This window comes from Mycobacterium sp. 29Ha (assembly GCF_032883055.1).
Lineage (GTDB): Bacteria > Actinomycetota > Actinomycetes > Mycobacteriales > Mycobacteriaceae > Mycobacterium > Mycobacterium gallinarum.
The window spans coordinates 55,522-113,192 of sequence record NZ_JAMQTI010000020.1; the positions used below are offsets into that span (position 1 = coordinate 55,522).

The following is a 57,671-nucleotide window of genomic DNA, read 5'->3' on the forward strand; positions in this document are numbered from 1 at the left end:
CGCAGGCGGCTGGCCCAGCGAAGCCCCCGCGCTGGGGTCGGGGGCTTCGCACCCAAAGCTCTGCTTCGGAAATGGTTGCCCACCTTGGTGTCGCAACGCTGTGGTTTGGGTACCTACCAGGCATGGCGAATGAAGCGCTATTCGCGACTGCGGGCCTTTTCGGACTGTTCGTCGCCATGTTATCGGGGGCGTTGTGGGACTCACGGTTGACCGCGGTACCGATCCGCCGTACTCGGTCACACGGTCGGCATTCGTTGCCGCGCTGACACCCGCCTGACGCGTCCGTCATCGAGGCGAAAGCACTCGAGCATCTCGGGGCACCGATTACGCTCGGAAGGCCAACCCGTCAAGACGACCAAGGTGTGGGACATGATCCGCGAACTCATCGCCGCCGCTGCGATCGCCGGCGCTGCCATCGGCGCCGCTCCACTCGCTGCCGCCGACAACCTGGCGTATCCCGACACCCCCGGGCGCTACCCGTCCGACGTACCCGGCATGAACTACGACGCGCATCTCACCGCGCCGTGCACCAACCTGGAGCGGTTCACATTCGGCCGCGGCCCCGGCGGCGAAGTCCTGCAGTGCCGCTGGATCGAGAACCAGTGGCCGCCCATCTACACCGGCTTCTGGGTCGCCACCTATGAGCTGTTCGGCGTGCAGGAAATCGGCGCGCCGTGCCCTAAACCCCAAGCGGCAGCACAACATCCCGACGGACGTCCGATGCTGTGTCTGGGCAATCGAGGGTGGCAGCCCGGAATCTTCACACGCGAGGGCTTTTTCCCGAGGTAAACGCGAGGGCGTTAGCGGCGCAGCGTCTCGCTCGGCGAGTTGCCGAACTTGCGTTTGTACATACTGCTGAACCGTCCCGCGTGCCCGAAACCCCACCTGCCCGCGATGGCCATGACGGTGTCGACCGAGGGGTCGGCGGCCTGCAATTCGCGATGCGCCCTGCTGAGTCTCAGCCCACGCAGATACTCCAGCGGCGTCGCACCGACATAGCGCCGGAACGTGTACTGAACGGATCGCGGTGTGACGTTCACGTAAGCCGCGATGTCGCTCAGCGTGATATCGCGATGCGCGTTCTCGTGGATGAACGCGATCGCCTGCCGCAGCAGGACGGGTTTGGCGGTCGTCGGGTCGACTTGTTCAGAGGACATTTCGCTCGATTTATTACCCGCATACCTCGCTGTAAAACGGGCTCGACACAGATCACACCTGAGACGATCGAGCGATGACCGAACGTATCGAGGTGCCACGCACCATCCCCGCCCCCGCTGCCGACATCTTCGCTGTGTTGTGCGACCCGCAGGGGCACGTCGCGATCGACGCCACCGGGATGCTGCAGGACGCTGACGGCGATCTTGCCCACGCGGTCGGCGACAGCTTCGTCGTACACATGGATCGCGAGGCGCTCAACGACTATCCGCTCGGTAAATACGACGTCACCGTCTCCATCACCGAGTTCGAACAGGACCGGTTGATCGCGTGGACCATCTTCGGTCAACTCAAGCCGGACATCGGGCACGTCTACGGCTACCGCTTGGAACCCGTCGACGGTGGAACGCTGGTCACATCGTTCTACGACTGGTCGAACATTGACCAGCATTGGCGCGATGCCAACATCTTCCCGATTGTTTCGGAGCTCGCGTTGCGCGGCACCCTGGGCATCCTCGATCGCACGGTCAGGCGCGGCTACCCAAAGGCGTCAACCAAAGGTTGACGAATTCGGAGCGTCAACCTAGCGTTGACGCCATGACCGAGCCTTCGAAAATCACCAACCCCGTCCGCCTCGACGACCTCATCGACGTCATCAAAAAGGTGCACGACGAACCGCTCGAGCAGCTCACCGACGCGGTACTGGCCGCGGAGTCCCTCGGCGAGATCGCCGACCACCTGATCGGCCACTTCGTCGACCAGGCGCGCCGGTCGGGGGCGTCCTGGACCGAGATCGGTAAGTGCATGGGTGTGACCAAGCAGGCTGCCCAGAAACGGTTCGTCCCCAAGACTCCCAACGACGCCGACGCGCTCGATCCCAATGCCGGCTTCAGCCGATTCACCCCGCGCGCACGCAACGTCATCGTCGAAGCCCAGAACAAGGCCCACGACGCGCGGAACACCGAGATCAACCCCGACCACCTGCTCTTGGCGATGTTCGTCGACCCCGACGCACTCGCGGTGAAGCTGCTCGCCGGCCAGGCCGTCGATGCCACCAAGGTCAGCGCGGCGGTGTCGCTGCCGCCGGCAGCCGACGGCGAGTTGCCCGCGCTGACGCCGTTCGACGGCGCGGCGAAAAAAGTGCTCGAATTGACGTTCAGGCAGGCACTTCGCCTGGGCCACAACTACGTCGGCACCGAGCACATCGTGCTCGCCCTGCTCGAGGCCGAGGACGCTGACGGCCCGCTGCACCGATTGGGCGTTGACCGGGAGCGCTTCGAAAACGACCTGACGACCGCCCTGGAGCCGTTCACCAAAAGCTGACCTCACATCGCACACCGTCGCGACGTCTACAGAATGTGAAAGTGCGTCCGTTCGAAGAGGTAGTCGCCGAACACGGTGCGACGGTGCTGCGGGTGTGTCGTGCCGTGGTCGGACCATCCGACGCCGAGGACGCCTGGTCGGAAACCTTCCTTTCGGCGCTGCGGGCCTACCCGAAGCTCCCCGACGACGCGAACGTCGAGGCGTGGCTGGTGACCATCGCGCACCGCCGCGCGCTCGACGTTGGACGCGCGCGCAGCCGACGGCCCGTGCCCACCGACACCCTGCCCGACCACCCCACACCGCACGCCGATCCGGAGGCCGGAGACCCCGACCTGTGGGCGGCATTACGACAACTGCCGACCAAGCAACGCCAGGCCGTGGCCTACCACCACATCGCCGGCCTACCGTACGCCGAGATCGCCCCACTACTCGACAACTCCCCCGAAGCCGCCCGGCGCGCCGCGGCCGACGGCATCAAGGCTCTGCGAAAAATCTATTCGAAGGACGAAACACCATGAGCACCAACATCTTCGACGAACTGCATGTCGATGACGACACGATGTCGCGGTTGCACACACGGCTCGAGCAGGCGGCAGAAGCCGACGGGGCGCTCGACGTCGCCTACCGCACGATCGACACCCCCGTCGGCACGCTACTGCTGGCCGCGACGACGGTCGGCCTGGTCCGCGTGGCCTATGACATCGAGGGCCACGACGCGGTCCTAAACCGGCTCGCCGACACCGTGAGCCCCCGGATTCTGCGCTCTACGTCGCGACTCGAGGACGTGGCACGGCAGATCGACGAGTATTTCGCCAAGCGCCGCACCGCTTTCGAGGTCCGGGTCGATCTCCGGCTGGCCGACGGCTTCCGGCGCGCCGTCGTCGAGCACTTGCGCGACATCGACTACGGCCGGCGGGAAAGCTATGCGACCGTCGCCGCGGCGATCGGCCGTCCGCGCGCGGTCCGCGCCGTCGGCACAGCATGCGCCCATAACCCGCTCCCGGTGGTCATCCCCTGTCACCGCGTGGTGCGCTCCGACGGGTCGGCGGGTCAGTACGTCGGCGGGCCTCTGGCCAAGTCGACACTGCTCGAACTCGAAGCCGGCTGAGGGAATGAACCGGCACCCCCAGCCGTAGAACATCGCATGAAGCTCAACGACGCCGCCCGCCAGCTCATCGGGGCGGGCACCGACGCCATCTTGGTCACGCTCAACCCCGACGGCAGCCCGCAGGTCTCCACGATCTGGATGGCGCTGGAATCGACGCCCGAGGGCGACGAGCTCGTCTCGGCTCACCTCAACGAGTATCGGAAGACCCGCAACGTACGCCGCGATCCGCGCGTGGCGGTCACGATCCTGGGCCCCGAGCGGCCCGGCCAGCTCAGGGACTATCTGACGGTCACCGGCGTCGCGCGGGTCGTCGAAGGCGGTGCTCCGGAACTACTCAAGCAGCTGGCCAAGGTGATGTTGGGCAGCGACGAGCACTTCCCGCCGCCCAACGCGCCGGCCGGACTACTCACGCGGGTGCGCATCGAGAAGATCGGCGGCTCGGGGCCATGGGTGTCCTGAAGCGGCTGTAACACGTTTCAGTCTGTGCCATCATGCGTGCATGCGTCGCTGGTTCGTCCTCCTTGCCGCCTTGATGGTGACCCTCGCCGGTCTCACGGCCGCGCCCGTCCAGGCTGCGCCGGACGAGGCCGAGTCCGTGCCCTCGCCCATCGGCCGGCTCGGAGAGACGCTGCAGATCAACTTCGAGGGCCTGGTGGCCAACATCACCGTCAACAGCCTGGCCCCCTCACCGATCCCGCCCGGCTTCGGCTACCCCCCGCGGGCGCCCCGATATGAGGTGTGGCGCGCGCAGATCACCGTCAACCCCGTCAAGGTGCCGACCCCCTACGCCCAGGCGATCACGTATCAGTTCCGCGGCGTCACCGCGACGGGAGACTCCTACGAGCCGCGCAACACCGACGCGCCCGACTCGCTCACACTGGCGCTGATGAACGCTCCTGCCGGTTCTACCGTCAGCGGTGGGGTCTGGTGGGACTGCTATCGCGACCTCATCTCCAATGTCATCCTGCTCGACAAGGTCACCGGTCAACACCTCGCGCAGTGGAACGTGGCCTAGGTATTGCACCTTGACGTGACCCCGGCCGTCGTCGCCGATCTTCCCGAGCTCGCCGACGTCGCCGCGCGCACGTTTCCGCTGGCGTGCCCGCCGTCGGCGAGCGTCGACAACATCGCCGCGTTCATCGACGAGAACCTGTCCGAGGACCGGTTTCGCGGATACCTCACCGATCCCGATCGGGCAGTGCTCGTCGTCCGTGAGGAGGCGCGAATGGTGGGCTACGCCATGCTGGTTCGCGCCGACGACGGCATCGAACTCTCGAAGATCTACGTGCTGCCCGGCAGCCACGGCGCGGGCGCCTCTGCGGCGCTGATGGCGGCGGCACTAAATACCGCCAAGGAACTGGGCGCCGAGTCAGTGTGGCTGGGCGTCAACCAACAAAACGAACGCGCGCAACGCTTTTACGCCAAACAGGGGTTCACGATCAGCGGGACCCGCACGTTCCAGCTCGGCGAAGGCGTCGAAAACGACTACGTGATGGTTCGCCCCGTCTGACCCGCTGCCGCCAGCGCAAGCAGCCGCGATGTCGCGCGGAGATACTTCTTGCGGAAACCGCCCGCGAGCATCTCCTCGCTGAAGATGGCGTCCATCTTCGCCCCGGACGCGACGACGGGGATGCCCGCGTCGTAGAGCCGGTCGGTCAGCGACACCAGCCGCAACGCGACGTTCTGGTCGTCGATCCCGTGGACGCCCGTGATGAACACCTCGGAAACACCTTCGATCAGCGTCAGGTACCGCGACGGGTGCATGGTGGCCAGGTGAGCGCACAGCGCGTCGAAGTCGTCGAGCGTCGCGCCCGGTGTGCGCGCCGCACGCATCGCAACCTCGTTGTCGCGCAACGGTTCCGGAGCGGCAGGCAGATCGCGGTGCCGGTAGTCGGGTCCGTCGATCCGCACTGTCGTGAAAATCGCTGCGAGGGTGTTGATCTCGCGCAGAAAGTCTTGAGCGGCGAACCGCCCCTCCCCCAGTTGCTCGGGCAGCGTGTTCGACGTGGCCGCCACCGACACCCCGCGCTCGACGAGTTGCGACAGCAGTCGCGAGATCAGCGTCGTGTTTCCCGGATCGTCCAGTTCGAATTCGTCGATGCACACGACGACGTACTCGGCCAGCAGCTCGATGCATTCGACGAAGCCGAAGACGCTCGCCAATTGTGTCAACTCGCCGAACGTCGCGAACGCCTTGGGTTCAGGCAGCTCGTAGTACGACGACGCCAACAGGTGGGTTTTCCCGACGCCGAAGCCGCCGTCGAGATAGATGCCGACGCCGGGCAGCACCTCACGCCTGCCGAAGAGCTTCTTCTTGCCCGCCCGCCGCTCGACCGCCTGCGCGCAGAACTGTTGGCAGACCTGGACCGCCGCGGCCTGCGTGGGCTCGGCAGGGTCGGGGAGATAGGTGTCGAAGCTGACCTCGGCGAACGTCGGCGGCGGGGTCAGCTGAGCGACCAGGCGTTCCGGCGTGACCTTCGGATGCCGGTCGACCAAATGACCGACATCGCTGGACCCCTGCATGCACGCACCCTATCGACGTGTTGCAATGCTGTTCATGGCCGATACCACCGCTGGCGTGCAATTCACCGCGTTGGGGCCTGACGGTCCCGCGATCGACAGCGCCGACGGCCGGCTGTCCGACTTCTACGCATACCCCGACGACCTGCAGGCGTGTTGGGTCCGCGGCAACATGATCGCCAGCCTCGACGGTGCCGCCACCGCCGACGGTAAGGCCGGTGGTCTGGCCGGGGGCGGTGACCGCAGCATGTTCGCCCTCATGCGTCACAGCGCCGACGTCATCCTGGTCGGCGCCGCCACCGTCCGGGTCGAGAACTACTCCGGCGCCCAGGTGCCGCTCGCGGCGCGCCACGCCCGGCAACGCCGCGGACAGGCCGAAGTGCCGCCCATCGCGGTCGTCACGCGCACCGGCGCCCTCGACCCCGACGCCCTGTTCTTCACCCGCACCGAGGTGCCACCGCTGATCCTGACGTGCGCCGACTCCGTCGACGACACCAGACAGCGGCTGGGCGCGGTGTCCGAGGTGCTGAACGCATCTGGGCCGCGATCCGATTCGGTCGACAACGCGACCGCGCTGAAGCTGCTCGCCGAACGCAAGCTGTTTCGCGTGCTCTCCGAGGGTGGCCCGCTGCTGCTCAGCCAGTTGATCGAGGATGACCTGCTCGACGAACTCTGTCTGACAGTGGCGCCCATCCTGGTCGGCGGTTCCGGACGGCGCATCGCGGCAGGCGCCGGCGAGGTGCACACCAAGATGCGCCCCGCACACCTGCTGTCCGACGACGAGGGCTACCTCTACACCCGCTATGTCCGGGCGCGCTGACGCACCGGGCGGCGTTGGGCAACGAAGATCCACCACGGCAATCAGTACTGTGGTCGGCATGCAGCGGCGTCGTCCGATACGGGTGTTGAGCACTTCAGCGCTCGCGATATCGGTTTTTCTTGCCGGTTGCGCACCTGGTCTGGCTGCCAATCCGCGCTTCGCCACCGATTCCGGCGCCCAACCCCAGGGTCAGCCGGAGACCACCAAGGCACCCGAGGGCCCACCACCGATCGAGCCACCCAAGAACGACCTGTCGTGGCGTGACTGCACCTCGCGGATCTCGTCCGACGCGTCGGTCCCCCCGATCGCCGGGGTGAAGTTCGATTGCGCGACCTATGACGCCGAACTCGACCCCATCAAGGGCGCCACGGGCACGATCAGCATCGGCGTGGTCCGCGCGACGACCGATGAAACCCCCGCCGACGCCGGACCGCTGGTGATGACGACGGGTTCGGATCTGCCGACGTCGATGCAGCTGCCGGTCTGGCTGACGCAGTCGGGTGCCGACGTGCTCAAGACGCGGCCCGTCGTGGCGGTCGACCGTCGCGGCATCGGAATGTCAGGTGCGCTGGACTGCCGCGATCTGTACGACCGCAACGCGATGCTCGATCAGGCCCAGTTCCAGCCGGGCGACGACCCCGTCGCCAACCTCGGCGAGATCACCCAGGCCGCGACGACGAGCTGCACCGACACCATCGCCCCTGGAGACTCGGCCTACGACAACTCGCACGCCGCCGAGGACATCGAGCGCCTCCGAAGCACCTGGGACGTACCGACGTTGGCGCTGTACGGCATCGGCAACGGCGCCCAGGTGGCGTTGGCCTACGCGGGCAGCCACCCCAACAAGGTGGCCCGGCTGGTGCTCGATTCCCCACTTCCGCTCGGCATCGCCGCCGAAGCCGCAATGGAACAGCGTGTGAAGGGCGAACAATCCGCACTCGATGCGTGGGCCGCCCAATGCGTGGCGATCAACTGCTCGTTGGGTGCCGACCCCAAGGGTGCCGTGACGGCGGTACTGAACCAGGTGCGCGGATACAACGCCAACGACGGGTCGGTGGCCACCGTCGCCGACGCGATCGCCACGGCGCTGGCGTACCCACGTGGCGATCGCATAGCCGCCACCAACAGGCTCGCCTCAGCGGTCGCCGGCGCCCGCTCTGGGGACTGGAACGCGATGAACACCCTGGTCACCGAAGCCGAGGCGCTGCGCGGCACCGACGGCCAGTTCGTCAACAGCTGCAGCGACTCGCTGAACCGGCCCACCCCCGACCGGGTCCGTGAACTCGTGGTGGCGTGGGAGAAGGTCTACCCGCAGTTCGGCCAGGTCGGCGCGCTCGAGTTGGTGCAATGCCTGAACTGGCCCAGCGGCGCGGCCCCCCAGGAGCCGATGAATCTCAAGACCCCCGTGCTGCTGTTGGGTGGCCAGCACGATCCGATCGTCGGCAACGAAGGCGTGGCCGCCGTCGCGGCGACAGTGATCAACGCCGGCGCGGCCAACAAACGGGTGATATGGCAGGGCATCGGCCACGGAGCGGCTATCTACTCGCCCTGCGCACTGCCGCCGGTGACCGGCTATCTGGACAGCGGCAAGCTGCCCGAGACCGACACGTTCTGCCCCGCCTGATACCTCGGCCTGACGGGGTCGGGTACGGTTCGCTGGTGCGTGATCTTGTCTTGGCCGCCTTCCGGCCCCGCACCTCCCCGCCGGGTGTGGCCACGGTGTTGCGGTCGATCCTGTGGCCCTTGGCGATCCTGTTCATCATTCATCGCAGCTATGTCCTAGCCACCAACGGCTACATCACCGACGACTACGGACCGGTGTACCGCGCCGTCGTGAACTTCAAAATGGGCTGGGACATCTACAACGAGCACTTCAACCACGTCGACCCGCACTATCTCTACCCTCCCGGCGGCACGCTGATCATGGCGCCGTTCGGCTACCTCCCTGTCGACGCGTCGCGGTACTGGTTCATCACGTTCAACACGATCGCGATCATCCTCGCCGCGTACCTCTTGATTCGCCTGTTCGGATTCAAATTCGACTCGGTCGCACTGCCCGCTCTGCTCGCGGCGATGTTCATCAGCGAAAGCGTCGTCAACACACTGGTTTTCGGCAATATCAACGGCTGCATCCTGCTGCTCGAGGTGCTGTTCTTCCGCTGGCTACTGGACGGACAACGCAACCACGAGTGGCTGGCCGGAATCTCCATAGGTCTGACGCTGGTCGTCAAACCACTGCTGGCGCCGCTGCTGTTGATTCCGCTGCTGAACCGGCAGTGGCGGGCGTTGATCCCCGCCTTCTTGGTGCCGGCCGTGTTCAACGCGGTCGCCTGGCCGCTGGTCAAAGACCCGATGAGCTTCGTCACCCGCACCGCCAAATACATCTTCACGACGCGCGACTACTTCAACAGCTCGATCGCAGGCAACGGGCTCTACTACGGACTGCCTTTCTGGCTGATCATTCTGCTGCGTCTGGCCTTCGTCGTGCTGGCGGTGCTGTCGCTGTGGCTGCTCTACAAGTACTACCGCACCCGCGATCCGCTGTTCTGGATGTTGACCTCGTCCGGCGTACTGCTGATCACGTCGTTCCTGGTGTTGTCGCTGGGCCAGGGCTACTACTCGATGATGCTGTTCCCGTTCCTGATGACGGTCGTGCTGCGCAACTCGGTGTTGCGCAACTGGCCAGCGTGGCTGGCGATCTACGGCTTCATGAGCTCAGACCGATGGCTGCTCGGGCATTGGCCCACCACGGGTCGCTTCCTGGAGTACATGAAGTTCACCTACGGCTGGTGCCTGATGCTGATCGTGGTGTTCTGCGTGCTGTATTTCCGCTACCTGGACGCCAAGTCCGAGAACCGGCTGGATGACGGCATCGACCCGGTGTGGATGAAGGATGCGGCGAAAGAGCCGACTCCCGTGCAGAGCGGCTGACGTCGGCTTAAATTCGCTGTGACAGCAGGCTGATCGCATACGATTAGCTCGCGCGCAGGCGGGTCACGGGAGGCGATGCGAATGCCGTTGATCCCCGACGATCCGTCAGCGATTACCGCCGGCTGGCTCAGCGAAGTGCTCGAAGCCGACGTGTCTGCATGCAAAGTCGAGCAGATCGCCATCGGCGTCGGCCTGCTGGGCCGACTGTTCCGGGTGCGCCTCGAGGGCGGGACCGATGTTCCGGAAACGGTCGTCGTCAAGCTGCCGACGCTGGACGTCACGGCGCGGGTGAACCTCTGCGAAGAGCTCGAGTGCTACCTGCGTGAGGTCCGGTTCTACCTAGAAATCGGCACCGCCAACCCGCTGCCTCCGGCGCGGCCCTACTTCGCCGCCTTCAACGAGAACACGCACGATTTCGTTCTCGTGCTCGAGGATCTGGCCCGACTGCGAAACGCCGATCAGCTCATCGGATGCAACGCCGGGGATGCGGAAACAGTCATCGATGCACTGGCCCGGCACCATGGTCACTGGTGGGACAACGATCGGCTGTCCTCGCTGCACTGGCTGAAGCCCTTCACCGCGCCACCCTTCACCGACGTCATCGTCGACAACTACCGGGCTGCATGGCCGAAATTCCTCGAGATCACGGGGTCCGACCTGTCCCCTCCGATGCGCCGCTTCGGCGAGCGGTTCGCATCGTTGATGCCATGGCTGATCGGGGAGTTCAGCCGTGGACCCCTCACTTTCCTGCATGGCGACCCGCGGCTCGACCAGCTGTTCTTCGCCGTAGAGGACGGCGACCCACCGGTGACCGCCTTGGACTGGCAAATCACGGCAAGGGGCCGGGGCGCTTGGGATGTCAGCTACTTTTTGACTCAAAGCCTCACTCCCGAGACGCGGCGCGACGTCGAGGACGAGCTCATCACGCGCTATTCCAGACGTCTCGCAGAACACGGAATCGATTACCCCAGTGCTGAATTGCGACGTGACTACCGGCTGACGACGGCTTGGTGCTTCATCTACCCGGTGATGGCAAGTGGCCGAATCGAAATTGTCAACGAACGCAATATGGAGCTGGCGCGCACCATGCTCAGTCGTTCCGTGGCGGCCATCGAAGACCATGACTGCCTGTCGCTGAGACCAGACTGACGATGGCCGAGAGCCGCCGCAACTGCGCCTCGTGTGGCGCACATAACGAAGAGGACGCCCGCTTCTGCGAGGCTTGTGGCGCCTCGCTGGCCCGGATCTGTGCGACGTGCGGCGTGGAAGCCAGTGCGACAGCGCGTTTCTGCCGTGGCTGCGGTGCGCCGCTCGGTCAGTCGACGGGGGTACCCGACACACCGGACGCAGCCCCGGTGCGCAAGACCGTCACGGTCATGTTCGCCGATCTTGCGGGTTCGACGAGTTTCGAGGAACGCGTCGACGCTGAGACGGCACGTGAGGTCATCGGCGACTACCACGATCTCCTGAGGAGGGTCGCGCAGCGTCATCGGGCAGGCGTGACGAAGTACATCGGCGATGGATTCATGGCGGTGTGGGGTGTCCCCGAGTCGGGCCCGAGGACGCCGTACGTGCGGTCGACGCCGCCGTAGAGTTACAGGAACGCTTCGTCGGGCTTGCTACCCGGGTCACCGAAAACCACGGGGTCGAACTCGCATTGCGGGTCGCGGTGAACACCGGTGAGGTCGTGGTCGGGGTCGGCGATGCCGACCTCGTCGGAGACGCGCTGAACGTCGGGGCCCGCCTCGAGTCCGAATGTCCGCGTGGAGATGTCGTGGTGGGCGAGGAGACCTGGCGCGCGACCCGTGGACATTACGATTACGAATCGCTTGGCGAGGTGCAGGTCAAGGGCCGCAGCGCTCCGGTTGCCGTCTACCAGTGGCTCGGGCGCCGGTCCGATTCGACTGACGCGGCTCCCTTCGTCGGCCGACGTTCTGAACTCCAGCGCCTTCAGACCGCGATGAATGGTGCGTTATCGGCACGAAGCGCCCGGTTGGTCACCGTCGTCGGTGACCCTGGTGTCGGAAAGAGCCGGCTTGCCGCGAAATTCACCGTCGCACAGACCGGCGCGCGGGTGATCGAGGCCCGATGTGATCTCGAAGGCACCGTCGCGATGGCGCCGCTGATCGAGATACTCAGAGCAGTTGACCTCGAAACCGAAATCCCCGCAGGGGTTCCCGAGCGAGACCGGCTGCTGCGGGACCTCGGCGGATTGGCCACCGGCGAAGCAGGATCAGTCGAGGAGAACTTCTGGGCGCTGCGACGGTTCGTCGAAGTGCTAGCAACAGAAGGGCCCACCGTGCTGGTCCTCGACGACATCCAGTGGGCCGACACCCTGTTGCTCGACTTCATCGAGCACCTCATGGAGTGGACGGCGGACGTGCCGGTGTTCGTGCTGGCGCTTGCCAGACCCGAACTGCGTGAACTGCGGCCCGAACTCGTCAGCGTGGGCAGGTTCGTCTCCGAGGCTGTCCATCTCAGCGGGCTTGATCCCGATGCGACAGCCGAACTGGCCGCCAACGTACTCGGAGCCGCACAGCTGCCCGACGAGTTGCTGCGACGACTCCCCTCGTCCACCGGTGGCAATCCGCTCTTCGTGCGGGAGCTGGTCGGGATGCTCGCCCATGACGGGGTGCTCATCGAAGAGCAGGCCGGCTGGCGCCTCACGATCGACGTCGACGCCATCGCGGTACCCCCGACAATCCATGCGCTGCTCGCCTCACGGTTGGAACGCCTCGCAGCCGCAGACAGACGTATCCTCGAAATCGCCTCGGTGGTCGGCAGCGAGTTCTCTATCGGCGCGGTCCGCGCACTCGCCGGCGGCAGCGGAGCGGGAGTCACGTTGTCCCTCAACCGTCTTCGCCGACTCGAGCTGGCGCAGCCGAGCGGAGCCTACATCGGCGACGAAGCTGTCTGGCGATTTCACCACGTGCTGATCCGCGACGTCGCCTACCGCCGCCTGCTGAAATCGGACCGCGCCGATCTGCACGAGCGACTTGCCCAGTGGGTCGAAACCGGCGGACAGAGTGTGGCTTTCGACTCTGACGAGATGATCGCCAGGCATCTCGAAGCCGCCCATTCATATCGGAGCCAGCTCGGCCCGCTCGACAGCCGTTCGCACGAGCTGGCCGTTCGGTCCGCACAGCACTACGCTGCGTCGGCACGGCGAGCCCTTGACCGCGACGAACTGGTTTCTGCGGGAACGCAGGCCGCTCGCGGCGCAGCGCTGGCGGCGTCCGACGAGACACTGCATGCTGATCTGCTGCTGATCGGATGCGAGGCGTTCCTGTCCGCAGGCGACGTTACGGCGGGTGCGCCCCTGGTCGACGAACTCGAACGCATCGCCGACGACGCACTCGCCCCGTGGGCGACGTGCTACCGCTGCCAGTTCGTCATATACACCGATCCGGAACGGCTACTTGAAGTCGAAGCACGACTACACGAGGCCATCGACGAGTTCGGCCGTCGCACAGATCACGCCGGACTTGCCAAGGCGCACCGGGTTCGGGCAGGCGCGCGCGGACGCCTCGGGCGGATCGGCGCCAGCGAAATCGACCTTTTCGAGGCACTCATCGCTGCCCGCGAAAGCGGTGACCACCGGCAGATCACCGCGGCGTTGGGGGCGGCTCCGGGCGCCGCACTGTGGGGTCCGAGTCCGGTACCGAAAGCGGGGGGCCGATGCCTGGATGTGGTGCGCATGCAGCGGATGACGACGGCCGCACCCTCGCTGGAGGCTACGTCGTTGCGTCACCTCGCCGTCCTGGAACTGCTCAGAGGACGGCCGGACAAAGCCAGGACGATGCTTGCGAATGCCCGCCAGGTGGTCGCTGACCTCGGCCTGCGCCACGGGGTCATGGAAACCGAACTGTTCGCGGGCATCATCGAATCGATGGAGGGCGACCCCGTCGCTGCCGAACCCCACTTCCGGACCGCGCTGGAAGGCCTGGACGCTCTCGGCGTCGGCGCCGACGCGGGTCAGGCTGCGGCCCTTCTCGCCCGTTCCGTTCTGGCCCAGGGGCGGCTGGAGGAAGCCGACCGGCACGCCGCCGAGAGTGAGCGCCTCGCCGGTCGCAATTTGAAGACGGCTATCGCGTGGCGCGCGGTGCGAGCCGAAATTTTCGCCGCGCAGGGCCGCCACGCTGACGCGGTCGCGATGGCGCGCGAGGCGGTGGCGGTCGCCGCGGGAACAGACCTGGTGCTCGACCACGCCGAGGCCTGCCTGGCGTTGAGTAGGGTGCTCGCCACCGCAGGAGATACCAAGGGCGCCAACAGTGCTCGTGATGACGCCGACGCGCTGTACGCGGCGAAGGAGGTGACGGCGCGCGTCGGACGAGCGGATGAGCTCGCGGTGTCACGACCAGCGACCGATGTCGATACGGGATCACGTCGCCTGGCGGTGTCGAATCAGTCGAGCGAGGTCATGCCTGATTACATCCGAGCCCTTCAGACCCATGACATCGACGGCGCCCTCAGACATTTCTCGCAAGAGTTCGTCTATGAGGATCATCGACGACTGAGCGGCGGGCCCATTGTAGGACTCGGCGCCATTCGGCCGACGCTCGAGCGCATCTCCGAGCAATACACACGATTTGATTTCCACGTTGTGGCGGTTCGTGGCCAGCATTCGCATCTGATGTGGGAGCGCCGATCTGACGATGATGGGAACGAAACAACCAATCTTTACGTGACTGAGACCGGTGATGACGGCCTCGTGCAGTTCCACGCTCGTTTCGACGAGGACGATTTCGAAGGCGCATATCGCGAACTGGACCGCCGCTATTACGCCGGCGAAGGCGCGGAGTTCGCCGAAGGCGGTGCCACTGCCGCCGAATGGACAGTGGCGTTTAACCATCTCGACTACGACACGTTGTTCAACGAGCTCACTGCGTCCGACTTCCGCGTCGAGAATCGTTCACGCTCGGCATTTCCCGACAGATCGGCGAGTGAGTATCGCACCACGCTGGAAGAACTCGACGCCATGGTGGATTCGGTGCGCGGCTGGATATCGGTAATGCGATGGTTCTCGCCGAATTACTGCGTCGCACGCTGTGTGCGGGATGCCGTCGGACACGACGGCGAGCAGTTCACGTGGAACTTTCTCATCGCATTCGAGTTCCGTGATGGCCGTGTTGCGTCGATGTGCGAGTTCGAGATCGACGACGAGGAAGCGGCATTCGCCTATGTCGCGAACAAGGTGCGGGCGAGCACCGACAGACTGCGGATCAGCAACCGCGCCAGCGAGCTCGCCGAAGTCGCGTCACAGGCGCTGCAGGCGCATGATGTCGATGCACTCCGCGTCGATCCGTCGGAAAACTTCGTGTACGACGACAGGCGGCGGATCAGCGGTGACCCGATCGAGGGGGCAGCTGACCTCCATGCCGCGACTGAGCGCATTCTCCGCAGTTATCCGCACACCGAGTGGCGGACGATGGCGGTACGCGGCGATCGATTGGAGATGCACTCGAGTCGCCTGTGGGACGACGCCGGCAACGAAGCAATAACCCTGAACGTCATGGAGTTCGACGACGCCGGGCGCCTCGAATACTTCGGGCGGTTCGACGAGGACGACTTCGAAGGCGCTTACCGCGAGCTCGACCGCCGCTACTACACCGGCGAGGGCGCACCGTACGCCGAAGCCGGCGTAGTCGGGACAGAATGGGTGATCGCCGTCAGCCGCGGGGACTATACGAAGGCGTTCGGCGAACTCATCGAACCCAACGCGGGCTTCGAGAACCGTTCACGCTCAGCGTTTCCCGATCCATTGGTCAGCGACCGCAAGGAGAGTTACGAAGACCTGAGCAACATGGTCGCCGCGACACGCTCGTGGCCGTCGGTAATTCACTGGCTGTCGCCAACCCTAGCCATCGGCCGGTTCGAACGCGAAGCCATTGGGCGCGACGGCGAGCGGTATTCATGGGTTTGGATACTCGTCACCCAGTCCCGGGGCGGACGCCTCGGTTCCAGTTGCCTGTTCGAACTCGACGATGAGGACGCGGCCTTCGCGTACGCCGAGGAACGGATGCAGTCGGGTCGCACCCGGCTCGCGGTGAGGAACCAGTCATCCGAGACCATCGACGGGTTCTTAGACAGGATCCGGGCGCATGACGTCGCGGGCGCCACCGCCTTCTACCAGGAACACTTTGTATACGACGATCGTCGACGCCTCAGCGGCGATCCGGTCAAGGGCCGTGACGCAATGCGCGAAGGTATTACGCGCGTGTTCGAGCACTACTCAGAATTTGCCTTTCGTGTGCTCGCGGTTCGCGGTCGGTGTTTGCATCTCGTCTGGAATCGCCTGTCCGACCGTGATGGGAACGAGTCCACGACCTTCCATGTCGTGGAGGTCGGTGACGACGGCAAGATCACGTACCACGGGCGTTTCGACGACGATGATTTCGATGGCGCATCCCGCGAGCTCGACAGACGTTACTACGCCGGTGAAGGTGCACCTTTCGCAAAGAACGGGCTGCCAGCCAGCGAGGCGCCGAGGGCGATGAGCCGCGACGACTTCGACATGCTCTTCAGTGAACTCGCCTCCCAAGACCTGCGCGTCGAGACCCGCTCCCGCCGAGCATTTCCCGACCGCACGGCCAACGATCTTCGCGCTGGATTCGAAGAACTCAACACGATGGTCACGTCGACGCGAACATGGAATTCCGTAGTGGCATGGTTGTCCCCGAACTGCAGCGTCACCCGGCTTGAACGGGAGGCGACCGGTGCCGATGGCGAGACGTACCAATGGTCGATGATTCTGGTCACCGAGCATCGCGACGGACTCGTCACCTCGATATGCGAGTTCGACCCCGACGACGAGGACGGTGCGTTCGCCTGTGCCGAGGAACTGGTGCGGGCGCAGTCCGGCCGGCTTGCGGTGCGCAACCAGTCGTCCGGAACCATCGACGGGTTCTTGGGCGCGATGCGGGCGCATGACGTCGAGCGCGCGATCGCCCACTACTCGGACGAGTTTGTGTACGACGATCACCGGCGACTCAGCGGTGACCCCATCGAGAGCCGCGATGCGATGCGCGCGGGTATTGCACGCCACCTCGCACAGTTCACCGAATACCAGTTTGATGTCTTGGCGGTTCGGGGTGAGCGCCTGCATCTTGTCTCAAGTGTTGCGTCCGACATGGACGGCAACAGCACCAGCGGTCTCACCGTGTTCGAGGTCGACGACGGCCTCATCGTCTATCACGGACGCTTCGACGAAGACGACTTCGATCGCGCCTACCGCGAATTCGAGCGGCGCTACTACGCCGGTGCAGGCGCCTCCTTCGCGCGATCCGCTGCCACCGCGACCCAGGCGATAATCGCACTGAACGCCAACGATTTCCATCTGCTGCTCGGTGAGCTCTGCACGCCCGACATGCGCGTCGAGAACCGAACCAGGTCAGCTTTCCCGGAGGGCTCCGTCACCGACTTGCGTACCAGTTTCGGGCAACTGGGCTCAATGGTGACGTCGATGCGGACCTGGCTGTCGGCGGTGACGTGGCTGTCACCGGACTGGGCTGTCGTCCGTTTCGAACGCGACGCCGTCGGCAGCAACGGCGAGCGGTATTCGTCGACGCGCGTGCTGATGATCGGTTTCCGCGACGGCCGGATGGCGTCGATGTGCCAGTTCGAGCTCGAAGACGAGGATGCCGCATTTGCCTACGCGGAAGAAAGGGCACAGGCGACCAGCAGCCGGCTCGCGCTCACGAACCGCGCCCGTGAGACGGTGTTCGGGATCCTCGACGCCGGCCGCGCCAAGGACGTCGACTCCATGTCCGCGGCATACGCCGACGCGTTCGTCTACGACGATCGACGCCACATAAGCGGCGACCCGATCCGCGATCCCGCTACTCTGCGTCGAGTCCAGGAGCAAATCGTCGAGCAGTACAGCAATTTCGACGGGCGCACTATTGCGGTGAGAGGCGAACGCCTCCATCTTGGCTGGGGCCGTTGGTCGAGCGACTCCGGGTTCGAGACCACCCATCTGTATTTGCACGAGGTTGACGGTGGCGGACGGATTGTCTACGAAGGACGCTTCGACGAAGACGACTTCGACGGTGCCTACCGCGAATTGGAACAGCGTTACTACCGCGGTGAGGGGGCGGAGTTCGCCGCAGGAGGCCTCACGGCAACCGACTACTCGATCACCGCGAATCAGGGGGACCTCGACCGGTTGTTCGGGGAACTCACCGCTGCCGGCTTCCGCGTCGAGAACCATACTCGCTCAGGCTTCCCCAATCGGTCGGCCGCCGATTTTCGCGCTAGTCTCGACGATTTGAGCAACATGATGGAATCGGTTCGGACGTGGTCCTCCGCCATCTGCTGGCTGTCCCCCACCTGGAGTGTGGCTCGACAGGAGCGCGAGGCTGTCGGTCAAGGTGGTGAACTTTTCTCATGGACGCGTCTCATGGCGAGCGAGGTCGTCGACGGCCAGGTCAAGTCGATCGCTGAATTCGAGCCTGACGACGAGGATGCGACGTTTGCCTACGCCGAGGAAAAGGTGCGAGCGAACCCGAGCAGGCTCGCCGTTGCCAACCGAGCAAAGCGGACGTGGGATTCAATCGATCGAGCGGGTCAGGCTCGCGATCTCGATGGATTGGCAGCGTTCTACTCGAAATCACTTGTCTACGAGGATCGGCGGCGATTGAGCGGCGGCAAGATCGAGGACATGCGCACGGCCTTCGAACGAGTTGCCCAGGACTACACACAGCTCGACATGCGCTCACTAGCAGTACGGGGTGAACGCCTGCACCTCGGATATGGCCGCTATCGAAACGACTCGGGCTTCGAATCAAGCTCCTTATGGGTGCATGAAGTCGACGACGAAGGGATCATCGTCTATCTGTGCCGTTTCGACGAAGACGACTTCGAGAGCGCCTATCGGGAACTGGAGGAACGCTATTACGCGGGAGAGGGCGTGGCCTTCGCCGCGGTCGGAACGACACCGACCGAGGTCGTGATCGCACTCAACCGTGGCGACTTCGACAAAGTTTTCGATGAGCTCGCCGTCTCGGACGCCCCCGTGGTGAATCGGTCGCGGCTGCCGTTCCCCGATCGCTCGGCCGACTTCCTTCGCACTAGCTTTGCCGACCTGGAAGCGATGGTCACCTCGACGCGGACGTGGTTCTCCGCGCTGTGCTGGGTCTCCGAGGTGTGGACTGTCGTCCGCTTTGAGCGAGAAGCGGTCGGGGCAGACGGCGAGCAGTACGCGTGGACGCATCTCGTCGTGCTCGAAATCCGCTGCGACCGCATCGCGTCGATGTGCGAGTTCGAATTGGACGACGAAGACGCCGCTTTCGCGTACGTCCAAGAACGGATACTCGAAACCCCCAGCCGACTCGCCGTCGATAACCGCGCCAGCCGAGTTTGGCAATCCGTCGGAGACGCGATGAACGCTCACGACGCCGATGCCGTTGCCGCTCGGTTCTTCGACTCATACGTGTACGACGACCACTGGGCTCTGGGCGGCGATACGCCCGGTGACATCAGGGCTGGGCTCGAGCGGGTCTTCGAGCAGTACTCGCATTTCGAGGGACGTTGCCTGGCCGTGCGGGGTGACACCGTGCAGCTGGCGTCGGCTCACTGGTCGAATGACGACGGCTACGAGACCGATTACCTGCACGTCACCGAAATCAACGACGACGGCTTGATCGTCTACTACGGCCGCTTCGGTGAGGACGATTTCGAGAACGCCTACCGCGAGCTCGAGCGGCGATATTGCAGTGGAGAAGGCGCAGAATTCGCTGAGGTGGCGGCAGTGGGGGCCGAATACCTGATCGGATTGAACAAAGGCGACTTCGACCGAGTCTTCACCGAACTCACCGCTCCCGGCATGATCGTCGAAAACAGGACACGGTCTGGATTCCCGGACCGCTCGGTGACCGAGTTCCGCGCGTCATATGAAGAACTGTCCGAGGTCGCCGGTCCCTCTCGGTCGTGGAACGCCGCCGAGTGCTGGCTCTCGACCACATGTGGGGTCGTCCGCAGCGAGCGGGAGGCTCGCGGCCACGAGGGCGGGCACTATGCGTGGACCAGATTGATTGTCTTCGAGTTTGGGGACGGTCGGTGCACGCACATATGTGAATTCGAGCCCGACGACGAGGCAGCAGCGTTCGCCTACGCCGAGGAACGAGTACGTCAGGCGCAACAGCGCTAGCGTGGAGATATGACGACACCGGCCCCCAAACTGCAGCTGACCGACGACGAGTGGCGCAAGAAGCTCAACCCCGAGGAGTTTCACGTCCTACGCGAGGCCGGCACCGAGCGACCCTTCGTCGGCGAATACACCGACACCAAGACCGAAGGCGTCTATGCGTGCCGGGCGTGCGGCGCGGAACTGTTCCGCAGCAGCGAAAAGTTCGAATCCCACTGCGGCTGGCCGTCGTTCTTCGACCCGGCCGATTCCGACGCGGTGATCCTGCGCTCCGACGACAGCCTGGGCATGCACCGCGTCGAGGTGATCTGCGCCAACTGCCACAGCCACCTCGGCCACGTCTTCGAGGGTGAGGGTTACCCGACGCCGACCGATCAGCGTTACTGCATCAACTCGATCTCACTGCGGCTGGTGCCCGCGGAATAGCGCGCTACGCGGGGTAGACGCCGAACTCGGCCGCGTCGGCGGTGTCGGCCACACATTGGAACAGCAGCGGCGCCGTCATCGCGTTCCCGGAATAGCAGGTGAACGGCCCAATCGTCTGAAACTTGTCACCGCTGAGGTCATATTGAGCGGCAAAGTCCGCCGCGGTGACGCAGTCGATGTCACCGGCGGTGATGACGATGCTCTGGCCGCCACTGGGCGCGCAGTGTTCCCCGCCCGGCGGTTGAGCGACCGCGCTAGGTGCCACCACGAGCGCGGCGATCGGCAATGTCGCGGCAACCAGGGCTTTGATGCTCATACACCCATGATGACGGGCGTTCGGCTATGTCGACGGGTATTCGGGAATCCAGCGCACCTCGTCGATACGTGCCGCCAGTTCCTCGTCGCTGCGCTTCGGTGCCACGCCGTCCGCGACGGCCTGTCGCCCGACCGCGAGCGCAATGCGCACTGCGATGTCGGGAACTTCCGACCACGCGGGCAACAGCGGCCGGCTGGGATCCACAAGGGCGGGCGAGGCGTCACCGAGGCTCGCGGCCGCCGCCCTCATCATCTCGTCGGTCACCCTCGTCGCCTGCGCCGCCGTCACCGCCAATCCCATCGCGGGGAAGATGTATGCGTTGTTGCACTGCGCCACCGGGCGCTCGACGCCATCACGAACCAACGGCGCGAACGGCGAACCGGTCGCGATCAACGCCCGACCGCCCGTCCACTCGTCCAACTCGGCCGGGTGTGCCTCAGCCCGGCTGGTCGGATTGGACAGGGGGAAGATGATCGGCCGCTCGGTCTTGGCGGCGAGCTCGCGCACGATCTCTTCGGTGAACGCACCGGCGGCGGTCGAAAGGCCCAGCAGCACACCGACATCGACGTGGTGCACGACGTCGGCCAGCTGGGCCGGCCCCGAGAGACCCCAGCCCCCCACGATGTCCGCCGGTTTCGCGAACGCCCGCTGCCCCTCGGAAAGATCGGTTCGATCGTCGGTGAGCAGACCCACGACGTCGACCACCCAGATCCGCGATGTCGCTTCCTGCTCGGACAGGCCCTGCGCGACCATCTCCCGCTTGACCATGTTGAGCACACCGATACCCGCCGAACCCGCCCCCAGCATCACGATCTGCTGCTGAGACAAGGGTTTGCCCGCGACGTTCGCCGCGCCGTGCAACGCACCAAGGGCGACCGCGGCGGTGCCCTGTATGTCGTCGTTGAAGGTGAGCAGCTGGTCGCGGTAGCGCTCCAGGATCGGCTGCGCGTGCGCGGTCGCGAAGTCTTCCCACTGGAGCAACACATCCGGAAGTTCGTCGCGTACGGCGGCCACGAACTCGTCGATGAAGGCGTAGTACTCGTCGTCGTCGATGCGGCGGTGGCGCCAGCCGAGGTACTGGGGGTCTTCCAGCAGTTCGACGTTGTCGGTTCCGACGTCGAGCACGATCGGCAAGGTGCGCGCCGGGGCGATGCCCCCGATGAGGATGTAGAGCGACAGCTTGCCGATCGGGATACCCATGCCGCCGATGCCCTGATCGCCCAGTCCGAGAATTCGCTGACCGTCCGTCACGACGATCACGTCGGGGTCGCGATGCGGCCGATTGCGCAAGACCTCGCGCAAGTGTTCGCGATCGGGATAGCTCACGAAGAGTCCACGCGGGCGGCGGTAGATCTCACTGAACCGCTGGCACGCCTCGCCGACAGTCGGCGTGTAGACGATCGGCATCGTCTCGGCGATGTGGTCGTGGAGCAACCGGTAGAACAATGTCTCGTTGCGGTCTTGCAACGCGCGCAGATAGATGTGCTGATCGAGTCCCGGCCGACGCGTGGAGAACTCGCGCCAACTGTGCTCAACCTGTTGATCGAGGGTCTTCTCCGCGGTAGGCAACAAGCCCAGCAGTCCGTACTTGCGTCTCTCGGCGTGGGTGAAGGCCGTGCCCTTGGTGGTCAACGGGTCAAACAGCTTGGCCTGTCCGGTTATTGCCTCAGACAACGGGGTCTTCCGCCGGAGCCGGTTACGGGAGTCTGGTGACCAACTCTTCCACGCTCACCCGCGGGCCGGTGAAGAACGGGGTCTCTTCGCGAGTGTGCCGGCGGGCGTCGGTCGCGCGCAATTCACGCATCAGGTCGACGATGCGATACAGCTCGGGCGCCTCGAACGCCAGGATCCATTCGTAGTCCCCCAGCGCGAAAGCGGGCACCGTGTTCGCGCGGACGTCCTTGTACTCCCGCGCGGCCATGCCGTGTTCGGCCAGCATCTTGCGACGCTCGTCGTCGGGCAGTAGGTACCACTCCAGCGACCGCACGAACGGATAGACACACACGTACGCGCCGGGATCCTCGCCGGCCAGGAATGCCGGAATGTGGCTCTTGTTGAATTCGGCGGGCCGATGCAACGCGACGCTGCTCCACACGGGATCGCTCGCTCGACCCAACGTGGTCGTGCGGCGAAAATCCGAGTAGGTGGCCTGCAACGCCTCGACGGTCTCGGCGTGAGTCCAGAACATGAAATCGGCGTCGGCCCGCATGCCCGCGATGTCATAGATTCCACGCACCACGACACCCTTGTCTTCCTGCTGTTTGAGGAAGGTCGCCGTCTCGTCGACGATGCCCGCGCGCTCGTCGCCCAATTCGCCCGGCTCCACAGAGAACACCGAGAACATCAGGTAGCGGACAGTCGAGTTGAGCGCGTCGTAGTCGAGCTTGGCCATGAGACCTATCGTGCCACGCCCGGGCTCAGGCTTTATTCGTCGCTCTTGCGACGGTGACCAGCGACGCAGCCGCCTTGGTTGCCGCGCCCACACACGCAGGCACGCCGATGCCGTCCAGATAAGCGCCCGCGACGGCCAAGGTCGGCGGGAGGCCGGCCCGCAGCTCGGCGATCAGTGCGCCGTGCCCGGGCCCGTACTGCGGCATCGCGTCGATCCACCGCTGGACGTGACAGTCCTCGGGATCCGTAGTCACCCCGAACACCGTGGCCAGATCCTGCCCCGCCCACGCCAGCAGCTCTTCGTCACCCGCGCTTCGGGCCAGATCGTCGCCGAACCTGCCGTACGACAAACGCACCAGCTCGACGTTGCCGCGCCGGCCCCACTTCTGCGTCGACAGGGTTATCGCCTTGGCGCGCAACCGTTCTCCCCCGGCCACCAACACCCCGGACTGTTGCGGCACCGGCGTGCCACCAGGCAGTGCCAACGCCACCAGCGCACTCGACGCCACCCCGATACGTCGTGCCGCCGCGGCGGTGCGCGGAGCGACGCCCTCGGCAAGGCGGGCGAGCCGCGGTGCGGGTACGGCCAACACCGCCGCGTCGGCGTGGTGGCGCACGCCCTCGTCGTCGACGATTTCCCAGCCGCGCGGCGATCGGTCGACCCGCTCGATGGTGACCTGAAGCCAGTGGACACCCGCGCGCCGGACGAGCTCGTCGACCAGCACCGCGTAGCCGCCCTCGATCGCCCCGAACACCGAGCCCGTCGCCACCGACGGACCCGACGCCGCCAGCGCGTCACGCACCGCGTCCGTCAGACTGCGCGCTCCGCGGTCCAGCGCCGCCGTCAGCGCCGGCAGGGCCGAACGGACGCCGATGGTGGCCGACGACCCCGCGTACACACCTGCCAGCAGGGGATCTACCGAGCGGGCCACCACCTGGTCCCCGAAGCGGTCCCCGACCAACTCGGCGACCGAGGGGTCGGCGCCGGGACGCCAGCGCAGCGGCCGTGCTCGTTCGTCGCGAATTTGGGCCAGCGTCGCGTCGTCCACGAGCCCGGCCAGCGCGCCCGGATGCGCCGGAATGCCCTGCAGCGTGCCGGTCGGCAAGGGATGCAGACGTCCCTGGCTGTAGATCAGCGGCCGCGCCCCCGTGGTGCCGATCTGTCTTGCGCTCAGACCCAGCTCGGCCAGCAGTGCCGGCACCTCGGGACGGCGGGCGACGAACGCCTCCGCGCCGACGTCCATCAGCTGGCCGCCGATCCGCTCGGTACGTAGCACGCCGCCGAGTCGGTCGGCCGGGTCGAACAGCGTTATCGACGCGTCAGGGCCCGCCGCCACTCGCAGCCGGTAAGCGGCGACAAGACCTGAGATACCGCCGCCGACAACGCAATACGACATGCTCACAGCGAATGCACCAACGAGACCAGTTCTGTGATCACACCGGGGTCGGTGGGCGGCAGCACGCCGTGGCCGAGATTGAAGATGTGGCCGGTGGCTCCGGCGTCGATCGCGCGACGGGCGTCCTCGACGACGGCTCGCGCCGCCCGTTCGACGACGGGCCAGCCCGCCAGCAGCACGACCGGATCAAGGTTTCCCTGCAGCGCCGTATTGGGCGGAACGCGTGTCGCGGCGTCGGCCAGCGAGGTACGCCAGTCGACGCCGACGACGGTGGCTCCGGCCTCTCCCATCGCGCCGAGCAGTTCGGCGGTGCCCACCCCGAAGTGGGTCATCGGCACACCGGCGTCCGCGAGGGTCGAGAACACCCGTGAGCTGTGCGGCAGCACGTAGGTGCGGTAGTCGGCCAGCGAGAGCGTCCCGGCCCACGAATCGAACAGCTGGATGGCATCCACACCGGCGCTGACCTGCGTCTGCAGGAAGGCGATGGTCACGTCGGTCAGCGCCGTCATCAGCGCGTGCCAGGTGTCGGATTCGCCGAGCATCATCGCCTTGGTGCGCTCGTGGTTACGGCTCGGGCCACCCTCGACGAGATAGGACGCCAGCGTGAACGGCGCTCCCGCGAAGCCGATGAGCGGCACGTCACCGAGCTCGGCGGTCAGCTGCATGATGGCGTCGGCCACTGGTGCGACCTGCTGTGATTCAAGCGGTTTGATCGCGTTGACGTCGCCGATGGTGCGCACCGGGTGCTCGATCACCGGTCCGACGTCGGGCACGATGTCGAGCTCGATGCCCGCGGCCCGCAGCGGCACGACGATGTCGGAGAACAGGATCGCGGCGTCCACGCCGTGCCTGCGAATCGGCTGCAGGGTGATCTCGGTGATCAGGTCTTTGTCGAAGCAGGCCTGCATCATCGTGTTCTTCGCCCGCAGCGCCCGGTACTCGGGCAGCGAACGTCCGGCCTGCCGCATGAACCACACCGGCACGCGGCTCGGCTTGCGGCCTGAAGCGGCGGCGAGATAGGGCGAGTCGGGCAGGTCGCGGCGGGTAGTCATCGTGTCCAATGCTGCCATGTGCGCCCCGCAACACCCCAATTCGCGCTCCGGCGACCCCCACTTCGCTCTGTGGACAGGTAGGGCCCTGGGTGGGCGCAGCAAACAACGCCTGACCACGGGAGATCCCCTCACCGGGCGAAATCGGCGCGCCTGCGCACACACCTGGCCAAATGGGGCTAGCTTCGAACGGTGACCACCGCCGCCGAACCGGCTCAATTTCGCGAAGCGGTGGCGGCGATGAATGCCACCACCGTCCGCGCGGAGATCGAGCTCGGCCCGATTCGCCCGCCTCAGCGGCTGGCGCCGTACAGCTATGCGCTGGGCGCGGAGGTCCGCCATCCCGAGACGGCCATCGTTCCGGAGCGCTCCGAGGGCGACGCGTTCGGACGGTTGATCCTGCTGCACGACCCTGAGGGCGCCGAAGCGTGGGATGGCACGATGCGTCTCGTGGCGTATATCCAGGCGGACCTGGACTCCAGTGAAGCCGTCGACCCGCTGCTGCCCGAAGTGGCGTGGAGCTGGCTCGTCGACGCCCTGGAATCGCGGGCCGAACACGTCACCGCACTGGGCGGCACCGTCACCGCGACGACGTCGGTGCGCTACGGCGACATCTCCGGTCCCCCGCGCGCCCACCAGCTGGAACTGCGGGCGTCGTGGACGGCGACCACCCTGGAGTTGGGACCACATGTCGAAGCGTTCTGCGAGGTGCTCGAGCACGCCGCCGGCCTGCCGCCGTCAGGTGTCACCGACTTGAGCTCCCGCACGCGCGCCTGACGCATGGCCGACCCCCAAGAGGCCGGCCCCGAGACGGGCTCGGAGGATGAGCCGGAAGCCACACCGCTGCTGGCGCCGCGCGACGGCGTCCCCGCCCTGTCCGTCAGCGCACGCGATATCGAAAAAGCCGCTGAGCTCTTGGCATCCGGCGAAGGGCCTTTCGCTGTCGACGCCGAACGCGCCTCAGGCTTTCGCTACTCGAATCGCGCCTACCTGATCCAGATTCGTCGGGCCGGTGCGGGCACGGTGCTGATCGACCCCGTCAACCACGGCGGTGATCCCGTCGCCACGCTGGCTCCGGTCGCGAAGGTGCTGGCCACCGATGAGTGGGTGCTGCACGCGGCTGATCAGGACCTGCCCTGTCTTGCCGAGATCGGTATGCGGCCGACGAAGCTCTACGACACCGAACTCGGAGGCCGCCTCGCCGGCTACGACAAGGTGAACCTCGCCACGATGGTGCAGAAGCTCCTCGGCCTGCAGTTGACGAAGGGCCACGGCGCTGCGGACTGGTCGCAGCGGCCGCTGCCGGACGAATGGTTGAACTACGCGGCGCTCGACGTCGAAGTGCTGCTCGACCTGCGCCACGCGATCGCCGCTGTTCTCCAGGAGCAGCACAAATCCGACTGGGCCGCAGAGGAGTTCGAATATCTGCGGACGATCGAGGCCATGCCGACGCGCCGGGACCGCTGGCGGCGCACGTCGGGCATCCACAAGATCCGTGACGCACGCGCGCTGGCGGCGGTCCGCGAGCTGTGGACGACGCGCGATCACATCGCGCAGCGCCGTGACATTGCGCCGGGACGCATCCTGCCCGACGCGGCGATCGTCAATGCCGCCACCGCCGACCCGGATACGGTCGAAAAGCTCACCGCACTTCCGGTTTTCGGGGGCTCACGGCAACGACGAATGGCTCATGTTTGGCTGGAGGCGCTCGCGCGTGCACGAACCACCGACGACCCACCGACGTCGCAGGAACCGTCCACCGGTCCCCCACCTGCATCACGATGGGCGCGCCGCAAGCCCGAAGCCGCAGTCCGGTTGGAGGCGGCACGGTCTGGCATCACCGAACTGTCCCAGCGCATTTCGGTGCCCACCGAAAACGTCATCACCCCGGAGATCGTGCGGCGGTTGTGCTGGGATTGGCAGCCGTTGCCGTCACGGGAGGCGACCGAGGCGGCGATCGACGGTTTCCTGCGCGAGGCTGGGGCACGGCGGTGGCAGCGCGAGCTCGTCGACCCCGTGCTCGCGGACGCGCTGTACCCCGACCCCGCCACATCTGACGGCGAGGCGACTAGCTGACGCGGTCGACGTGGGCCAGGAAGTGCTTCAGCACCGCGTCGGGGGCTTCGATCTGCGGCCAGTGACCTATGTCGTCGGCGAGCATCACCACGTCGGCGTCGGGGATGACCTCGGCATACCGGCGAGCCATGTGGGCACCGGAATTAGGGTCGATGGGCCCGTCGATGAGCCGCATCGGCACCGCGGTCTCACGCATGGCGCGCACCCAACGATTGCGGTGGGTGTACCGGTCGGCCAGGAATCGTCCGACCTTGTGCATCACCCGCTTGCCGTCGTTGTATTCGAGAATCTCGTGGAATCGGTTCATCAACTCGCGTGAGGGCTTGGTGTTGGGGCCGAACATCTCGTTGATCGTCGGCTCCACGATGCGTCGCGACAGCGGGCTGCCCTGCAACGGACTCATCAGATCGCCGAGCGGTGTCCCGGACATCAGCTTCTGCATGGTGCGCGGTGTGTAGGTCTCGTTGAACATTCCGCCGTTGAGCCAGGTGATCGACTGGTAGCGCAGCGATCCATACGCATGCTGACCGAACTCGCTGCGGGCCAACAACTCCTGGCCGACAGAGTCGCCGAGGTCGTGCGCGAGCATGTGGCAGACCTCGACGTTCAAATGGTCGAGCAATGCCTCATGCATGTCTACGTGATCATGCACCGAGTAGCCGTAGGCGACGGGTTTGGCCGAGAAGCCCATACCGATCATGTCGGGTGCGATGACGGTGAACCGCTCGACCAATGCGGGCCAGATCAGCGACCAATCCGATGAGTTGAACGGGTAGCCGTGAATCGCCAGCAGGACGGGTGCCTGGCCAATCGGCGGCCCGTCGACCCGGTAGAAGATATCGAAGCCCAGATAGTCGAAGTGCCGGCCGGCAGCCTTCCAGCGTTCGAGTTCAGCATCCATGACCAGACTCTGTCACGAGCCTGTCGTGACTTCAGGACGCGGCCCGCGAGGTGCCCTAATGTCGACTTGGTGAGCTTGCTCCTCGGACCGACGCTGCGGCACGTCGCTGATACGACCGCATTGGTGTGGGTGCAGACCGAAAGCGCGGGCACTGTTCAGGTTTTGGGGCATTCGGCAAACACGTTCGAAGTGCAGGGACACCACTTCGCACTGGTCACCGTGACCGGACTCGACCCCGACAGCGTGACCGAGTACCAGGTGACGTTCAACGGGGAGACGGTATGGCCGCTCACCGACCCGGCCTTCGCGAAATTTCCACCCAGCGTCATCCGGACCCGGGGCCCCGACACGGCGCACCGGTTGCGCGCGATCTTCGGGTCGTGCCGCTACCCGAAGACTGAGGTCAAGAAGGTCGAGAAAAAACTCAAGCACGACGCGCTGGACTCCTACGCAAAACGGATGCGCGATCTGCCCATCGACAAGTGGCCCGATGCGCTGATCCTGCTCGGCGACCAGCTCTACGCCGACGAGCTTCCGCCCGACGAGGTGCGCCGGGTGGCAGGCCGCAGGCGCAACCGGCACGGCAACCGGCCGCCCGATGAGGTCGTCACCTTCGCCGAGTACGAGCGGCTGTACCGGCATTCGTGGGGCGACCCGGAGATCCGGTGGCTGATGTCGACCGTGCCGACGGCGATGATCTTCGACGACCACGACATCCGCGACGACTGGAACACCTCGAAGGCATGGCGCGCGCAGATGGCAGGCCTGGAATGGTGGCACGACCGAATCCGCGCGGGTCTGGCGTCTTATTGGGTGTACCAGCACCTCGGCAATTTGAGCCCGCACGAGCTGGCGGACAACGACGACTACCAGCAGTTGCTGGCCATCAAGGGCGATACCTGGCCACACCTGGCCGAAGTGGCCGACAAAGCCGACCGCGAGGTCGATAGCAACAAGGGCGTCCGGTTCAGCTATCGGTGGGACCTCGGGCGGACCCGGCTGATCATGATCGACTCCCGCAACGGCCGAATTCTGGATTCCGGCGAGCGCATGATGATCGGCGAGAAGGAGTTCCGCTGGGTCGAGTCGAAAGCCGAGGAGAATCCAGAGACACTCGACCACCTGTTGCTCGCGTCGTCGGTGCCGTGGTTGATGCCCCCGGCGATCGGCGATCTTGAGACGCTCAACGAGCAGGCGACCGAACGTGACGGCTGGCGCGGAAAGCTCGGCGAAAAGCTCAGGCAGGCAGGCGATTTCGAGCATTGGCCAGCGTTCTACAAGTCACTGGTGCGCCTCGGCGAGATGATCGCGCGGATCGCCAATCATCCCGATGGGCCGTCCACGATCAGCATCCTGTCCGGCGACGTGCACCACAGCTATGCCGCCCGCGCCGAGGTCGACGGCGTATCACCCGACGGGTCCACCGTGCATCAGCTGGTGTGTTCGCCCGTGCATAACTACGTACCGCTGTTCGTCAAGCCTGCCTTCCTCCTTGGCTGGACGAAGCCCGCGGCCGCCCTGACCCGCTGGTGGGTGCGGCGTTCCGGCGTGCCATCGCCGCCAGTGGCCTGGACTAACGTCTGCGGCCCGCTGTTCGGGAATACCATCGCAACCGTCGAGGTCGACGGCCGGAGCGCCCAGGTCTTTTTCGAGCAGCCAAGCGAGACCGACGCGTTGCAGGAAGTGGGCCGGGTACCGCTCAATCGAGCTGGCGGCTGACTTCGGCCTCGGAGACCGCGGACCCCTGAGCCGCCACCCAGCCGGTGATCTGGCGGGCGATGTTGCGGTCCGTCAGTCCGACGTCGGCGAGCACCTCACCGCGCGATGCGTGTGCGAAGAACTCCTGAGGCAACCCGGCGTCGCGGCAGGGCACGTCGATCTCTGCCCGGCGCAGCGCCGCCGACACCGCCGAACCGATACCACCCTGCACGCCGTTGTCCTCGATGGTGACCACCAGCTTGTGCGCGGCCGCCAGCTCACCAAGGGCAGCGGGCACCGGAAGGACCCACCGCGGGTCCACGACAGTGACCCCGATGCCCTGGTTGCGCAGCCGCTCGGCGACCGTCAACGCCATCGCCGCAAATGGGCCGACGGCCACGATCAGCACGTCGTCGGACAGGCCGTCGGCCGGGACCGCGAGCACGTCGATGCCGCCACGGCGCTCGACGGCCGTAATGTCTTCGCCGACATCACCTTTCGGGAACCGAATGGCGGTCGGCCCGTCCTTGATGTTGAGTGCTTCGCCGAGTTCCTCACGCAGACGCGCGCCGTCGCGCGGGGCGGCCACCCGCATGCCCGGGACGATGCCCAGCATGGACAGGTCCCAGATGCCGTTGTGGCTGGCGCCGTCCGGACCGGTGACGCCGGAGCGATCCAGAACCATCGTGACGGGCAGCTTGTGCAGCGCGACATCCATCATGACCTGGTCGAACGCCCGGTTGAGGAACGTCGAGTAGATCGCCACGACCGGGTGCATGCCGCCCATCGCCAGACCGGCGGCCGACGTCATCGCATGCTGTTCGGCGATGCCGACGTCGAAGAATCGGTCGGGGAACCGTTTCCGGAAATCGGTCAGACCGGTCGGGCCGGGCATCGCGGCGGTGATGGCCACGATGTCGCGCCGCCGGGCGGCATAGCCGATGAGTGCTTCAGAGAACGCCGACGTCCACCCGGGACCGGGCACGGATGTCGCCAGCCCTGTCTCGGGGTCGATGACACCGCAGGAGTGCATCTGGTCGGCTTCGTCGTTCTCGGCCGGGGCGTATCCCATGCCCTTGCGGGTGACCACGTGCACGATCACCGGCGCGTTGAAGCCGCGCGCATGCCGCAGCGCGGACTCGACCGCGTGCTCGTCGTGGCCGTCGATCGGGCCGACGTACTTGAGGCCGAGATCGGTGAACATCACCTGCGGCGAGAGCGCGTCCTTGATGCCGGCCTTGATGCTGTGCATGCACTGGTAGCAGATCTCGCCGATGATCGGCACCTTCTGGACGGCCTTGCGGCCCTCCTCGAGCACGCGCTCGTACCCGGGCTGCAGGCGAAGTCCGGCCATGTGCTCGGCGAAGCCGCCGATCGTGGGCGCGTAGCTGCGGCCGTTGTCGTTGACGATGATCACGACAGGGCGCCGGGACGCGGCGATGTTGTTCAGCGCCTCCCAGCACATGCCGCCGGTGAGTGCGCCGTCGCCGACGACGGCGACCACGTGACGGTTGCGATGCCCCGACAGCTCGAAGGCCTTGGCCAGGCCGTCGGCATACGACAATGCGGCGCTGGCGTGGCTGGATTCGACCCAGTCATGCTCGCTCTCGCTGCGCGATGGGTAGCCCGACAGGCCGCCCTTCTTGCGCAGTGAGTCGAAATCACGGATGCGGCCCGTCAACATCTTGTGCACGTAGGACTGGTGTCCGGTGTCGAAGATGATCGGATCGTGCGGCGAGTCGAACACCCGATGCAGCGCAAGCGTAAGCTCGACGACGCCGAGGTTCGGGCCGAGGTGTCCGCCGGTTGCAGCGACCTTGTGAATCAGGAATTCGCGGATTTCCTGCGCCAGTTCACTCATCTGTGACTGGGTCAAGTGCTGCAGATCAGCGGGGCCGCGGATCTGTTCAAGCATCCCGTCAGTCTACGCACCAGGTTCGGTGCGGTCCTGCCGAGACTCGTAGACATCGGGCACACCGTCAAGATCGGCGTCGGCGGTTTCGATCTCGTGGATGCGCCGATATTGCCTGTTCCGCAGCCGCAACAGCACCGCTGCCACCACGGCGGCGCACACCGACCCGGTCAGCACGCCCATCTTGACGACTTCGTCACGATGCGATCCCAAGCCGTACGCGAGGTCACCTATCAGCAGCGAAACCGTGAACCCGATGCCCGCCAGCATCGAGATGCCGAGCACGTCGATCCACCGCAGCGCAGAGTCGAGGGTGGCGCGGGTCACTGCGGCCAGCACCCTGGTCGTCAGGAAGATGCCGACGGGCTTGCCCACGACGAGTCCGAGCACGATGCCCAAGGCGATCGGGTCGCTCAACGCAGTGATCAGTCCGTTGAATCCACCGACTGACACCCCGGCGGCGAAGAACGCGAAAACGGGCACTGCGACACCTGCCGACAACGGGCGCAGTTTGTGCTCGAAATGCTCGGCCAATCCCGGGCCCGCGTCAGGACCACCGGCCGCAGCTGAGCGCACCACCGGCACCGTGAAGCCGAGCAGCACGCCGGCCACTGTGGCATGCACACCGGACTCGTGCATCAGCACCCAGGTGGCCGCAGCGAGCGGCACCAGCAGCCACCATGAATCGACCCGCCGCTGCACACACAGCGCGAAAAGCGCCAGCGGTACAGCTGACAGGCCCAGCGCCCAGATCTTGATGTCTTCGGTGTAGAAAACGGCGATCACCGTTACTGCCAAGAGATCGTCGACCACCGCGAGTGTCAACAAGAAGGTACGAAGCGCAGACGGCAGGTGTGTCGAGATGACGGCGAGTACAGCAACTGCGAACGCGATGTCGGTCGCGGTCGGGATCGCCCAACCCCGTGTCGCGCCATCGCCGACATGGGCGGTCACCGCGATGAAGATCAGCGCCGGCGCCACCATTCCCCCGACGGCGGCGGCGATCGGCAGGGCGGCACGGCTCGGGTCGCGCAGATCACCCGCGACGAACTCGCGTTTGAGTTCCAGTCCGACGATGAAGAAGAAGATCGCGAGCAGCCCGTCGGCGGCCCACTCGCCCAGCGTCAGGTTCAAATGGAGACCCAGCGGTTCACCGCCGATCTCCAGATCTCGAAGCCCGAAGTAACTCGCCGACCACGGCGAATTGGCCCATATCAACGCGATGGCCGAGGCCACCAGCAGGATCGCCCCGCCGACGGTTTCCTTGCGAAGAATGGACGTGACGCGGCTGGTTTCCGCCCACGAGCCCCGTGAGAACAGCGCTCCGCGTGGGAAGCGACGAAGTGGATCGGTGCTCAAGTATTCGCCTAATCGGTAGTCGCCGGTCGCTGAAGGAATCGCCGACCAGACTTCCCGGCACACCTGAAACCACCCTATGCCATTCGCCCGAAAGCGTCGTCGCCAGACAACCTGGTGCGTGAGCCTGCGCGCGAGTAGATTCCTCACCAGGAGTGCCGGGAAGTCTGGTCGGCTGCCAGCTGACCGACCGTGAAAGGGCCTCCGATGTATCCCACGTCATCCGCGCCTGCGCGCGCCGAGTGCGACGACGCCATTCGAACCGAGGGACTGACCAAACGATTCGGGTCACTCGTTGCTGTCGACGACCTGAGACTGACCGTCGCACGAGGGGAAGTGTTCGGCTTCCTCGGCCCGAACGGCGCGGGCAAGTCCACCACAATTCGCATGCTGCTCGGACTGATCCGGCCCACCGCCGGCACCGCCATGATCTTCGACTACCGCGCCGACGACGTCCGCCGCGCCCACCGCCACCTCGCGTACGTCCCTGCCGATGTCGCCTTGTGGCCGACGATGACCGGCGCGGAGATCCTCGAGGTGACCGGCAACGTGGGCCCCGGGGTCGACCTCGAGTACCGAGCTGAACTGGTGGCACGCTTCGCCTTGGACTTGGACCTGCGGGCCAAGAACTATTCCAGCGGGAACCGGCAGAAGGTCGCGATCGTGTCCGCCTTCGCCACCCAGGCTCCTTTGTTGGTGCTCGACGAACCGACCAGCGGCCTCGATCCCTTGATGGAGCGTGAGTTTCGGCGCTGTGTCCTCGAGGCGCGTGAACGTGGCCAAACGGTGTTCCTGAGTTCGCACCAACTGGCCGAAGTCGAAGCGCTCTGCGACAGGGTCACCATCTTGCGAGCCGGCCGGCTCGTCGAGATCGACACGATCGGCGAGTTGCGTCGGCTGCGCCGAACCCGCATCGAAGTGACCTACCGCGACGCCGAGCCGAGCCCCATGGACGTGCCCGGCATCACCGATCTCGAGCGACTCGGAGAAAAACACCTGCGCTTCAACGTGTCTGGCTCACCAACGCCGGCGTTGCGAGCCCTCGCCGCGGTCGACGTCACGACGGTCGCGATGCACGAGCCCACGCTGGAAGAGATTTTCCTCGACTACTACGGCGAGGCGTCGTGATGGCCGCAACCCTCGCCGCGCGCCACGCGCTCGCCCGGCGGGTGCCGGCCGGGCGAGCCGTCACCCGGCTCGCGGCCCGACAAGTGCGACGTGGCACGCTGCTCGTCGCCGCAGTGTGCGCAGGGATGTCGACGTTGGTCGCCGCCCAGTACCAGTCCACCTTCCGCGGTGAGTTGAGTCAAAGCGCACTGCGAGCGCTGGCCGAAAACCCAGCCATACGAGTTCTTTTCGGCGCGCCGGTGGCGCTGGACGATCCGGGCGGGTTCACGGTGTGGCGGACAGGTACACCGGTGCTCGTGCTCGCCGGTGTGTGGATCATGCTGACGGCCGTCCGAATCACCCGCGGCGAGGAAGACGCCGGGCGCTGGGATCTTCTGCTTTCCGGACCGATCCGGACCGTAGAGGTCGTGCGTCGCTACCTGATAGCGCTGACCGGTTCGGCCACGGTCATCAGTGCAGGGGTCGGCCTCGGGTTGATGGCCGCCGGTACCGACGCTTTCGGCGCCATTTTGTACGCGGCGTGCGTTCTCGGTGTGACGCTGACATTTGCTTCCGTCGGGTTGGTGGCCGCTCAGGTGATGCCGAACCGGCCGTCCGCAGTCGGACTCTCAGTGGGGTTCCTCGGTGCCGCATTGTTGGTTCGGATGCTCTCCGACGGAGTCGCGGCATTCGCATGGTCCGCCTGGCTCAGCCCATTCGGTCTCGTCGCACGCGTGGCGCCCTACGCCGAGAACCGGATTGCCCCCTTGCTGGTGTTGGCGTGCTATCCCGTCGCGTTCGCGGTTGGCGCCACCCACGCAGCGAGCCGCCGCGACGTTGGTACCGGACTGTTGACTCTCTCGACGCGACGCCCGCCGCGCACCAGCCTGTTGGGTTCGATCAACGGTTTCGCCGCGCGGCGCGCCCTGCGTCCCACGGTCGGGTGGGCTGCGGGAGTCGGCGCCTACTTCCTGATCATCGGCGCGGTGATCGCTTCCATACTGGACTTCTTCGAGCAAAACCCTCGGTTCGCGGAATTGGCCGCCGCTGCGGGTTTCGCGGGTCTGAACTCGGCGGAGGGTTTCGCTGCGGCTTTGTTCAGCCTGATGACCATCGCGACCGGGTTGTACTGCGTAACGCGGCTCGCAGCATTCGTAGGTGACGAACGGGCGCGCCGGTGGACCGTGTTGTTCGCCTCGCCGTTGTCTCGCGAGCGCCTGCTGGGCACGGAGATAGCGGTTACCGCAGTGGGATTGGTCTCGTTGCACCTCGTCGCAGCAGCCGCCATGTGGAGCGGCGCGGCGCTGACCGGCGCCCCACTGCGTATCGGCGATGCACTCGCGGGAGCTCTCAACACCGCCCCGGTTGGGTGGCTGGCGCTCGGCGCGGCAGCCCTGGCCGTCGGCTGGCTCCCGTCGACGGTGGGTGCTATCGGCGCGCTACCTGTGGTCGGGGGGTTTCTGCTCAACGTCATCGCCGACAGCATGCAGGCCCCCGCGTGGGTGCTGGACATCTCTCCATACGTGCATATCGCGGCGGTGCCGTCGGTCTCACCCGACATTCCGGCGACAATTGCGTTCCTGGTTGTGGGTGGAGCGCTTACCGGATTGGGGATCGCGGCCTACCGCCTCCGCGATTTGACCTCCTGAGTTGGCATTCACATCTCGTCGTCATGTGTTCTTGGCGACGAATCGCCGGAACAGTAACCAGGCAACCGCGAGGTTGTAGACCGTACCGGCGACCAGGTATGGTCACCACGTGCCGTGCTCGCTGGCGACCCAGAACGCCTTCGCCGCCCAATACGGCGGCAGCACACCGAAAGCCAGATTCCAGGCCGAATCGATGAACCACGGAAGGCACGGCAACCCGGCGATCAACATGCCAAGGCCGCGCAGCATGGCGATGCCCTGAATCTTGTTGGCAGCGAGGGCAACGATCAGCAACAGGGTGACGACCGCCGACAATCCGGCCAGCAGCCCGATCGGAACAAGGGCGGGAACGAGACCTGGTTCGAGTATTCCGCTGAACGACAACGTCGCCACCACATATACGGTCGTCAACGCCATGACGGTGCCCGCACGGTAGGCGAAGAATGTCGACAACCGCACCGGGGTCACCCGCAGCACGGTCATCGTGCCTGCGTCGACCTCGTCGAGCACAAGGAAGGCGCCGAGTCCGCCCGTGATGATGATGCTCGTCAGCAGCAGGAAGCCGGTGAGAACGAGTGGATAGTAGGGAACCAGATCGAAGTCGTATCGTGCCGCTAACATGTCGGTGAACAACGGGACCAGGATGACGACTCCGACAGTCCAGATGACGGGCGCCAGAACGATCATGACCAACAGCGGATCACGGTAGGTTCCACGAATGTCGTTGCGGCCGAACGCCGCAAGCGCCTTCACTGACGTTGTCATCAAGTCATCACATACCTCCCGATCTTGCCACGACGTAGTGGCCGAACAGCGCCCTGGCTACCAAGAACAGCACCACCAAACCTGCGAGTGGATACAGCACGGCATAGGCCACCTGCCACGGGGCCAGTGTCACTTGATCGAACGCCTCCCCCAGCAGCAGCAGCGGCCCCAACGTAGGGATCAGGTAAAGCACCGGACTCACCCACACCCCGGAGAAATACAGCACTGGGAGGCCCGTCATCACTGCCAGAGGGCCGGTCGCCGACATGAACCAATCGCTGACCGAAGAGAACGGGAGCGACGTGATGAATCCGACGAGCAGCATCAACAAGGTGCCGAGCACCAGACCGGTCAGCAGAGGGAGTGGCCGATAGGCGAATCCGTGGGCGGCCGACACTACGATGAGCGCTACGAGAACTGAAACACCCAACAGCACAGCGAGTTTCACGCACAGGTACTCCCAGAACCGCAACGGTGTCGAGATGACGGCACCGAGGGTGCGCTCCTGCTTCTCGAAAAACACCGAACCTCCGATGAAGAAGAACCCGATGATCGCGATGTCGCCCAACAAAATGTATGGCTCAGCAATCGGACGCAGGGCGTGCGACATGGGCAGCAACACTGCCAGCCAGATGAGCCCGGAGAAGACCGCCGCATGCAGAAACTTCTGCCTGACTTGAAGCGTAACCTCGAGCCGCAACGCACTCGTGAGCCGTTTCATGCCAGTTGCCTTCCGGTGGTCTCGACGAAGACGTCGTCCAGGGTGGCCTCGCGGCTGTGAATGGTTTCGACGTGGTGATCTCGCAGCACAGCGTGAAACGCGGGGTCGTCGGCCAGGCCGTCCATGGCGAACTCGGCGGCCTCCAGACTGCCGTTCTCCCCGCGGAACTGGACTCGGACCCGTCGTTGACTGCGGGCGATCTTCAGTTCGGCCGGCGTGTCCATGGCGACAATTCGGCCATCGACCACGAAGGCGACTCTGTCGCAGAGCTCGTCGGCGGTGGCCATGTCATGCGTCGTGAGGAAGACAGTGCGGCCCCGCGCCTTTAGACCAAGAATCATGTCCTTGACTTTGCGCGCGTTCACCGGATCAAGACCGGAAGTGGGCTCGTCGAGGAAAAGTAGGTCCGGGTCGTTGATCAACGATCTGATGAACGTCAGACGCATCTGCATTCCCTTGGAGTACTTGCCAACTCGGGTGTCAGCGTCGTCGGCGAGACCCACTGCGCCGAGAAGTTCCATCGGATCCAGCGTGTCGCCGTCGTAGAGCGAGGCGAAGAATCTCAGGTTCTCCAGGCCGGTGAGCTTCTGATAGTGATTCGGCAACTCGAACGAGACGCCGATGCGCTGGTAATAGTCCGGACCCCATGTCAGCGGGCCCTGACCCCACACCGCTGCCTCGCCGCCGTGCCCGCGAAGCAACCCGATGAGTAGCTTTTGCGTGGTCGACTTGCCGGCACCACTGGGACCGAGAAATCCGAAGATCTCGCCTCGTCCCACCGAGAAGTCCATGCCGCGCACTGCCGGCTGTGTCGATTTCGGATAGGCGAAGGTCAAACCGCGGACGCGGATCACCTCAGCAGTGGTGGACGGCGGCGTGGCCGCCGGGGCGACACTCTCCATGGACGGTCTCCTCTGGGTACGCGAATACCAGTTCCGACCAGACTTCCCGGAGCGCCGTCGCTGACTATACTGACTTTTCAGAAATCTTTGAAGACTCTGACCGGAGATTGTTATGGCCTCGGATCCCCAGGAGACCGCCGAGCAGCTCGCGCTCGTTCTCAGCTCACACGGTCTGCAGCGGATGACCGCGCGAGTTCTAGCATCGTTGCTGTTCACCGAGGATCCGGCCATGACCATGGGCGACCTCGCCGAACAGCTGCAGGCCAGCACAGGCGCGATCTCGGGAGCTCTCAAGATGCTCAGCTCCGTAGGACTTGTGGAGCGAGTGCCGGCGCCGGGAAGCCGGCGGGACCACTACCGGCTGCGCGATGACGCGTGGGCCGTCCAATATACGAATCAGAACGAAGTGACGACCGCCGTCCTGAAGGCGGCCGAGGCAGGGATCGCGGCCACATCCGAGGACGGCCTCGCCCATCAACGTCTCACTCAGATGCGCGACTTCTATGCATTCCTATTGGATGAGATTCCGGCGCTGCTCGACCGCTGGCGGCAGCGGTAGACGTCTGCCGGGCGATGACGTCGGATACCTTTGAGCGTCATGATCATCGAACGACAGAGCCTTGTCGATGCGCCCGTCGACCGGGTGTGGGCCCGCGTGGTCACACCCGAGGGCATCAATGACGAACTACGGCCGTGGATGACGATGTCGATGCCGCGCGGCGCGAAAGACCTCACCGTGGACACCGTGCCCCTCGGAACCCCGGTCGGCCGCTGCTGGATGCGACTGTTCGGCGTGTTGCCGTTCGACTACGACGACCTGATGATCGCTGAATTATGGCCAGGCCGCGGTTTCGACGAGCAGTCGACGATGCTGTCCATGCGCAGCTGGCGGCACGAACGCATGCTGGAGCCCGATGACGACGCGAAAACCGTTGTGCGCGATCGTCTCACCTTCGAGCTACGCACTCCCCTGCGTGTGCTGACGCCGGTGATCGGCGCCGGGATTCGCGCGCTGTTCGGGCATCGACAGCGACGGCTGCAGCGGCACTTCGACAGCTGACCGGCTCGCGCCGATCGCCCTGAGCACTGGGCCCACGCGCAGCCGGGGAAGTCAACGCGTCAGCACGGCGACGCACTCGATGTGATGAGTCAACGGAAACGAATCGAACACCCGCAGATCTTCGACGGCATATCCGTGGCCTCGGTACAGCCCGATGTCGCGGGCGAACGAGGCGGCCTCACAACCGATGTGGATCACTCTCGGCACCTCGGCGTCGGCCAGCAGGTCGATCACCTCGCGACCGGCTCCCGTTCTCGGCGGGTCCAGCACCGCGACGTCGGGCCTCCCCCGCTGACCGGTCAGCGCCCTTCTCACGGAGTCGGTGACGACGGAAACCCACCCCAGGTCGGCAAGCGCCGCGCGCGCCGAGCGTGACGCCCCGCGCGACGTGTCGACGGTGAGGACCTTCCCGGTGTCACCGACGGCGCGCGCCAGCGTCGCCGCGAAAATCCCTGCCCCACCGTATAGATCCCATGCCGTCATGCCCGGGCGCAGTTGCGCCCATTCGGTCACCAGCTCGCTGTAGACCCGCGGAGCATCGCGGTGCGCCTGCCAGAACGCGGTCACCGGTACCCGCCACACGCGGTCCCCGACGCGCTGCACCGCCTCGTATTCGCCTTCGATGACGTGCGTGGTGGACTTGCGGCCCTCCCGCGGACCCGACTGCACGACGTGGCGGTCACCGTCGTCGTCGACCGCCACGTGCACGTGGGCACCGTGCGGCCAGACCCAGTCGTTGACGCCGTCGAGCATGCCCGCCGGCAGCTGCGCACAATCGAGATCGGTGACCAGCTCGGCGCTGTGGTAGCGGTGAAATCCCGCCTTGCCCCGCGCGGAGGTGTCCAATCGCACTCGGGTTCGCCAGCCGGTGGCCCCGCCCTCGCCCACCTGCTCGGCCACCGCGTCGCCCTCGTCACGCCATGCGTATCCGCCCAACCGCTCCAGCTGATTGGCGACCACCGCACCCTTCAGCCGCCGCGCCGCCGCCGGATCGGCGAATGCCAGATCGCAACAACCGGCACCGTCCACCCCGGCGATCGGGCAGATCGGGTCGACCCGGTCGGCGGACGGTTCGATGACCTCGACAACGTCGGCGTGCCAATATGATCCGCGATCCGAGGCGCCGTCTCTGATCCGGACGCGGACCGTCTCACCGGGCAACGCATAGCGCACGAACACCACCCGCCCGTCGTGGCGCGCGACACAACTGCCGCCGTTGGCAGGTGGCCCCACGGTCAAGGTGAGTTCGGACGACGAGCCGGGCGACCCGTCGACCTTTCCGTCGCCGCTCAATCCAAAAAGCCCCTGCGTGCGTCGCCAGGAGCGGACTGTGGCGCGAGCGTTTTCAGGCGCTCCGACGAACTCAATTGCCATGGAACCGATGTCACCATCACGTTCGGCTCGAACAACAGCCTGCCCTTGAGCCGCAGCGCGCTCTGGTTGTGCAGCACCTGCTCCCACCAGTGGCCCACCACGTACTCGGGAATGAACACCGTCACGACGGTGCGCGGCGACTCCTTGCTGACCCGCTTGACGTAGTCGAGCACCGGGCGGGTGATCTCTCGGTATGGCGAGGCGATCACCTTCAACGGCGTGCTGATGTCGCTGTCCTCCCATTTGTGCACCAGCGCACGGGTCTCAGCGTCATCGACGCTGACCGTGATCGCCTCGAGCACGTCGGGACGGGTGGCCCTGGCGTAGGCCAGCGCCCGCATGGTCGGCAGGTGCAGCTTGGACACCAGCACGATCGCATGGTTGCGGCTCGGCAACACCATGCCGTCGGCCTCTTCGGCCTCCTGCGCCTCCAGTTCGCGCGCCACGGTGTTGTAGTGCTTGTGAATGGCTTTCATGATCACAAACAACCCGCCCATCGCAAGAATGGCAATCCAGGCACCGACGAGGAACTTCGTCACCACGACGATGATCAGAACCGTTCCCGTGCAGAGCAACCCGATGGAGTTGATGATTCGGGAACGCTTCATCTTGGCACGGACGGCGGGCTCGGTCTCGGTGCGCAACAGCCGCGTCCAGTGGCGGACCATCCCAATCTGGCTGAGGGTGAAGGATACGAAGACCCCGACGATATACAGCTGGATGAGCGCTGTGACCTCGGCGCGGAACGCGACGATGAATGCGATTGCGGCGAGTGCGAGAAACAGGATGCCGTTGGAGAAGGCCAACCTATCGCCGCGGGTATGCAACTGGCGGGGCAGGAAACGGTCTTGCGCCAGTATCGATCCCAGCACCGGGAAGCCGTTGAATGCGGTGTTGGCCGCCAGGACCAGGATCAGCGCCGTGACGCCGGCAATCAGGTAGAGCCCAACGGGAAAATTGTGGAAGACCGCGTCGGCGAGCTGAGCAATGAGGGTCTTCTGGTCATAGTCGGGCGGTGCGCCGACGAGCTGTTCATGGGGGCGCTCAGCGATCTGCGCACCCGTCGCTTTGGCCAGCATGATGATGCCCATGAACAACGTGATGGCGATCGCGCCGAGCAGCGCCAGCGTCGTTGCCGCGTTGCGCGACTTCGGTTTCCGGAACGCCGGCACGCCGTTACTGATCGCCTCCACGCCGGTCAACGCGGCACTACCGGAGGAGAACGCCCGCGCGACAAGGAACACCAAGGCGAAACCGAGAATCTCGCCGTGCTCCGAATGCATTTCGAAGCCCGCCGACTCCGCTTGCAGCGGCCTGTCGAGAACATAGATTTGATAAAACCCCCAGCCCAACATGACGTACATGCCGAACATGAAGGCATAGGTGGGAATTGCGAACGCGGTGCCGGACTCCCGGATGCCACGCAGGTTGATCGACGCCAGCAGCAGGATCGCGATGACGGCGAACAACACCTTGTGCTGGCCGACGAACGGCACCGCCGACCCGATGTTCGACATCGCCGAGGCCATCGACACCGCCACCGTCAGTATGTAGTCCACCAGCAGCGCGCTCGCCACCGTCAGGCCCGCGGTCGGGCCGAGGTTCGTGGTGACCACCTCGTAGTCGCCGCCGCCCGACGGGTACGCGTGCACGTTCTGCCGGTAGCTGGCGATCACGATCATCATCACCGCCGCGACGGCCAGTCCGATCCAGGGCGCCATCGAGTAGGCCGCCAGGCCCGCGACCGAGAGCACCAGAAAGATCTCCTCCGGTGCATAGGCGACGGAGGACATGGCGTCGGAGGCGAACACCGGCAGGGCGATCCGCTTGGGCAGCAGGGTGTGCGACAGCTTGTCGCTGCGGAACGGACGGCCCAGAACCAGCCGCCGCGTGACGGTCGAAAGCTTTGACACGAGTGCCAAGGGTAAGCGCAGAGGTGAATGGTTGTAGCGTTCCGAGTGCGCAGGTTCGACCGGAAGGGACCAACAGGTGCGAGTAGTGGTGATGGGATGCGGCCGCGTCGGCGCTTCGCTGTCCGACAGTCTGGCCCGCATCGGCCATGACGTCGCGGTCATCGATCGGGACAGCACCGCGTTTCACCGACTGTCCCCGGACTTTCCGGGCGAGCGGGTGCTGGGCATGGGATTCGACCGTGACGTGCTGCTGCGGGCCGGTATCGAGGACGCGGGTGCGTTCGCCGCCGTGTCCTCCGGCGACAACTCCAACATCATCTCCGCGCGCGTGGCCCGCGAGACGTTCAGCGTCGAGCGCGTGGTCGCCCGCATCTACGACGCCAAACGCGCCGCCGTCTACGAGCGGCTGGGCATTCCCACGGTCGCCACCGTGCCGTGGACGACCGATCGGCTGCTCAACGTGCTGACCCGCGAAACCGAGACCACCAAGTGGCGCGATCCGTCGGGCAACGTCGGCGTGACCGAGCTGGCGCTGCATGAGGAATGGATGGGCCGACGCCTGACCGACCTCGAGAACGCCACCGGCGGCCGAGTCGCGTTCCTGATCCGCTTCGGCGAGGGCTACCTGCCCGACGCCAAGACCGTCGTCCAGGCGGGCGATCAGGTGTTCATGGCCGCCATCGCCGGACACATCGCCGAGGCGCTGGCCATCGCGGCGCTGCCGCCCAGCGAGGACGTCGAGGCGCAATGAGGGTCGCCATAGCAGGAGCAGGCGCGGTAGGGCGTTCGATCGCCAGGGAACTCGTCGACAGCCACGAGGTCACGCTGCTCGAACGCAACCCCGACCACATCGACGTCGACGCGATTCCCGCGGCCCAATGGCGTCTTGGCGACGCCTGCGAGCTGACCGTGCTGGAGTCGGTGACCCTGCAGGAATTCGACGTCGTGATCGCCGCCACCGGCGACGACAAGGTCAACGTGGTGGTCAGCCTGCTGGCCAAGACCGAGTTCGCCGTGCCGCGGGTGGTTGCCCGCGTCAACGACCCGCGCAACGAGTGGCTGTTCGACGAGAGTTGGGGCGTCGACGTAGCGGTGTCCACACCCCGGATGCTGGCCTCCCTGGTGGAGGAAGCCGTCGCCGTCGGCGATCTGGTGCGGCTGATGGAATTCCGCAAGGGCCAGGCGAACCTGGTGGAGATCACCCTGCCCGACGACACGCCGTGGGGCGGTAAACCCGTCAAGCGCCTCGAGCTGCCGCGCGACGCGACTCTGGTGACGATCCTGCGTGGTCCGCGGGTGATCGTGCCCGAGGGCGACGAGCCGCTGGAAGGCGGCGACGAGCTGCTGTTCGTCGCGGTCACCGAGGTCGAGGATCGACTGCAGGAGCTCCTGCTCAATCCTGAGGCGCGCTGACCGAACGCGGCGGGTATGCCGGCGGCGGGGTCGCCCGGTCGTAGCACGGAGCCGTCGACTCCGGCGAGAGGCGGCCGAGATCGCACTGGTCGTTGCGGATACCCACCGCCGAGATCACCGCGGCGAGCATGAAGAGTCCCGCCGTCACCAGCATGCCCTGCCGAAAACCTTCGAAATCGACTGTGCCGCCGATGATCACACCGGTGAACGCGATCGCGATCAGCCCCGAGATCCGCGACACCGCATTGTTGACCGCCGAGCCGATGCCGCTCTGCGCAGGATCGACGGCGGCCAGAATCGCCGCGGTGAGGGGCGACACGGTGATCGTCAGCCCAAGGCCGAACACCACCAGTCCGGGCAGCATGTGTGTCCAGAAGTCGAACGGCTCGGCCGCCCGGGACATCAGCAGATAGCCGATCGCCGCGATCAGCGGCCCGATCGCCATGAACAGTCGCGGACCGTGGAGCCCTGCCAGCATGCCGAACCGGCGCGCGAGCAGAAACGACAGCACCGGGACCGGCAGAGTGGCCAGTCCTGCCTCCGTCGCCGACAGGCCTGCGGTCTCCTGAAGGAACAGCCCGATGACGAGCATGCCGAGTGAGACGCCGGCGTAGAGGAACACCGTCGCAAGGTTTCCGACCGCGAAATTGCGGGCGGCGAAGATATGCAGCGGCATCATCGGATCGGGTGTTCGCCACTCCCACAACGGGAATGCAATCAAGCAGGCGGTTCCGACCACCAAGGCCACGACGACCGCTGGATGTGAGAAGCCCAAGCGCTGCCCCTCGATCAGGGCGTACACCACGCCCGTGAGTCCGACCGCGTTCAGCGCCGCTCCGACGACGTCGACGCGCGCCGACCGACTGGATGCGGTGAACTCCCCGGGGTGCAACCTGGTCGTGAGGTACAGCGTGATCGCCAACGGCACGAGGTTGACTCCGAAGATCCACCGCCAGTTCAGCGCGTCGACCAACACGCCACCGAGCAGTGGGCCGACCACAAAAGCCGTTCCGGTCCAAGCGGTCCAGGTTCCGATCGCGCGAGCCTGCGCCGACCCAGAGAAGCGAGCGTTGATCATCGCGAGCGAACTGGGCACCAGGAACGCTGCGCCGATGCCCTGCATGCAGCGAGCGGCGACGAGCACCCAGTCGGTGGGCGCCCACGCACACACCACCGAGGACACCGCGAAAATCATGAGGCCCGTCCGCAACACGGCCAGGCGGCCGTACTGGTCGGAGATGGCTCCCGCGACGAGGATCAGCGCGCCGAGGGTGAGCAGATACCCGTCCACCACCCACTGCTGCAGCGCCAGGCCGCCGCCGAAATCACGCTCGATGGCGGGCAGCGCCAGGTTGACCACGGACCCGTCGAGAAACGCGACGAACGACGCCAGCACCGCGACCGCGACGAGCGACCTATCGCTGTCGTCGGCGCGACTCGGGCTTGGATCGTCAGGCTGAGTGGGCATCCGGCTGCGTCACGCCCGGATTCTCGCGCTGCGTGCTATCCGGAACGACTTCGGCCTCTGAGGCTTCGGCGTGGATCGCGCGTTGTGCCGCCCGAATCGCCAGATAGGTCACCAGCGCCGCCACCGCCGTCAGCGGCCAGCCCATCGAGATGCGGGCGACGCCCAGCAGGCCTGTCTGATCGGCGTCGTAGAGGTGGTGCTGCACGACGAAGCGGGATGCGAAGACGAAGACCCACACCACCGTCGCGACGTCGAACGCGCGCACCGCCTTGCGCACGCTGCGCCAGTCGCGGTCGTGGTCGTTGACCCAGCCCCAGACGTAGCCGACGACGGGACGGCGGATCAGCACCGACAGGGCGAAGACGGACGCCCAGATCAACGATGACCAAATACCAAGCAGGAAATAGCCTTTGGACTCACCCATGAAGTAGGCGATTCCGGCGCAGACGCCAACGCCGATGAAGCCGGAGATCGCCGGCTGGGTCGACTCGCGCCGCACCAGCCGCCACACCAGGATGACGGCGGCGATGCCAAGGGCCGAGTAGACAGCCGCGGTGAGCCCGAAGAACTGCGATACCGGAACGAATGCCAAGACCGGCAGGGAGGAGTAGATCAGTCCGCTGACGCCGCCCATTTGCTCGAGGACGGCGTGTGCCTTGCTGGAACGCTTCCCCGGTTCGGTTCCGGGGTCACTCACTTTTGGATCTCGTAGTGCGGGTTGTAGATCGCCTTGGTGCCGTTGTCCAATTTGCCGACCCGGCCGTGGACCTTGAGAGTGCGACCCGATTCGATGCCGGGGATCCGGCGCTGGCCGAGCCAGACCAGCATCACGGTGTCGGTGCCGTCGAACATCTCGGCTTTGACACCTCCCGCGCAGCCCTTGCCGTTGCATTCGACGCTGCGCAGGGTGCCGATCATCGTGACTTCCTGGCCGCGTTGACAGTCGATGGCTTTGGAGGCGCCGGTGTTGGCCGCTTCGTCAGTCAGCTCGTCGACGTCGAGCTGTTCCGGGGCTTCAGTCAGCCGCCGGGTCAGTCGGCGTAGATACCCTTCGGCCGTAGCCATGGCGTCTCCTGAACGTTCTGCAGATCTACCGTTGATCTATACCCCGAACAACGCCACGGTAGACCTCTTGGTTCCGATCTGCCACGCAAGGTGGGGCGACGCGCCGATCAGGCAGTTCGCAGGGCACGATCGTGTGATGAGCGTCATTCTCCGCGGCGTCACGACGATTCTGCTGCCCGGCACCGGATCCGATGACGACTTCGTCTACCGGGCGTTCTCGGATGCCCTGCACGGCGAGGGCGCAGTCGTGGTCACCCCCAAGCCGCAACCGCAGCGATTGATCGACGGGTACCGCGAGGCGTTCGACAACGCGGCGCGCACGGCCCCGATCGCCGTCGGCGGAGTGTCCATCGGCGCCGCGGTCGCCGCCGCCTGGGCACTTGCTCATCCCGGCCGCGCGGTAGCGGTCCTCGCCGCCCTGCCGGCCTGGACGGGCGCCCCCGACACAGCGCCGGCAGCGATAGCTGCACGCCATTCCGCGAGTGTGCTGCGACGCGACGGGTTGGCCTCGGCCACCGCTCAGATGCGCGCGGGCAGCCCGCAGTGGCTGGCCGACGAGTTGACCCGCTCGTGGGTCGGCCAGTGGCCCGGACTGCCCGATGCGATGGACGCCGCGGCGGCCTACGTCGCGCCGACGTGCAGCGAGTTGGAGAAGCTGGCGGTCCCCATGGGGATTGCCGCGGCGACGGACGATCCAGTGCACCCCGTCGAGGTGGGCGTCGAGTGGATGACGGCGGCTCCGCGCGCTTCGTTGCACACGATCACGCTCGACGAGTTGGGCGCCGACCCCGCGGTGCTGGGCGCGGCCTGCGTGTCCGCGCTGCTGGAGGCGTGACTCTTTGCGAATCGGGCGCGCCAATGCACCCCCACGGTTGTTTGGCGCGCCGAATTCGCTAGCCGCCGGTGATGGTCCGCAACTGCTGCATGGCCGACCCCTGCTCGCTGCGGCGCGCGGTCGGCGTCGGCCCCTCGGGCGGTTGCCCGCCGGCCTGCTGCGCCTGCTGAGCCGCGGCCTGTTCGGCGGCTGCGCGCAGCTGGTTCGCCATCGGTTCGGGCAGCTCGACGGGCAGCGGGGTGCGCACCGGCAGCGGGGTGTCGCCGCGGCGAACCACCGTGTCGGCCAGGGCGTCTCGCGCCTGCTTCGCCAGCGCCTCGGCGTTCTCCTCCGGCCCGTTGACAACGCACCGGATCATCCAGCGATAGCCGTCGATGCCGATGAACCGCACGACGCCGGCCCCCTGAGCACCCGCTGCGGCACCGACGACCTCGCGGCCCCACCGGCCGTCCTTGATCGACACCTGGGTGGCATCCTTGCGCAGCGATTCCGCCAATTCACCGGCGACCTCACGCCACAGACCGGCGGACTTCGGGGCAGCGTAGGCAGCGACGGTGAACCGGCCGTTGGGCGTGACGACCCACACCGCACTGGGCACACCCTGCGGGGTGAGCTCCACCTGCACCTGTCCGGCCTCGGGCAGCGGAATCAGCACCGAGCCCAGGTCCAGACGTCCTTCCGCCGCGACCGCCGGGTCGTCGAAGTCGTCGATGTCGAACGGTCCGTCCGGCTCGACGTCGGCGTCGCCCGTCGAGGTGACCTCATCGCCACTGTCCTTCACGTCTTTTTGCCTACCGAATGCCATTTCACAAACTCGCATGTCCGCCGGAGGAACCGTGGCCACCGCCGCCACGGGAAGTATCTGCCAAACCAGCCTCGTCGAACGACGTCACCTCGACCAGGTCGGGCAGTTCGACTCGCTGAACCAAAAGCTGCGCGATCCGGTCTGCGCGGTGTACGACGATGGGCTCGGCAGGGTCGAGATTGATCAGTGACACCTTGATCTCGCCGCGGTATCCGGCGTCGACGGTGCCTGGGCTGTTCACGATCGAAAGTCCAACGCGGGCAGCTAAACCCGAGCGCGGATGGATCAGTCCGACCATTCCGTGGGGGATGGCGACGGCGATGCCGGTCGGCACGAGCGCACGCTGACCGGGACCCAGTTCGACGTCGATGGCGCTGTACAGATCCACACCCGCGTCGCCCTCATGGGCACGACTCGGCATGGGCAGACCGGGGTCCAGGCGCACGACCGCGAGAGTGGTGGACACGACGTCAGAGATTACTCTTGGCCGCGTGTCCGACACGCGCGCCACGTCCCAAACCGTCCGCTACCGCGAACGGCTGATGGTGCCGTGGTGGTGGTGGCTGCCCGGCCTGGGATTGGCGGCGCTGATCGGACTCGAGGTCAACCAGGGTGTGCCCGCGATTCCCGTGTGGCTGCCCTACGCCGTATTGCTGCCGGTCGCGGCGGTGGCGCTGTTGATGTTGGGCAGCACGCAACTGCGCGTGGTCGCCGGTGAAGGCGAAACCGAGCTGTGGGTCGGTGACGCACATCTGCCCGTCGGCGTCATCTCCAGGTCCACCGAAGTTCCGCGCAGCGCGAAATCCGCGGCTCTGGGCCGTCAGCTGGACCCGGCCGCCTACGTCGTGCACAAGGCGTGGGTAGGTCCCATGGTTTTGTTGGTTCTCGACGACCCGGATGATCCGACGCCGTATTGGCTGGTGAGCTCCCGCCGCCCCGACCGAGTGCTGGCGGCACTGCGTAGTTCCTGAAGCCGTCAGGCGGCGCAATCGGTGCAGATCATCACGCCGTTCTTCTCGCTGGCGAGCCGACTGCGGTGATGGACCAAGAAGCAGCTCGAGCAGGTGAACTCGTCGGCTTGCTTCGGGATGACGCGAACCGACAACTCCTCGCCGGACAGGTCGGCACCAGGCAGTTCGAATGATTCGGCGGATTCGGATTCGTCGACGTCGACAACCGCGGACTGGGCCTCGTTACGCCGCGCCTTCAGCTCCTCCAGCGAATCTTCCGAAACGTCATCGGTTTCGGTACGCCGGGGGGCGTCGTAATCGGTAGCCATTTCCTGTCCCCTCCATCAAATCTTGCAGCAGTGCTTTGTACCAGCGTCGAACGCATCCACCAAATGATTCGTGCCCGGAATGAAACACGTTGCACTGTGATTTACATCACAGTCTCTGGGATGCCACCTTAAGGTCGCAGCGACGGGACCTCTAGAGTGCTCTCGTGGTCGCGCAAATCACCGAGGGTACGGCATTCGACAAGCATGGCCGCCCATTCCGGCGGCGCAATTACCTGCCGGGCATTCTGGCGCTCGTCGCCCTGTCCGTCGTGACGCTGACGATCTGGGTCATCGCCCTGAACCAGCCGGTCGCGGTGGAGGAGACCGCCGCGTGCAATCCCCCGCCGCCGCCGGCCGACGCGAACAACCCACCGCCGGCGCTCGGCCAGCAGTTGACCCGTAGCGAGATGGTCGACGTCACCCCGGCCAAGCTCGCCGACACCAAGATCAGGGTGCTCAACGCGAGCGGGCAGGGCGGCCAGGCCGCCGAGGTGGCCGGCGCACTTCGCGATCAGGGCTTCGCCGAGCCGACGGCGGCCAACGACGCCGTGTATGCGAGCGCCCGACTGACATGCCAGGGCCAGATTCGGTTTGGACCCTCGGGCCGGGCGGCCGCGGCCGCCGTGTGGCTCGTCGCGCCGTGCACCGAACTGTTCGAAGACGAGCGCACCGATGACACCGTCGACCTGGCGATCGGCACCGAGTTCACCGAACTGAGCCACAGCGACGACATCGACGCCGTACTGGCCAGCTTGCGCCCCGACGCGACGCAGACTGCCGATGCGGCACTGCTGGAAAAGATTCACTCCAGCACCTGCTAGATACGTAACTCACTGGCGCCCAACGGGTTTGGCTAAACCGCACCCGCCCGGTTCAGCGCAGCCGCAAGCGCGTCGGAGATGCCGGGTGCGCACGCGATGATCAGGCCGGGCGTGCCGTCACTGGCCGGCAGTCGCAGTGTCGCCCCGGCCTCTGCGGCGATCAATGCGGCCGCGGCCCAGTCCCACACATGCACGCCGTCTTCGTAATAGGCGTCCAGACCGCCGGCCGCCACCATGCAGAGATCGAGCGCGCACGACCCGAAACGGCGGATATCGCGGACGGCGGGCAGCACCGTGGTGAGGATTTCGGCCTGCCGGCTCCGCTTCTCAGCGGCATACGAAAAGCCGGTGCCTACCAACGACATCGACAGTTCGGTGGCGGCACTGGCTCGAAGCCGCGTCGTGACTCCCCCGTGTTGCAGGCCGGCGCCGTGACCCACGGCAGCGGAGTACAGCGCGCCGGTGGCGACGTTCGCGACCGCCCCGGCCACCGATGCTCCGTCTTGCTGGACGCCAACCGAGACCGCGTATGCCTCGAGGCCGTACACGAAATTCACGGTGCCGTCGATCGGATCGAGCACCCACGTCAACCGTCCGTCGTTCGTTCCGCCCTGCTCCTCACCCATCACGGGTTCCCCCGGACGTAGGACCGCCAGCCTGTCGCGCAGCAGCGCCTCGGTTTCGGTGTCGACAACGGTGACCGGGTCGGTCGGGGTGCTCTTCGCCCGGACCGGCGAGACGGTGTTCCGATCGCCGAAAACCTCGGCGCGGCGCGCACGCACGAATGCGGCCGCCTCGGTGGCCAGCTGCTCGGCCACCGAGCGCAGCAGGACGGGATCGGTCAGGGATTCCCGGCCCGCCGGGGTGTCGTTTTCGACCACCCGCACATCGCAGCACAGTGCAGCGGCGCGCGGGGAGCCTGTTCGCTAACCGGTTGCGCGACTGGGCCCGCGCGTTACCGAGGGATCACCCATGAGTTTTGCCTAGCCACTAAGGTGTGTGGCGCATCGCAGTGCCGGGCCGATCCAGAGGAGCGCCGATGACAGCCAACGATTCAGCCGCAGAAGCGGCGGCCACCGGCGCGGGCCAACGCCGCGGCTTCGGCATCGATGTCGGCGGAAGTGGCGTCAAGGGCGGCATCGTCGATCTCGATACCGGTCTGCTGATCGGAGACCGCTTCAAGCTCGAGACCCCGCAGCCGGCAACCCCCGAAGCGGTCAGCAAGACCGTCGCCGCGGTGGTCCGCGAGTTCGGTTGGACCGAGAAAGTCGGGGTCACCTATCCGGGCGTCGTGACCGACGGCATCGTGCGCACCGCCGCCAACGTGGACAAGGGCTGGATCGGCAGCAATGCCAGCGAGTTCTACAGCAAGGCACTCGACGGCCAGCAGGTGACCGTGCTCAACGATGCCGACGCGGCCGGGCTGGCCGAAGAAAGGTTTGGCGCGGGCCGGGACAACACGGGCGTCATCGTGCTGCTCACCTTCGGCACCGGCATCGGTTCCGCGGTGATTCACAACGGCGTGCTGCTGCCCAATACCGAGTTCGGTCACCTCGAGGTCGGCGGCAAGGAGGCCGAGCATCGCGCAGCGTCCTCGATCAAGGAAAAGAAGGACTGGAGCTACGAGCGCTGGACCCAAGAGGTGACAAAGGTCCTGGTAGCGATCGAAAACGCGATCTGGCCGGACCTGTTCATCGCCGGCGGCGGCATCAGTCGAAAAGCCGATAAGTGGATTCCGCTGCTGAAGAACCGCACACCGGTGGTGGCCGCTGCCCTGCAGAACACGGCCGGCATCGTCGGCGCGGCGATGGCCGCTGCGGTCGATGTCACAGCTACCGGCAAGTAGCCGCGCCGAAACCATCGAATTTGCCGCTCAAGGCGGCAGTGGCACACACTGTCGTTACAATGGACGACGGCGGCCGTAGCCCGGATAGCGGCGAGATCAAACCGCCGATATTCGACAGCCGACATTTTTCGATGGCGCATGACCCCAGCCTGCGTTGGGATCCGCACTGCCCACCGGAACGAAGTACGACGAAAGGGTGACGTGGCAGCGACAAAGGCAAGCCCGGCAATCGATCAGCCGGTGAAGCGCACCGCTACCAAGACCCCGGCCAAGAAGGCCCCGGCGGCGAAGACCGCCAACGGTTCGGCACCAGCCAAGCGGGCCGCCAAGACTCCTGCCGCGAAGGCGACCAAGGCCACGACCGCCGCCAAGGCGACCACCGCGACCAAGCCCACCAAGGCGGCGACCAAGGCCGCGCCCGCCAAACGGGCCGCCAAGGCCACCAAGAGCGACGGCGCGCCGGCGACCCGCGGCCGGGCCAAGAAGGCCACGTCGCCTGAGGCGGATGCGACGAAGGTCGACGGCGAGGTCGAAGAGGTCGAGACAGACGACGACGTCGAGGTGGAGCCCGACGGCGACCTCGAAGTAGAGGACGTCGATCTGGAAGACCTCGAAGTCGACGACGAGGAGCCCGTCGCGGCCGAGGCCGAGGAAGGCGCGGCCGGCAAGCCTGCCCCCAAGGTCGCGGTGGCGGCGCCTGCGACCGACGACGAGGAGATCGCCGAGCCAAGCGAAAAGGACAAGGCGTCGGGCGACTTCGTCTGGGACGAAGAGGAATCCGAGGCTCTGCGGCAGGCCCGCAAGGACGCCGAACTGACGGCGTCTGCCGACTCGGTGCGCGCCTACCTGAAGCAGATCGGCAAGGTGGCACTGCTCAACGCCGAAGAAGAGGTCGAGCTCGCCAAGCGCATCGAGGCCGGTCTGTACGCCACCCAGCTGATGGCTGAACTCGCCGACAAGGGCGAGAAGCTGCCCGCCGCGCAGCGCCGCGACATGGCGTGGATCTGCCGTGACGGCGACCGCGCCAAAAACCATCTGCTGGAAGCGAACCTGCGTCTGGTGGTGTCGTTGGCCAAGCGTTACACCGGCCGCGGTATGGCGTTCCTGGACCTCATCCAGGAGGGCAACCTCGGTCTGATCCGCGCGGTCGAGAAGTTCGACTACACCAAGGGCTACAAGTTCTCGACGTACGCGACCTGGTGGATCCGGCAGGCGATCACCCGCGCGATGGCCGACCAGGCCCGCACCATCCGCATCCCGGTGCACATGGTCGAGGTGATCAACAAGCTCGGCCGCATTCAGCGTGAGCTGCTTCAGGACCTGGGCCGCGAGCCCACTCCCGAAGAGCTGGCCAAGGAAATGGACATCACGCCGGAGAAGGTGCTGGAGATCCAGCAGTACGCGCGTGAGCCGATCTCGCTGGACCAGACCATCGGTGATGAGGGCGATTCGCAGCTCGGCGATTTCATCGAGGACTCCGAGGCAGTCGTCGCGGTCGACGCGGTGAGCTTCACGCTGCTGCAGGATCAGCTGCAGTCGGTGCTGGAGACCCTGTCGGAACGCGAAGCGGGTGTGGTTCGGCTGCGGTTCGGCCTGACCGACGGCCAGCCGCGCACCCTCGACGAGATCGGTCAGGTCTACGGCGTCACGCGTGAGCGCATCCGCCAGATCGAGTCCAAGACGATGTCGAAGTTGCGCCACCCCAGCCGCTCTCAGGTGCTGCGCGACTACCTGGACTAGTAAAAACCTCGGTTAGCCGCTCTACCTGCGGCTATGTGTAGCTAGCGCAGGATAGTAGACAAGCACAGCGTTCCTAGTCAAGATAACGAGGTGCCGAAAGCCAAGCCGTTGGACCTGCAATCGCTGCTGTCGTCGTGGCAACTCGCCCTGCGCTCCGAACGCAAGTCCCCCGCGACGCTCAAGGTGTACACCGACGGCATCACCGCTTTCCTGCGCTGGTGCGAGAGAACAGGCACACCGGCAGCCCTGACACGAAATGCCGTGCAGGCGTTCACCGCTGAGTTGCTAGATGCCGGCGCCGAACCCGCCACCGCACGGTCCCGGCAACTCTCGCTCAAGCGGTTCTCGGCATGGCTGACCGAGGAGGGTGAACTCGACGCCGATCCCCTACTGGGCCTCAAGCCGCCCAAGCTCGACACCAAGGTCACCGACGCGCTCAGCAACGACGAGCTCAAGGCATTGATCAAATCCTGCTCGGGCAAGAGCCTGCGGGAGCGCCGCGACGAGGCCATCGTCCGGCTGATGACCGAGACTGGGATGCGCGCCGGTGAGGTCGTCGGCCTGCAACTCGCCGATCTCGACCTCAGCCGGGGGCTGGCCACCGTCACCCGTGGCAAGGGCGGCAAGGGGCGCATCGTGCCGTTCGGGTCGCAGACAGCGACCGCTCTGGACCGCTACATCCGCACCCGGCGCACCCATGTGCGCGCCGACTCCCCCGACTTGTGGGTCGGCGACCGCGGCAAGGGGTTCTCCTACTACGGGCTGCATGCGGCCCTGCGCCACCGCGCCCGGATCGCCGGTATCGAACGGTTCCACCCGCACCTGCTGCGGCACACAGCGGCGACTCGGTGGCTGTCCGCGGGAGGCTCCGAGGGCGGCCTGATGGCCGTGGCCGGCTGGGCACGCCGGGATATGATCGACCGCTACACCGCCGCCACCGCGTCCGAACGCGCCGCCGCAGAGGCTCGCAATCTCAACCTCGGTGACCTCGGGGTCTGAGCCTGGTTCCGGAATAGTCTTGGGGCCCCGGACGTTTGGGCAGTTGCGCTGTACATGAAAAGTACCGTAGCGTTGGTGTCGAACAACAGAGGAACCAGAGTCGCCATCTAATGATCCGCTATGGAGCGGGGAGGAGCGACTGGTGCCGAGCACTGTTGATCCGCTATGGAGCGGGGAGGAGCGACGCCTGACCTGAAAAGGCAGGCCGCTCCATGCCCGATAATCTGACCCCCGCCCAAAAGAGCATGAGGGGGCGCGCCGGTGCCCACGCCTCGTGGGCTCATACCGAGGACCGCGCCGCCCGTACAGCGGCAGCCCGCCGTCAGGCGCTGCGACGGTTCGAGGAGCAGGTGGACCCCGACGGGGTACTGGCCCCTGCCGAGCGCGCTGTGCGCGTCGAGCACGCCCGCAAGGCCCACATGATCAAGCTGGCGATGGCCAGCGCCAGGGCGCGCCGACTGCGCGCACAGGCCGCCGACATCGAGGCAACGCTCGCCGAGGAGAACCCCGAACTGGTCGACGAGATCGCACAACTCGACGAGCAGGGCGACGGTGGTGCCCGGTGACCACCAGACCAAACACTTGCCAGGCCGACCGCGACCTCCTCGAAAACCTCGGCCTGCCTGACGATCCCGACCAGACGGAGGACACGGCGCTGCCCTCGCACGACGAGCTGATGCCGTCATGACCGATGATGACACCGCCCCTGGCGTGAAAGTCGCTCAGATTCCCCCTGCAACATCAGGAGCGGCCATCTGCGGGTGGAGCCTAGCTCGTTGGGATTGGCTTGAACACCGCGCACTGCGTCGCCCGCTGCCAGACGTTCACCGCCGTTACGGCGTCCGGCAACACCGCGCCGTCTCACAAAGCAAAGGCGACCGGCACTGCCTCCATCACGAGACGGTGGAACTTGCTGCGGCGCGTCGCGCCTACCCCTGCTGGGAACTATTAGGCCGCGCAGTTGAAGGGGACGACGATGGGAGACCCCCTGACGAAGGATGCCCCGCCGGCGAGACCAGCGAGGCAGCCAATAAGTCCAAGCCCAGGACCGAAAACCAGTCTAGCGGGTGGGCGCCGTGACCGACGAAATCGAGATCAAGACACTGAGCCTCCTCGCCGACGACCCCGACGCGATGGCCAAAGCATGGGACATGGGGCTGCGGCCGGCGGCGTTCGTCAATCCGCCCAACGAGGCGATCTATGCCTGCGCCGTGAAGTACTGGGAGAGCAGCGGGCGGACCAAGGCGCCCACCCGATTCGCACTCGCGGCCGAGTTCAGCGGGCTGAAGCTGGTGGACTCCGGCTCCGTCGAGGAGGACCTCAATTGGCTCGTCGATGCCCTGCGGCGGCGTCTAGCCTGGAACGCCGCGCAGAAACTGCTCTTAGACCATGCGACCGTCGCCGCGGAGGACCCCCTGGGCAGCCTGCGACGATTGGCTGAGGAAGCTCGGGCTACCGCCGATGCCCTCGGCGGCTCAGCGGTACCTGACCTCGACTTCAACGAAAAGGTCCGCGAGGAGAAGCGTCGGCTCAGTGCCCGCCACGAGGCCAACCAGCAGTTCGAGGAGGAAAAGGCCGCCACGAAGGCGGCGGGTCGCCCGCACCTGCGCGACCGGCTGCTTGGGATCAGCGATCTCGCTAACCTGCCGCCGGTCACTGCGCTGATCGACGGACTGCTGTACCGCGACACCCTAGCCCAGCTCTCGGGGCCGTCGGGCAGCTACAAGACTTTCGTCGCCATCGGCATGGCGTGCTCGATCGCCACGGGTAAGCCTTTCGCCGGTACCTTCGCCGTGCCCCGGGCGGGCCGTGTCGTGTACATCGCGGCCGAAGGCGCCACCGGCATGCGAGCGCGTGTGCTCGCCTGGTGCGAGGCCGAGGGCATCCGTCCTGAGGCGCTGGAAGGCCAACTGTATGTGTTGCCCGATCCGGTGCAACTAGGCAACCCTGGCGACGTGGCCGAGGCCACCGCCGTTGTCGCCGAGTTCGACGCCGACCTCGTAATCATCGACACCCGCGCCCGCAGCACCGAGGGCCTTGAGGAGAACTCGGCCACAGAGCAGGGGCGCGCCATCAACGCCGCCGACAAGATCCGCAACGCGGCAGGATGCACGGTGCTGGTCGTCCACCACTCCGCACGCAACGGCACAGCAGGCCGAGGGTCCAACGCCTGGGACGGTGCGGTGTGGTCTGACCTGCGGATGGAGGGCGACGGGCTACACGGCAAGATCCGGTGCGCCAAGCAGAAGGACGTGGGCGACGGGTGTGACCACCACTTCACGTTCAGGCGGCACACAGTGAGCAGCGAATTGATGCCGAACACCCTGGAGTTACAGCGGCAGACCCTCGTCATTTCAACAAACGGACCTGGAAATTCCGACCTGCG

53 protein-coding genes and 2 pseudogenes (1 of these 55 running past the window's edge) are annotated in these 57,671 nt (G+C 65.9%); 33 read left to right on the forward strand and 22 right to left on the reverse strand.

Annotated elements, in window-relative coordinates; all coding sequences use genetic code 11:
• The first annotated feature begins 369 nt into the window (after positions 1-369).
• Positions 370-789, forward strand: a complete 420-nt coding sequence (locus tag M1248_RS23425; RefSeq protein ID WP_163726789.1) for a hypothetical protein — start codon at positions 370-372, stop codon at positions 787-789.
• 11 nt (positions 790-800) lie between these two features.
• Here the strand turns inward: M1248_RS23425 and M1248_RS23430 are convergent, their stop codons facing one another.
• Positions 801-1,157 carry an AraC family transcriptional regulator gene (locus M1248_RS23430; RefSeq protein ID WP_317149867.1) on the reverse strand — a complete coding sequence of 119 codons (357 nt, stop codon included), beginning with the start codon at positions 1,155-1,157 and terminating at the stop codon, positions 801-803.
• Positions 1,158-1,231: 74 nt separating this feature from the next.
• Here M1248_RS23430 and M1248_RS23435 point away from each other — a divergent pair, with 74 nt between their 5' ends.
• The 7 genes from M1248_RS23435 to M1248_RS23465 are packed head-to-tail and all read left to right on the forward strand — an operon-like array spanning position 1,232 to position 5,096.
• On the forward strand, positions 1,232-1,720 hold the full coding sequence (locus M1248_RS23435) for a polyketide cyclase (protein ID WP_317149868.1): 489 nt from the start codon (positions 1,232-1,234) through the stop codon (positions 1,718-1,720).
• Positions 1,721-1,752: 32 nt separating this feature from the next.
• Entirely contained in the window at positions 1,753-2,478 is a 726-nt protein-coding gene (locus M1248_RS23440) for a Clp protease N-terminal domain-containing protein (RefSeq protein WP_163726780.1), read from the forward strand.
• A gap of 35 nt (positions 2,479-2,513) precedes the next feature.
• Entirely contained in the window at positions 2,514-2,996 is a 483-nt protein-coding gene (locus tag M1248_RS23445) for an RNA polymerase sigma factor (RefSeq protein ID WP_174262016.1), read from the forward strand.
• The gene (locus M1248_RS23450) at positions 2,993-3,586 is read left to right on the forward strand and encodes a methylated-DNA--[protein]-cysteine S-methyltransferase (RefSeq protein WP_317149869.1); all 594 of its coding nucleotides are present in this window, start codon (positions 2,993-2,995) and stop codon (positions 3,584-3,586) included. The genes M1248_RS23445 and M1248_RS23450 overlap by 4 nt, the downstream gene beginning before the upstream one ends.
• 36 nt (positions 3,587-3,622) lie before the next feature.
• Entirely contained in the window at positions 3,623-4,045 is a 423-nt protein-coding gene (locus tag M1248_RS23455; RefSeq protein ID WP_317149870.1) for a PPOX class F420-dependent oxidoreductase, read from the forward strand.
• Between the two features lie 40 nt (positions 4,046-4,085).
• Positions 4,086-4,601 (forward strand): hypothetical protein, encoded by a 516-nt coding sequence (locus tag M1248_RS23460; protein ID WP_317149871.1) that lies wholly within the window; start codon positions 4,086-4,088, stop codon positions 4,599-4,601.
• Between the two features lie 15 nt (positions 4,602-4,616).
• On the forward strand, positions 4,617-5,096 hold the full coding sequence (locus M1248_RS23465; RefSeq protein ID WP_317149872.1) for a GNAT family N-acetyltransferase: 480 nt from the start codon (positions 4,617-4,619) through the stop codon (positions 5,094-5,096).
• On the opposite strand, the gene zapE is transcribed toward M1248_RS23465, so the two are convergent.
• Positions 5,072-6,109 carry a cell division protein ZapE gene (gene zapE, locus M1248_RS23470; protein WP_317149873.1) on the reverse strand — a complete coding sequence of 346 codons (1,038 nt, stop codon included), beginning with the start codon at positions 6,107-6,109 and terminating at the stop codon, positions 5,072-5,074. The two genes, M1248_RS23465 and zapE, sit on opposite strands and share 25 nt — an antisense overlap.
• A 25-nt stretch (positions 6,110-6,134) precedes the next feature.
• Between zapE and M1248_RS23475 the strand changes: the two genes are divergently transcribed.
• From M1248_RS23475 to msrB, 7 genes are all read left to right on the forward strand, one after another.
• Positions 6,135-6,926, forward strand: coding sequence for a pyrimidine reductase family protein (locus tag M1248_RS23475; protein WP_317149874.1), 792 nt, complete (start codon positions 6,135-6,137; stop codon positions 6,924-6,926).
• A gap of 58 nt (positions 6,927-6,984) precedes the next feature.
• Positions 6,985-8,550 carry an alpha/beta hydrolase gene (locus M1248_RS23480; protein WP_317149875.1) on the forward strand — a complete coding sequence of 522 codons (1,566 nt, stop codon included), beginning with the start codon at positions 6,985-6,987 and terminating at the stop codon, positions 8,548-8,550.
• Positions 8,551-8,585: 35 nt separating this feature from the next.
• Positions 8,586-9,857 carry an arabinofuranan 3-O-arabinosyltransferase gene (gene aftC, locus M1248_RS23485; RefSeq protein WP_174262014.1) on the forward strand — a complete coding sequence of 424 codons (1,272 nt, stop codon included), beginning with the start codon at positions 8,586-8,588 and terminating at the stop codon, positions 9,855-9,857.
• Positions 9,858-9,938: 81 nt separating this feature from the next.
• Positions 9,939-11,006: a phosphotransferase gene (locus M1248_RS23490; protein WP_317149876.1), complete on the forward strand. Its 1,068-nt coding sequence runs from the start codon at positions 9,939-9,941 to the stop codon at positions 11,004-11,006.
• A gap of 2 nt (positions 11,007-11,008) precedes the next feature.
• The gene (locus tag M1248_RS23495; protein WP_317149877.1) at positions 11,009-11,449 is read left to right on the forward strand and encodes a zinc-ribbon domain-containing protein; all 441 of its coding nucleotides are present in this window, start codon (positions 11,009-11,011) and stop codon (positions 11,447-11,449) included.
• Entirely contained in the window at positions 11,392-20,004 is an 8,613-nt protein-coding gene (locus M1248_RS23500; RefSeq protein ID WP_317149878.1) for a nuclear transport factor 2 family protein, read from the forward strand. The genes M1248_RS23495 and M1248_RS23500 overlap by 58 nt, the downstream gene beginning before the upstream one ends.
• 9 nt (positions 20,005-20,013) lie before the next feature.
• Positions 20,014-20,427: a peptide-methionine (R)-S-oxide reductase MsrB gene (gene msrB / locus M1248_RS23505; protein WP_163726755.1), complete on the forward strand. Its 414-nt coding sequence runs from the start codon at positions 20,014-20,016 to the stop codon at positions 20,425-20,427.
• 4 nt (positions 20,428-20,431) lie between these two features.
• Here msrB and M1248_RS23510 read toward each other — a convergent pair whose 3' ends face one another.
• From M1248_RS23510 to hemE, 5 genes and pseudogenes are all read right to left on the reverse strand, one after another.
• Complete coding sequence (locus M1248_RS23510; RefSeq protein ID WP_174262013.1) at positions 20,432-20,743, reverse strand: hypothetical protein; 312 nt, start codon at positions 20,741-20,743, stop codon at positions 20,432-20,434.
• Between the two features lie 24 nt (positions 20,744-20,767).
• Positions 20,768-22,420: pseudogene (locus M1248_RS23515) on the reverse strand (NAD-dependent malic enzyme); the annotation flags it as partial.
• Positions 22,421-22,439: 19 nt separating this feature from the next.
• A complete protein-coding gene (hemQ, locus tag M1248_RS23520; RefSeq protein ID WP_163685864.1) occupies positions 22,440-23,135 on the reverse strand; it encodes a hydrogen peroxide-dependent heme synthase in 696 nt (231 codons plus the stop codon).
• A gap of 25 nt (positions 23,136-23,160) precedes the next feature.
• The gene (locus M1248_RS23525) at positions 23,161-24,537 is read right to left on the reverse strand and encodes a protoporphyrinogen oxidase (protein ID WP_163726748.1); all 1,377 of its coding nucleotides are present in this window, start codon (positions 24,535-24,537) and stop codon (positions 23,161-23,163) included.
• On the reverse strand, positions 24,534-25,583 hold the full coding sequence (gene hemE, locus M1248_RS23530) for a uroporphyrinogen decarboxylase (RefSeq protein WP_317149879.1): 1,050 nt from the start codon (positions 25,581-25,583) through the stop codon (positions 24,534-24,536). The genes M1248_RS23525 and hemE overlap by 4 nt, the downstream gene beginning before the upstream one ends.
• A 189-nt stretch (positions 25,584-25,772) precedes the next feature.
• Between hemE and M1248_RS23535 the strand changes: the two genes are divergently transcribed.
• Both M1248_RS23535 and M1248_RS23540 read left to right on the forward strand, forming a co-directional pair.
• On the forward strand, positions 25,773-26,357 hold the full coding sequence (locus M1248_RS23535; protein ID WP_163726742.1) for a DUF3000 domain-containing protein: 585 nt from the start codon (positions 25,773-25,775) through the stop codon (positions 26,355-26,357).
• 3 nt (positions 26,358-26,360) lie between these two features.
• On the forward strand, positions 26,361-27,656 hold the full coding sequence (locus M1248_RS23540; RefSeq protein ID WP_163726738.1) for a ribonuclease D: 1,296 nt from the start codon (positions 26,361-26,363) through the stop codon (positions 27,654-27,656).
• On the opposite strand, the gene M1248_RS23545 is transcribed toward M1248_RS23540, so the two are convergent.
• Positions 27,649-28,557, reverse strand: coding sequence for an alpha/beta hydrolase (locus M1248_RS23545; protein ID WP_317149880.1), 909 nt, complete (start codon positions 28,555-28,557; stop codon positions 27,649-27,651). The two genes, M1248_RS23540 and M1248_RS23545, sit on opposite strands and share 8 nt — an antisense overlap.
• 69 nt (positions 28,558-28,626) lie before the next feature.
• Here M1248_RS23545 and M1248_RS23550 point away from each other — a divergent pair, with 69 nt between their 5' ends.
• Entirely contained in the window at positions 28,627-30,276 is a 1,650-nt protein-coding gene (locus M1248_RS23550; protein ID WP_317149881.1) for an alkaline phosphatase D family protein, read from the forward strand.
• On the opposite strand, the gene dxs is transcribed toward M1248_RS23550, so the two are convergent.
• Positions 30,257-32,170 carry a 1-deoxy-D-xylulose-5-phosphate synthase gene (dxs, locus tag M1248_RS23555; protein ID WP_163726729.1) on the reverse strand — a complete coding sequence of 638 codons (1,914 nt, stop codon included), beginning with the start codon at positions 32,168-32,170 and terminating at the stop codon, positions 30,257-30,259. The genes M1248_RS23550 and dxs overlap by 20 nt on opposite strands.
• 9 nt (positions 32,171-32,179) lie before the next feature.
• Positions 32,180-33,526, reverse strand: coding sequence for a Na+/H+ antiporter NhaA (gene nhaA / locus M1248_RS23560; RefSeq protein WP_163726725.1), 1,347 nt, complete (start codon positions 33,524-33,526; stop codon positions 32,180-32,182).
• Positions 33,527-33,730: 204 nt separating this feature from the next.
• Between nhaA and M1248_RS23565 the strand changes: the two genes are divergently transcribed.
• Both M1248_RS23565 and M1248_RS23570 read left to right on the forward strand, forming a co-directional pair.
• Positions 33,731-34,651 (forward strand): ABC transporter ATP-binding protein, encoded by a 921-nt coding sequence (locus M1248_RS23565; protein ID WP_317149882.1) that lies wholly within the window; start codon positions 33,731-33,733, stop codon positions 34,649-34,651.
• Positions 34,651-36,279 (forward strand): polyketide antibiotic transporter, encoded by a 1,629-nt coding sequence (locus tag M1248_RS23570; protein ID WP_317149883.1) that lies wholly within the window; start codon positions 34,651-34,653, stop codon positions 36,277-36,279. The genes M1248_RS23565 and M1248_RS23570 overlap by 1 nt, the downstream gene beginning before the upstream one ends.
• Before the next feature lie 21 nt (positions 36,280-36,300).
• Here M1248_RS23570 and M1248_RS23575 read toward each other — a convergent pair.
• From M1248_RS23575 to M1248_RS23585, 3 genes and pseudogenes are all read right to left on the reverse strand, one after another.
• Positions 36,301-37,044 (reverse strand): annotated as a pseudogene (locus tag M1248_RS23575) (ABC transporter permease).
• Between the two features lie 7 nt (positions 37,045-37,051).
• Positions 37,052-37,765 carry a fluoroquinolone transporter permease gene (locus M1248_RS23580; protein WP_163726713.1) on the reverse strand — a complete coding sequence of 238 codons (714 nt, stop codon included), beginning with the start codon at positions 37,763-37,765 and terminating at the stop codon, positions 37,052-37,054.
• Positions 37,762-38,667, reverse strand: coding sequence for an ABC transporter ATP-binding protein (locus tag M1248_RS23585; protein ID WP_317149884.1), 906 nt, complete (start codon positions 38,665-38,667; stop codon positions 37,762-37,764). The genes M1248_RS23580 and M1248_RS23585 overlap by 4 nt, the downstream gene beginning before the upstream one ends.
• Before the next feature lie 112 nt (positions 38,668-38,779).
• On the opposite strand from M1248_RS23585, the gene M1248_RS23590 reads away from it, so the two are divergent.
• Both M1248_RS23590 and M1248_RS23595 read left to right on the forward strand, forming a co-directional pair.
• Complete coding sequence (locus M1248_RS23590) at positions 38,780-39,226, forward strand: GbsR/MarR family transcriptional regulator (protein WP_317149885.1); 447 nt, start codon at positions 38,780-38,782, stop codon at positions 39,224-39,226.
• A gap of 39 nt (positions 39,227-39,265) precedes the next feature.
• Positions 39,266-39,727, forward strand: coding sequence for a hypothetical protein (locus M1248_RS23595; RefSeq protein WP_317149886.1), 462 nt, complete (start codon positions 39,266-39,268; stop codon positions 39,725-39,727).
• Positions 39,728-39,778: 51 nt separating this feature from the next.
• Here M1248_RS23595 and M1248_RS23600 read toward each other — a convergent pair whose 3' ends face one another.
• Entirely contained in the window at positions 39,779-41,020 is a 1,242-nt protein-coding gene (locus M1248_RS23600) for a class I SAM-dependent RNA methyltransferase (RefSeq protein ID WP_317149887.1), read from the reverse strand.
• Positions 41,017-43,014, reverse strand: coding sequence for an APC family permease (locus M1248_RS23605; RefSeq protein WP_317149888.1), 1,998 nt, complete (start codon positions 43,012-43,014; stop codon positions 41,017-41,019). The genes M1248_RS23600 and M1248_RS23605 overlap by 4 nt, the downstream gene beginning before the upstream one ends.
• Before the next feature lie 76 nt (positions 43,015-43,090).
• On the opposite strand from M1248_RS23605, the gene M1248_RS23610 reads away from it, so the two are divergent.
• Both M1248_RS23610 and M1248_RS23615 read left to right on the forward strand, forming a co-directional pair.
• Complete coding sequence (locus M1248_RS23610) at positions 43,091-43,765, forward strand: potassium channel family protein (RefSeq protein WP_163726698.1); 675 nt, start codon at positions 43,091-43,093, stop codon at positions 43,763-43,765.
• Entirely contained in the window at positions 43,762-44,427 is a 666-nt protein-coding gene (locus tag M1248_RS23615; protein WP_163726695.1) for a potassium channel family protein, read from the forward strand. Before M1248_RS23610 ends, M1248_RS23615 begins: the two co-directional genes overlap by 4 nt.
• Here the strand turns inward: M1248_RS23615 and M1248_RS23620 are convergent.
• From M1248_RS23620 to M1248_RS23630, 3 genes are read right to left on the reverse strand one after another with little or no spacing between them, the layout of a single operon-like run.
• Positions 44,408-45,895 carry an MFS transporter gene (locus tag M1248_RS23620; protein WP_317149889.1) on the reverse strand — a complete coding sequence of 496 codons (1,488 nt, stop codon included), beginning with the start codon at positions 45,893-45,895 and terminating at the stop codon, positions 44,408-44,410. The two genes, M1248_RS23615 and M1248_RS23620, sit on opposite strands and share 20 nt — an antisense overlap.
• Positions 45,879-46,592 (reverse strand): DUF3159 domain-containing protein, encoded by a 714-nt coding sequence (locus M1248_RS23625; RefSeq protein ID WP_174262012.1) that lies wholly within the window; start codon positions 46,590-46,592, stop codon positions 45,879-45,881. The genes M1248_RS23620 and M1248_RS23625 overlap by 17 nt, the downstream gene beginning before the upstream one ends.
• A complete protein-coding gene (locus M1248_RS23630; protein WP_163726689.1) occupies positions 46,589-46,960 on the reverse strand; it encodes an OB-fold nucleic acid binding domain-containing protein in 372 nt (123 codons plus the stop codon). Before M1248_RS23630 ends, M1248_RS23625 begins: the two co-directional genes overlap by 4 nt.
• A 136-nt stretch (positions 46,961-47,096) precedes the next feature.
• Between M1248_RS23630 and M1248_RS23635 the strand changes: the two genes are divergently transcribed.
• Positions 47,097-47,795, forward strand: coding sequence for an alpha/beta hydrolase (locus tag M1248_RS23635; RefSeq protein ID WP_163726686.1), 699 nt, complete (start codon positions 47,097-47,099; stop codon positions 47,793-47,795).
• A 58-nt stretch (positions 47,796-47,853) separates the two neighbouring features.
• Here the strand turns inward: M1248_RS23635 and M1248_RS23640 are convergent, their stop codons facing one another.
• The gene (locus M1248_RS23640; protein ID WP_163726683.1) at positions 47,854-48,600 is read right to left on the reverse strand and encodes a DUF3710 domain-containing protein; all 747 of its coding nucleotides are present in this window, start codon (positions 48,598-48,600) and stop codon (positions 47,854-47,856) included.
• A gap of 1 nt (position 48,601) precedes the next feature.
• Positions 48,602-49,066: a dUTP diphosphatase gene (gene dut, locus M1248_RS23645; protein ID WP_317149890.1), complete on the reverse strand. Its 465-nt coding sequence runs from the start codon at positions 49,064-49,066 to the stop codon at positions 48,602-48,604.
• A gap of 25 nt (positions 49,067-49,091) precedes the next feature.
• Here dut and M1248_RS23650 point away from each other — a divergent pair, with 25 nt between their 5' ends.
• Complete coding sequence (locus M1248_RS23650) at positions 49,092-49,571, forward strand: DUF3093 domain-containing protein (protein WP_163726677.1); 480 nt, start codon at positions 49,092-49,094, stop codon at positions 49,569-49,571.
• Between the two features lie 5 nt (positions 49,572-49,576).
• Here M1248_RS23650 and M1248_RS23655 read toward each other — a convergent pair whose 3' ends face one another.
• The gene (locus M1248_RS23655) at positions 49,577-49,879 is read right to left on the reverse strand and encodes a DUF4193 domain-containing protein (RefSeq protein ID WP_024445904.1); all 303 of its coding nucleotides are present in this window, start codon (positions 49,877-49,879) and stop codon (positions 49,577-49,579) included.
• A 164-nt stretch (positions 49,880-50,043) separates the two neighbouring features.
• Here M1248_RS23655 and cei point away from each other — a divergent pair, with 164 nt between their 5' ends.
• Positions 50,044-50,700, forward strand: a complete 657-nt coding sequence (gene cei, locus M1248_RS23660; RefSeq protein WP_163726674.1) for an envelope integrity protein Cei — start codon at positions 50,044-50,046, stop codon at positions 50,698-50,700.
• Positions 50,701-50,732: 32 nt separating this feature from the next.
• Here the strand turns inward: cei and M1248_RS23665 are convergent, their stop codons facing one another.
• Positions 50,733-51,581, reverse strand: coding sequence for an inositol monophosphatase family protein (locus M1248_RS23665; protein ID WP_410506726.1), 849 nt, complete (start codon positions 51,579-51,581; stop codon positions 50,733-50,735).
• Between the two features lie 158 nt (positions 51,582-51,739).
• Here M1248_RS23665 and ppgK point away from each other — a divergent pair, with 158 nt between their 5' ends.
• From ppgK to M1248_RS23695, 6 genes are all read left to right on the forward strand, one after another.
• Positions 51,740-52,546, forward strand: a complete 807-nt coding sequence (ppgK, locus tag M1248_RS23670) for a polyphosphate--glucose phosphotransferase (protein ID WP_163726671.1) — start codon at positions 51,740-51,742, stop codon at positions 52,544-52,546.
• A 201-nt stretch (positions 52,547-52,747) separates the two neighbouring features.
• Complete coding sequence (locus M1248_RS23675) at positions 52,748-54,286, forward strand: RNA polymerase sigma factor (protein ID WP_317149892.1); 1,539 nt, start codon at positions 52,748-52,750, stop codon at positions 54,284-54,286.
• A 90-nt stretch (positions 54,287-54,376) separates the two neighbouring features.
• Positions 54,377-55,285 carry a tyrosine-type recombinase/integrase gene (locus M1248_RS23680; RefSeq protein ID WP_317149893.1) on the forward strand — a complete coding sequence of 303 codons (909 nt, stop codon included), beginning with the start codon at positions 54,377-54,379 and terminating at the stop codon, positions 55,283-55,285.
• A 212-nt stretch (positions 55,286-55,497) separates the two neighbouring features.
• Positions 55,498-55,851, forward strand: coding sequence for a hypothetical protein (locus M1248_RS23685; protein ID WP_317149894.1), 354 nt, complete (start codon positions 55,498-55,500; stop codon positions 55,849-55,851).
• Positions 55,848-55,973 carry a hypothetical protein gene (locus M1248_RS23690; protein ID WP_317149895.1) on the forward strand — a complete coding sequence of 42 codons (126 nt, stop codon included), beginning with the start codon at positions 55,848-55,850 and terminating at the stop codon, positions 55,971-55,973. Before M1248_RS23685 ends, M1248_RS23690 begins: the two co-directional genes overlap by 4 nt.
• Before the next feature lie 388 nt (positions 55,974-56,361).
• A protein-coding gene (locus tag M1248_RS23695; RefSeq protein WP_317149896.1) for an AAA family ATPase crosses the window boundary here: on the forward strand, positions 56,362-57,671 show its 5' portion. It continues 214 nt past the right edge of the window; the window shows 1,310 of its 1,524 coding nt (coding positions 1-1,310); its start codon is at positions 56,362-56,364; its stop codon lies off the right edge, out of view.

Coding starts and splice junctions, on each gene's coding strand:
- M1248_RS23540 (WP_163726738.1), top strand. CDS start 26,361: ATGGCCGACCCCCAAGAGGCCGGCCCCGAGACGGGCTCGGAGGATGAG.
- hemE (WP_317149879.1), bottom strand. CDS start 25,583: ATGACTACCCGCCGCGACCTGCCCGACTCGCCCTATCTCGCCGCCGCT.
- M1248_RS23580 (WP_163726713.1), bottom strand. CDS start 37,765: ATGAAACGGCTCACGAGTGCGTTGCGGCTCGAGGTTACGCTTCAAGTC.
- M1248_RS23570 (WP_317149883.1), top strand. CDS start 34,651: ATGGCCGCAACCCTCGCCGCGCGCCACGCGCTCGCCCGGCGGGTGCCG.
- M1248_RS23635 (WP_163726686.1), top strand. CDS start 47,097: ATGAGCGTCATTCTCCGCGGCGTCACGACGATTCTGCTGCCCGGCACC.
- M1248_RS23495 (WP_317149877.1), top strand. CDS start 11,009: ATGGCCGAGAGCCGCCGCAACTGCGCCTCGTGTGGCGCACATAACGAA.
- M1248_RS23475 (WP_317149874.1), top strand. CDS start 6,135: ATGCTGTTCATGGCCGATACCACCGCTGGCGTGCAATTCACCGCGTTG.
- M1248_RS23590 (WP_317149885.1), top strand. CDS start 38,780: ATGGCCTCGGATCCCCAGGAGACCGCCGAGCAGCTCGCGCTCGTTCTC.
- M1248_RS23480 (WP_317149875.1), top strand. CDS start 6,985: ATGCAGCGGCGTCGTCCGATACGGGTGTTGAGCACTTCAGCGCTCGCG.
- M1248_RS23425 (WP_163726789.1), top strand. CDS start 370: ATGATCCGCGAACTCATCGCCGCCGCTGCGATCGCCGGCGCTGCCATC.
- ppgK (WP_163726671.1), top strand. CDS start 51,740: ATGACAGCCAACGATTCAGCCGCAGAAGCGGCGGCCACCGGCGCGGGC.
- M1248_RS23440 (WP_163726780.1), top strand. CDS start 1,753: ATGACCGAGCCTTCGAAAATCACCAACCCCGTCCGCCTCGACGACCTC.
- M1248_RS23615 (WP_163726695.1), top strand. CDS start 43,762: ATGAGGGTCGCCATAGCAGGAGCAGGCGCGGTAGGGCGTTCGATCGCC.
- M1248_RS23585 (WP_317149884.1), bottom strand. CDS start 38,667: ATGGAGAGTGTCGCCCCGGCGGCCACGCCGCCGTCCACCACTGCTGAG.
- M1248_RS23685 (WP_317149894.1), top strand. CDS start 55,498: ATGCCCGATAATCTGACCCCCGCCCAAAAGAGCATGAGGGGGCGCGCC.
- M1248_RS23510 (WP_174262013.1), bottom strand. CDS start 20,743: ATGAGCATCAAAGCCCTGGTTGCCGCGACATTGCCGATCGCCGCGCTC.
- dxs (WP_163726729.1), bottom strand. CDS start 32,170: ATGCTTGAACAGATCCGCGGCCCCGCTGATCTGCAGCACTTGACCCAG.
- M1248_RS23460 (WP_317149871.1), top strand. CDS start 4,086: ATGCGTCGCTGGTTCGTCCTCCTTGCCGCCTTGATGGTGACCCTCGCC.
- zapE (WP_317149873.1), bottom strand. CDS start 6,109: ATGCAGGGGTCCAGCGATGTCGGTCATTTGGTCGACCGGCATCCGAAG.
- M1248_RS23450 (WP_317149869.1), top strand. CDS start 2,993: ATGAGCACCAACATCTTCGACGAACTGCATGTCGATGACGACACGATG.
- hemQ (WP_163685864.1), bottom strand. CDS start 23,135: ATGGCCAAGCTCGACTACGACGCGCTCAACTCGACTGTCCGCTACCTG.
- M1248_RS23640 (WP_163726683.1), bottom strand. CDS start 48,600: ATGGCATTCGGTAGGCAAAAAGACGTGAAGGACAGTGGCGATGAGGTC.
- M1248_RS23630 (WP_163726689.1), bottom strand. CDS start 46,960: ATGGCTACGGCCGAAGGGTATCTACGCCGACTGACCCGGCGGCTGACT.
- M1248_RS23490 (WP_317149876.1), top strand. CDS start 9,939: ATGCCGTTGATCCCCGACGATCCGTCAGCGATTACCGCCGGCTGGCTC.
- M1248_RS23565 (WP_317149882.1), top strand. CDS start 33,731: ATGTATCCCACGTCATCCGCGCCTGCGCGCGCCGAGTGCGACGACGCC.
- M1248_RS23435 (WP_317149868.1), top strand. CDS start 1,232: ATGACCGAACGTATCGAGGTGCCACGCACCATCCCCGCCCCCGCTGCC.
- M1248_RS23655 (WP_024445904.1), bottom strand. CDS start 49,879: ATGGCTACCGATTACGACGCCCCCCGGCGTACCGAAACCGATGACGTT.
- M1248_RS23430 (WP_317149867.1), bottom strand. CDS start 1,157: ATGTCCTCTGAACAAGTCGACCCGACGACCGCCAAACCCGTCCTGCTG.
- M1248_RS23545 (WP_317149880.1), bottom strand. CDS start 28,557: ATGGATGCTGAACTCGAACGCTGGAAGGCTGCCGGCCGGCACTTCGAC.
- M1248_RS23620 (WP_317149889.1), bottom strand. CDS start 45,895: ATGCCCACTCAGCCTGACGATCCAAGCCCGAGTCGCGCCGACGACAGC.
- msrB (WP_163726755.1), top strand. CDS start 20,014: ATGACGACACCGGCCCCCAAACTGCAGCTGACCGACGACGAGTGGCGC.
- M1248_RS23595 (WP_317149886.1), top strand. CDS start 39,266: ATGATCATCGAACGACAGAGCCTTGTCGATGCGCCCGTCGACCGGGTG.
- M1248_RS23455 (WP_317149870.1), top strand. CDS start 3,623: ATGAAGCTCAACGACGCCGCCCGCCAGCTCATCGGGGCGGGCACCGAC.